49 protein-coding genes are annotated in these 56,730 nt (G+C 75.1%); 19 read left to right on the top strand and 30 right to left on the bottom strand.

What is annotated here, in order from left to right; translation table 11 throughout:
* Window positions 1–81: 81 nt before the first annotated feature.
* A complete protein-coding gene (locus tag HUT16_RS28420) occupies window positions 82–552 on the top strand; it encodes a hypothetical protein (RefSeq protein ID WP_176190895.1) in 471 nt (156 codons plus the stop codon).
* Between the two features lie 3 nt (window positions 553–555).
* On the opposite strand, the gene HUT16_RS28415 is transcribed toward HUT16_RS28420, so the two are convergent.
* From HUT16_RS28415 to HUT16_RS28385, 7 genes are all read right to left on the bottom strand, one after another.
* Window positions 556–1,641, bottom strand: coding sequence for an LLM class flavin-dependent oxidoreductase (locus HUT16_RS28415; protein WP_176190894.1), 1,086 nt, complete (start codon window positions 1,639–1,641; stop codon window positions 556–558).
* A gap of 97 nt (window positions 1,642–1,738) precedes the next feature.
* The gene (locus HUT16_RS28410) at window positions 1,739–2,749 is read right to left on the bottom strand and encodes an LLM class F420-dependent oxidoreductase (protein ID WP_176190893.1); all 1,011 of its coding nucleotides are present in this window, start codon (window positions 2,747–2,749) and stop codon (window positions 1,739–1,741) included.
* Window positions 2,750–2,783: 34 nt separating this feature from the next.
* Complete coding sequence (locus HUT16_RS28405; RefSeq protein WP_176190892.1) at window positions 2,784–4,406, bottom strand: ABC transporter substrate-binding protein; 1,623 nt, start codon at window positions 4,404–4,406, stop codon at window positions 2,784–2,786.
* On the bottom strand, window positions 4,403–5,311 hold the full coding sequence (locus tag HUT16_RS28400) for an ABC transporter ATP-binding protein (protein ID WP_176190891.1): 909 nt from the start codon (window positions 5,309–5,311) through the stop codon (window positions 4,403–4,405). The genes HUT16_RS28405 and HUT16_RS28400 overlap by 4 nt, the downstream gene beginning before the upstream one ends.
* On the bottom strand, window positions 5,308–6,216 hold the full coding sequence (locus HUT16_RS28395) for an ABC transporter ATP-binding protein (protein WP_176190890.1): 909 nt from the start codon (window positions 6,214–6,216) through the stop codon (window positions 5,308–5,310). Before HUT16_RS28395 ends, HUT16_RS28400 begins: the two co-directional genes overlap by 4 nt.
* On the bottom strand, window positions 6,213–7,055 hold the full coding sequence (locus HUT16_RS28390; RefSeq protein WP_176190889.1) for an ABC transporter permease: 843 nt from the start codon (window positions 7,053–7,055) through the stop codon (window positions 6,213–6,215). Before HUT16_RS28390 ends, HUT16_RS28395 begins: the two co-directional genes overlap by 4 nt.
* 3 nt (window positions 7,056–7,058) lie before the next feature.
* Complete coding sequence (locus HUT16_RS28385) at window positions 7,059–8,003, bottom strand: ABC transporter permease (protein WP_176190888.1); 945 nt, start codon at window positions 8,001–8,003, stop codon at window positions 7,059–7,061.
* 524 nt (window positions 8,004–8,527) lie between these two features.
* Between HUT16_RS28385 and HUT16_RS39385 the strand changes: the two genes are divergently transcribed.
* From HUT16_RS39385 to HUT16_RS28350, 7 genes are all read left to right on the top strand, one after another.
* Window positions 8,528–9,367, top strand: a complete 840-nt coding sequence (locus HUT16_RS39385) for a response regulator transcription factor (protein WP_176190887.1) — start codon at window positions 8,528–8,530, stop codon at window positions 9,365–9,367.
* A gap of 277 nt (window positions 9,368–9,644) precedes the next feature.
* Entirely contained in the window at window positions 9,645–10,385 is a 741-nt protein-coding gene (locus HUT16_RS28375) for a hypothetical protein (RefSeq protein WP_176190886.1), read from the top strand.
* Window positions 10,385–12,214 carry an asparagine synthase (glutamine-hydrolyzing) gene (gene asnB, locus HUT16_RS28370; RefSeq protein ID WP_176190885.1) on the top strand — a complete coding sequence of 610 codons (1,830 nt, stop codon included), beginning with the start codon at window positions 10,385–10,387 and terminating at the stop codon, window positions 12,212–12,214. Before HUT16_RS28375 ends, asnB begins: the two co-directional genes overlap by 1 nt.
* The gene (locus HUT16_RS28365) at window positions 12,211–12,786 is read left to right on the top strand and encodes a flavin reductase family protein (RefSeq protein WP_176190884.1); all 576 of its coding nucleotides are present in this window, start codon (window positions 12,211–12,213) and stop codon (window positions 12,784–12,786) included. The genes asnB and HUT16_RS28365 overlap by 4 nt, the downstream gene beginning before the upstream one ends.
* Complete coding sequence (locus HUT16_RS28360; protein ID WP_176190883.1) at window positions 12,783–14,363, top strand: 4-hydroxyphenylacetate 3-hydroxylase N-terminal domain-containing protein; 1,581 nt, start codon at window positions 12,783–12,785, stop codon at window positions 14,361–14,363. Before HUT16_RS28365 ends, HUT16_RS28360 begins: the two co-directional genes overlap by 4 nt.
* Entirely contained in the window at window positions 14,360–15,244 is an 885-nt protein-coding gene (locus HUT16_RS28355; RefSeq protein ID WP_176190882.1) for a trans-aconitate 2-methyltransferase, read from the top strand. The genes HUT16_RS28360 and HUT16_RS28355 overlap by 4 nt, the downstream gene beginning before the upstream one ends.
* Before the next feature lie 64 nt (window positions 15,245–15,308).
* The gene (locus HUT16_RS28350; RefSeq protein ID WP_254898027.1) at window positions 15,309–16,217 is read left to right on the top strand and encodes a helix-turn-helix domain-containing protein; all 909 of its coding nucleotides are present in this window, start codon (window positions 15,309–15,311) and stop codon (window positions 16,215–16,217) included.
* Window positions 16,218–16,274: 57 nt separating this feature from the next.
* Here the strand turns inward: HUT16_RS28350 and HUT16_RS28345 are convergent, their stop codons facing one another.
* From HUT16_RS28345 to HUT16_RS28335, 3 genes are all read right to left on the bottom strand, one after another.
* A complete protein-coding gene (locus HUT16_RS28345; protein ID WP_176190880.1) occupies window positions 16,275–19,340 on the bottom strand; it encodes a tetratricopeptide repeat protein in 3,066 nt (1,021 codons plus the stop codon).
* Window positions 19,341–19,387: 47 nt separating this feature from the next.
* Entirely contained in the window at window positions 19,388–19,819 is a 432-nt protein-coding gene (locus HUT16_RS28340; RefSeq protein WP_176190879.1) for a chromosome partitioning protein, read from the bottom strand.
* Window positions 19,820–20,047: 228 nt separating this feature from the next.
* Window positions 20,048–21,271 (bottom strand): MFS transporter, encoded by a 1,224-nt coding sequence (locus tag HUT16_RS28335; protein ID WP_176190878.1) that lies wholly within the window; start codon window positions 21,269–21,271, stop codon window positions 20,048–20,050.
* 222 nt (window positions 21,272–21,493) lie between these two features.
* Here HUT16_RS28335 and HUT16_RS28330 point away from each other — a divergent pair, with 222 nt between their 5' ends.
* Together HUT16_RS28330 and HUT16_RS28325 are read left to right on the top strand one after the other, a co-directional pair.
* Window positions 21,494–22,741 carry an aromatic acid exporter family protein gene (locus HUT16_RS28330; RefSeq protein WP_176190877.1) on the top strand — a complete coding sequence of 416 codons (1,248 nt, stop codon included), beginning with the start codon at window positions 21,494–21,496 and terminating at the stop codon, window positions 22,739–22,741.
* A gap of 504 nt (window positions 22,742–23,245) precedes the next feature.
* Entirely contained in the window at window positions 23,246–23,743 is a 498-nt protein-coding gene (locus HUT16_RS28325; RefSeq protein WP_176190876.1) for a hypothetical protein, read from the top strand.
* Between the two features lie 161 nt (window positions 23,744–23,904).
* Here the strand turns inward: HUT16_RS28325 and HUT16_RS28320 are convergent, their stop codons facing one another.
* Both HUT16_RS28320 and HUT16_RS28315 read right to left on the bottom strand, forming a co-directional pair.
* Entirely contained in the window at window positions 23,905–24,282 is a 378-nt protein-coding gene (locus tag HUT16_RS28320; protein WP_176190875.1) for a hypothetical protein, read from the bottom strand.
* 108 nt (window positions 24,283–24,390) lie between these two features.
* Window positions 24,391–25,269 carry an immunity 49 family protein gene (locus HUT16_RS28315; RefSeq protein ID WP_176190874.1) on the bottom strand — a complete coding sequence of 293 codons (879 nt, stop codon included), beginning with the start codon at window positions 25,267–25,269 and terminating at the stop codon, window positions 24,391–24,393.
* A 410-nt stretch (window positions 25,270–25,679) separates the two neighbouring features.
* On the opposite strand from HUT16_RS28315, the gene HUT16_RS28310 reads away from it, so the two are divergent.
* Entirely contained in the window at window positions 25,680–26,987 is a 1,308-nt protein-coding gene (locus HUT16_RS28310) for an SUKH-4 family immunity protein (protein WP_176190873.1), read from the top strand.
* Window positions 26,988–27,334: 347 nt separating this feature from the next.
* The gene (locus HUT16_RS28305; RefSeq protein ID WP_254898026.1) at window positions 27,335–28,549 is read left to right on the top strand and encodes a hypothetical protein; all 1,215 of its coding nucleotides are present in this window, start codon (window positions 27,335–27,337) and stop codon (window positions 28,547–28,549) included.
* 48 nt (window positions 28,550–28,597) lie between these two features.
* Here the strand turns inward: HUT16_RS28305 and HUT16_RS28300 are convergent, their stop codons facing one another.
* The 3 genes from HUT16_RS28300 to htpG all read right to left on the bottom strand — a co-directional run bounded on the left by HUT16_RS28300 (window position 28,598) and on the right by htpG (window position 33,282).
* On the bottom strand, window positions 28,598–30,553 hold the full coding sequence (locus HUT16_RS28300; protein ID WP_254898025.1) for a transglycosylase domain-containing protein: 1,956 nt from the start codon (window positions 30,551–30,553) through the stop codon (window positions 28,598–28,600).
* A gap of 262 nt (window positions 30,554–30,815) precedes the next feature.
* Window positions 30,816–31,301, bottom strand: a complete 486-nt coding sequence (locus HUT16_RS28295) for a hypothetical protein (RefSeq protein WP_176190870.1) — start codon at window positions 31,299–31,301, stop codon at window positions 30,816–30,818.
* 139 nt (window positions 31,302–31,440) lie between these two features.
* Window positions 31,441–33,282 carry a molecular chaperone HtpG gene (gene htpG, locus HUT16_RS28290; protein WP_176190869.1) on the bottom strand — a complete coding sequence of 614 codons (1,842 nt, stop codon included), beginning with the start codon at window positions 33,280–33,282 and terminating at the stop codon, window positions 31,441–31,443.
* A gap of 213 nt (window positions 33,283–33,495) precedes the next feature.
* Between htpG and HUT16_RS28285 the strand changes: the two genes are divergently transcribed.
* Window positions 33,496–33,978: a hypothetical protein gene (locus HUT16_RS28285; protein WP_254898024.1), complete on the top strand. Its 483-nt coding sequence runs from the start codon at window positions 33,496–33,498 to the stop codon at window positions 33,976–33,978.
* A 161-nt stretch (window positions 33,979–34,139) separates the two neighbouring features.
* Here the strand turns inward: HUT16_RS28285 and HUT16_RS28280 are convergent, their stop codons facing one another.
* Together HUT16_RS28280 and HUT16_RS28275 are read right to left on the bottom strand one after the other, a co-directional pair.
* On the bottom strand, window positions 34,140–34,868 hold the full coding sequence (locus HUT16_RS28280) for a ribonuclease H (protein WP_176190868.1): 729 nt from the start codon (window positions 34,866–34,868) through the stop codon (window positions 34,140–34,142).
* Window positions 34,869–35,075: 207 nt separating this feature from the next.
* A complete protein-coding gene (locus HUT16_RS28275; RefSeq protein ID WP_176190867.1) occupies window positions 35,076–36,500 on the bottom strand; it encodes an MFS transporter in 1,425 nt (474 codons plus the stop codon).
* A gap of 203 nt (window positions 36,501–36,703) precedes the next feature.
* On the opposite strand from HUT16_RS28275, the gene HUT16_RS28270 reads away from it, so the two are divergent.
* On the top strand, window positions 36,704–37,708 hold the full coding sequence (locus HUT16_RS28270) for a helix-turn-helix domain-containing protein (RefSeq protein WP_176190866.1): 1,005 nt from the start codon (window positions 36,704–36,706) through the stop codon (window positions 37,706–37,708).
* A gap of 19 nt (window positions 37,709–37,727) precedes the next feature.
* Here HUT16_RS28270 and HUT16_RS28265 read toward each other — a convergent pair whose 3' ends face one another.
* The 10 genes from HUT16_RS28265 to HUT16_RS28220 all read right to left on the bottom strand — a co-directional run bounded on the left by HUT16_RS28265 (window position 37,728) and on the right by HUT16_RS28220 (window position 47,793).
* Window positions 37,728–38,135, bottom strand: coding sequence for a cold-shock protein (locus HUT16_RS28265; RefSeq protein ID WP_176190865.1), 408 nt, complete (start codon window positions 38,133–38,135; stop codon window positions 37,728–37,730).
* Between the two features lie 346 nt (window positions 38,136–38,481).
* Complete coding sequence (locus HUT16_RS28260) at window positions 38,482–39,111, bottom strand: DUF4232 domain-containing protein (RefSeq protein WP_176190864.1); 630 nt, start codon at window positions 39,109–39,111, stop codon at window positions 38,482–38,484.
* 462 nt (window positions 39,112–39,573) lie between these two features.
* Complete coding sequence (locus HUT16_RS28255; protein WP_254898023.1) at window positions 39,574–40,458, bottom strand: ABC transporter permease subunit; 885 nt, start codon at window positions 40,456–40,458, stop codon at window positions 39,574–39,576.
* Window positions 40,455–42,131, bottom strand: a complete 1,677-nt coding sequence (locus tag HUT16_RS28250; RefSeq protein ID WP_176190863.1) for a hypothetical protein — start codon at window positions 42,129–42,131, stop codon at window positions 40,455–40,457. Before HUT16_RS28250 ends, HUT16_RS28255 begins: the two co-directional genes overlap by 4 nt.
* A complete protein-coding gene (locus HUT16_RS28245) occupies window positions 42,128–43,081 on the bottom strand; it encodes an ABC transporter ATP-binding protein (protein ID WP_176190862.1) in 954 nt (317 codons plus the stop codon). The genes HUT16_RS28250 and HUT16_RS28245 overlap by 4 nt, the downstream gene beginning before the upstream one ends.
* A gap of 226 nt (window positions 43,082–43,307) precedes the next feature.
* Entirely contained in the window at window positions 43,308–43,928 is a 621-nt protein-coding gene (locus HUT16_RS28240) for a dihydrofolate reductase family protein (protein WP_176190861.1), read from the bottom strand.
* A 195-nt stretch (window positions 43,929–44,123) separates the two neighbouring features.
* Window positions 44,124–44,855 (bottom strand): response regulator transcription factor, encoded by a 732-nt coding sequence (locus HUT16_RS28235; protein ID WP_176190860.1) that lies wholly within the window; start codon window positions 44,853–44,855, stop codon window positions 44,124–44,126.
* Window positions 44,852–46,072, bottom strand: coding sequence for a sensor histidine kinase (locus HUT16_RS28230; protein WP_254898022.1), 1,221 nt, complete (start codon window positions 46,070–46,072; stop codon window positions 44,852–44,854). The genes HUT16_RS28235 and HUT16_RS28230 overlap by 4 nt, the downstream gene beginning before the upstream one ends.
* A gap of 96 nt (window positions 46,073–46,168) precedes the next feature.
* Window positions 46,169–46,909, bottom strand: coding sequence for a hypothetical protein (locus HUT16_RS28225; RefSeq protein ID WP_254898021.1), 741 nt, complete (start codon window positions 46,907–46,909; stop codon window positions 46,169–46,171).
* Between the two features lie 80 nt (window positions 46,910–46,989).
* The gene (locus HUT16_RS28220) at window positions 46,990–47,793 is read right to left on the bottom strand and encodes a HEAT repeat domain-containing protein (protein ID WP_176190859.1); all 804 of its coding nucleotides are present in this window, start codon (window positions 47,791–47,793) and stop codon (window positions 46,990–46,992) included.
* A 107-nt stretch (window positions 47,794–47,900) separates the two neighbouring features.
* Here HUT16_RS28220 and HUT16_RS28215 point away from each other — a divergent pair, with 107 nt between their 5' ends.
* The gene (locus HUT16_RS28215; protein ID WP_176190858.1) at window positions 47,901–48,950 is read left to right on the top strand and encodes a S9 family peptidase; all 1,050 of its coding nucleotides are present in this window, start codon (window positions 47,901–47,903) and stop codon (window positions 48,948–48,950) included.
* Window positions 48,951–49,350: 400 nt separating this feature from the next.
* Here HUT16_RS28215 and HUT16_RS28210 read toward each other — a convergent pair whose 3' ends face one another.
* Both HUT16_RS28210 and HUT16_RS28205 read right to left on the bottom strand, forming a co-directional pair.
* Window positions 49,351–49,545 (bottom strand): hypothetical protein, encoded by a 195-nt coding sequence (locus HUT16_RS28210; protein WP_176190857.1) that lies wholly within the window; start codon window positions 49,543–49,545, stop codon window positions 49,351–49,353.
* Window positions 49,546–49,746: 201 nt separating this feature from the next.
* Window positions 49,747–51,282 (bottom strand): MFS transporter, encoded by a 1,536-nt coding sequence (locus tag HUT16_RS28205; RefSeq protein WP_176192907.1) that lies wholly within the window; start codon window positions 51,280–51,282, stop codon window positions 49,747–49,749.
* Window positions 51,283–51,581: 299 nt separating this feature from the next.
* Between HUT16_RS28205 and HUT16_RS28200 the strand changes: the two genes are divergently transcribed.
* From HUT16_RS28200 to HUT16_RS28185, 4 genes are all read left to right on the top strand, one after another.
* Complete coding sequence (locus tag HUT16_RS28200; RefSeq protein ID WP_176190856.1) at window positions 51,582–52,574, top strand: Lrp/AsnC family transcriptional regulator; 993 nt, start codon at window positions 51,582–51,584, stop codon at window positions 52,572–52,574.
* 179 nt (window positions 52,575–52,753) lie between these two features.
* On the top strand, window positions 52,754–54,307 hold the full coding sequence (locus tag HUT16_RS28195) for a Re/Si-specific NAD(P)(+) transhydrogenase subunit alpha (RefSeq protein WP_176190855.1): 1,554 nt from the start codon (window positions 52,754–52,756) through the stop codon (window positions 54,305–54,307).
* A 6-nt stretch (window positions 54,308–54,313) separates the two neighbouring features.
* Window positions 54,314–55,744, top strand: coding sequence for a Re/Si-specific NAD(P)(+) transhydrogenase subunit beta (pntB, locus tag HUT16_RS28190; protein ID WP_176190854.1), 1,431 nt, complete (start codon window positions 54,314–54,316; stop codon window positions 55,742–55,744).
* Window positions 55,745–55,909: 165 nt separating this feature from the next.
* Window positions 55,910–56,260 carry a hypothetical protein gene (locus tag HUT16_RS28185; RefSeq protein WP_176190853.1) on the top strand — a complete coding sequence of 117 codons (351 nt, stop codon included), beginning with the start codon at window positions 55,910–55,912 and terminating at the stop codon, window positions 56,258–56,260.
* A gap of 160 nt (window positions 56,261–56,420) precedes the next feature.
* Here HUT16_RS28185 and HUT16_RS28180 read toward each other — a convergent pair whose 3' ends face one another.
* Window positions 56,421–56,642: a DUF397 domain-containing protein gene (locus tag HUT16_RS28180; protein WP_176190852.1), complete on the bottom strand. Its 222-nt coding sequence runs from the start codon at window positions 56,640–56,642 to the stop codon at window positions 56,421–56,423.
* Between the last annotated feature and the right edge of the window lie 88 nt (window positions 56,643–56,730).

The raw sequence follows: 56,730 nt of genomic DNA, 5'->3' as shown, positions 1-56,730 counted from the left end.
GGAAGGCCGTTCCCGACTCCCGCCCGGGGCTCCGGTGTTCGGCGGGCGGGTCTGTCGGCGGGTGGGGCTAGCGTGCCCGGCATGGGTTACCAGACCGTCTTCACCGGCGAGATCGCCGTCGAACCGCCGCTCAACGCGCACGAGATCGCCTACCTGCGGAAGTTCGCGGGCACCCGGCGGATGGACCGCGACCGCGGCCCGTACTTCGTCGACGGCACCGGCTACGCGGGGCAGGGCGTCGACCCGGACGTCCGCCACCACAACAGGCCCCCGGCGGGTCAGCCCGGTCTGTGGTGCAAGTGGGAGCCGACCGGGGACGGGGCCGCGATCGGCTGGAACGGGGGCGAGAAGTTCTACGGCGCGGCCGAGTGGATGGCCTACCTGGTGGAGCACTTCCTGCGGCCCGGGGCCCGGGCCGCGGGCGAGCCGGGGTTCGGGGGGTTCACCTTCGACCACGTGCTGGACGGCGTGATCGACGCCCGGGGCGAGGAGGCGGACGACGTCTGGCGGCTGGTGGTGCGCGCCAACGAGGTGTCCGTGGCGCGGGGGTGAGCGTCACCAGGCGCGGCGCAGCGGGGCGGGGTCGCGCAGCTGGGTGACCAGGGCGCGGCGCAGGGCGCGGTCGTGGTCGGTCTCGACCGGGAGGTCGAGTTGGACGATGTCGACGCCGGCGGAGCGCAGCAGGTGGATGCGGGCGGCGACGGTGGCCGGGGAGCCGGTGTAGGCGCCGGCCAGCGAGCGGCGGACGTAGGCGGCGACCTGGGCGCCCGCGGCGTCGGGGTCGGCGGTGCCGCGTTCGCGGTCGCGGTCGAGGGCGACGGCGTCGTGGTAGCGGGCGGCGTCGGGTCCTGAGGTCAGGCGCAGGGCGTCGCGGCGCAGCCGGCGCAGGTGCTGCTGGGCGTCGCTGTCGGTGTCGGCGAGGACGACGGTGACGTGCCGCCAGATCCGCAGGGTGCGGCCGTGCCGGGCGGCGGCGGCGCGGGCCGCGGCGATCCGCAGCCGGGTGTCGGGCAGCGGGCGCGGCGGGACGGCGTAGACCTGGGCGTAGCGGGCGGCGAGGTCGACGCCGGCCGGGGAGGAGCCGCCGAAGGAGAGCAGTTCGCTGCCGGGGGCGGGGCGCAGGCCGCTGCGGGCGGCGCGGACGGTGTAGTACTCGCCGTGGTGGTCGAGGTCCTCCTCGGCGGCGAGGTAGCGGGTGAGCAGCGAGAGGTACTCGTCGGCGCGGCGGTAGCGCTCGGCCTTGGGGAGGGTGTCGCCGTCGCGGGCGACGTCGGCGTCGCTGGAGCCGATGATCAGGTGGGCGCTGATCCGTCCGCCGGAGAGCCGGTCGAGGGTGGCGAGGGTGCGGGCGGCGGCGGTGGGCGAGGTGGTGCCGATGCGGTGGGCGGCGGCGATCCGCAGCCGGGTGGTGGCGGCCAGCGCCCAGCCGGCGACGGCCCACGGGTCGGGCCAGGAGGAGGACTGGACGACGAGGGCGGAGTCGAGGCCGTCCTCTTCCAGCTCCCTGGCGGTGCGGGCGATGTGGGCGGGGTCGGCGGTGCGTTCGCGTGGGTCGGGGGCCCAGCGCAGGGCCTGGCGTTCGGCGGCGGTGCGGCCGGCCACGGGGGCGGCGCGGACGCCGCCGCGCAGTTCGAGTTCCATCGGGTCGACTCCGGTGCGGGCGTGGGGCGGTGGACGCGGGGCGGTGGGCGGGCCGCCGGGTGACGGCGGCCCGCCGGTGGACAGGGGGCCGGACAGCTCACCGGGCGACGGGCCCGAGCCGGGCGAGGGTGTCGAGCAGCCGGGTGCGGCTGGTGAACACCTCGGGCGGCAGCGAGACGTACAGCTGGATGGCGGTGACGCCGGGCTGCTGGTAGCGCAGGATCTGCTCGCGGCACTCCTCGGGCGAGCCGTGCAGGAACAGCGCGTCGACGACCTCGTCGGGCAGGGCGCGCTGGGCGCCCTCGTGGTCGCCGTCGGCCCAGCGCTTGTGGGTGTCGGCGAGCAGTTCGCCGTTGCCGAGCCACTGGTGGAACTTGCGGTAGGGCTCGCGGTTGAGGATCCAGGCCAGGAAGGGCCGGCTGGCGCGGTGCGCGTACGCGGTGTCCTCGGTGGGGCAGACGAACACCTTGACGACGAGTTCCTTGCCGGGCGGCTGCGGGCCGACCGCGTCCAGCACCTTGGGCAGGTCCTGGGCGCGCAGCAGGTTGGTGATGGCGCCGTCCCCCTCGGTGAAGCCGAGCCGGAGCATGCCGGGGCGCAGCGCGCCGAGGATGACCTTGACCGGGTCGGCGGGCGGGTGGGGCAGCCGGTAGCCGGTGATCGAGAAGGTGTCGAAGTCGCCGGCGACGTGTTCGCCGCGCAGCGCGGCGGTGAGGAAGCGCAGCACGTCCCGGGTGCGCTTGAAGGGCTCGTCGAACGGGATGCCGTTGATGTCGGTGACGTGCGCGGGCACGGACGCGCCGATGCCCAGCAGGACGCCGCCGGAGGAGAGTTGGGCGAGCGTGGCGGCGGTCTGGGCGAGCACGGCGGGCCCGCGGGTGTGCACGGGGACGATGCCGGTGGCGATCCGCAGGTGCGGGGCCCAGGCGGCGGTGGCGGCCAGCGGGGTGAAGGCGTCGGTGCCGCCGCCCTCGGCGCTCCACACGTCGCTGTAGCCGAGGTCGGGGAGCCGTTCGACCAGGAAGCGGTGCCGGTCGATGGTCAGGCCGGGCAGCGGCAGGGTGATGCCCCAGGCGGGCGGGGCGGCGGGCTGGTGGGCGGTGGTCATCGGGGGCCTTTCGGGTCGGCCTGCGGGTGGGGTGTCACTTGCCGACCCGCACCGTGGTGAGGTCGAGGAACCAGGACTGCGGCTGGACGAGTCCGTGCACGGTGGGGGCGAGGGCGCGCGGGTTGCGGTCGTTGACGACGAACAGCCAGGGCGCGTCCTCGGTGACCTGGCGCAGCGCGGTGCGGTAGGCGGCCTGCCGGGCGGTCCGGTCGGGGTTGGCGGCGGCGGTGGAGAGCAGCTCGTCGACCTTGGGGCTGGCGTAGTGGCCGGTCCAGAACGGGCTCTTGGAGCCGAGGAACAGCGGCAGCAGCGCCTCGGACTGGAACAGCGTGGTGGACTGGGCGATGGCGTCGGAGCCGAGCGCGACCTCGCCCTTGGCCTCGGCGCCGATCAGGGTGGTCCAGTCGGTGGTGCGGATCTCGACCTTGATGCCGACGGCGGCCAGGTCGCGCTGCAGGGCCTCGGTGATCGGCACCGGCAGCAGGTTGCCGGAGCCGCCGGTGGGCACGGTCACCGAGGTGGAGAACCCGTCGGGGTAGCCGGCCTCGGCGAGCAACTGCTTGGCCTTGGCCGGGTCGTGGCCGTAGCGGTCGTCGCTCGGGTCGTAGGCGGCGGTGGCGCGCGGCGCGGCCTGGAACGCCGGGTCGGCGGTGCCGTGCAGCAGGTTGGTGGCGATGGCCTGCCGGTCGATGGCGTAGTTGGCGGCCTGCCGGACGCGGACGTCCGCCCACGGGCCCTTGGTGGTGTCCAGGATCCAGTACCAGAGGTGGTCGTAGCTGTTGGAGAGGATCTGCGCGCCGGACGCCTTCAGGCTGTCCAGGTCGTCCGGGTTCGGGTACTCGATCCAGTTGACGCCGCCGGAGCGCAGCGCGGCGGTGCGGGCGGCCGGGTCGGGCAGCGCCTTGACGACGAGCCGCTCCAGCTTGGGGGCGCCGCGCCAGTAGTCCTTGTTGGCGACCAGGTCGACCTGCTGGCCCTCGGTCTGCGAGGAGAAGGCGAACGGGCCGGTGCCGACCGGGTGCTGGGAGAAGTTCGCGCTGCCGGTCTTGCGGACGGCGGTGGGGCTGGCGATCAGCACGTGCGCGAGGTCCTCCGGGAAGTGCCCGTTCGGGCCGGAGGTGACCAGTTCGACGTGGGTGTCGTCGGTCTTGCGGTAGGAGGCGATGTCGCCGGCGTACTCCTTGGCGGCGGCGCCGAGCGCGTCGGTGTACTCGGGGCTGGACTTGTCGAGGTACCGGTGCAGGTTGAACAGCACCGCGTCGGCGTCGAAGGCGGTGCCGTCCTGGAACTTGACGCCCTTGCGCAGGGTGAAGGTCCAGGTGACGTTGTCCGGGGCGACCTGCCAGGACTCGGCGAGCGCGCCGGTCACCTGCGGCGGCTTGTCGGTGTCCTTGAGCAGTTCGTAGCGGGTCAGGCCCTCGTAGATCTGGAAGCTCAGCAGGCGCTTGCCCTCGAAGCCGGCGCCGCCGATCACGGTGTCCAGGTTGGGCAGTTTGCCGGTCGCGCCGATCACCAGCGTCCCGCCCCCGCCGCCGCCCGCGGCGTCGCTGCCCGCGGAGGTGGAGGCGCAGCCGGTGGCCGCCAGCAGGACGGCGGCGGAGGCGAGAGCGGCGGCGGCTCTGGCGGTTCTGAAGCGGCGGGGGGCGTGCTCGGTCATGTCGGTTCCTCGTTCTTGTCGTTCTGGTCGTTCGGTTCGGCGCTGCGTGCGCCGGTGAGTGCGGCAGTGCGTTCGGCGGTGCGCTCGGCACTGCGTTCGGCAGCGCGTTCGGCGGTGCGTTCGGCGGTGCGGAGGGTCTTGGCGGCGCGGAGGGTGACGTGCGGACCGGACGCCTCCAACAGAGCGCGGGTGTAGGGGTGTTCGGGGTCGGTCCACAGCCGGTCGGTGCGGCCCTCCTCGACCACGCGGCCGGTGCGCAGCACCAGCGTGCGGTGGGCGAAGCGGGCCACCGCGGCGAGGTCGTGGGAGACGAACAGGTAGGCGGTGCCGGTGCGTTCGCGCAGTTCGACCAGCAGGTCGAGCAGGCGCTCCTGGGTGTCGCGGTCCAGCGCGGAGGTCGGCTCGTCGCACACCACCAGGGCCGGGCCGGTCGCCAACGCCCGCGCCACCGCGACGCGTTGCAGCTGTCCGCCGGAGAGCTCCCGGGGGAAGCGGCGGGCCAGCTCCGGCGCGAGGCCCACCTGGCGGAACAACTCGGCGGTGCGCTCGGCGCGTTCGCCGCGCGGGACGCGGTGGGCGCGCAGGGCGAAGCCGACCGCGTCGCCGGAGCGCAGCGCCGGGTTCAGCGAGCCCCGGGGGTGCTGCGGCACGAACTGGAGCCTGGCCCGGACGGCCCGGTCGGCGCGGGCCCGCAGGCGCGCGGGGTCGCGTCCCTCGAAGACGACCGTCCCGGTGTCGGGGCGCACCAGTCCGAGGGCGAGCCGGGCCAGCGTCGACTTCCCGGAGCCGGACTCCCCGACCAGGGCGACGCTCTCGCCCGCGCGCACCTCCAGGGTGACGTCGGTGACGGCGGGGCGGTGGGCGTAGCTCTTGGAGACGGCGTCGAGCCGCAACAGGACGCTCATCGGGCGGCCTTCCCCTCGGGTGACACCAGGGGCCCGGGGAACGGCGGGGCCGTGGCTGCGGGCGGTTCACTGCCGGTGCGTGCGGTGGCTCCGGGTTCTGTTCCCGGGCCCGGAGCAGCACGGCCTTTCCGGTGGGCGCCGGCCCCCAGCAACTCGGACTCGCCGTTCCCCGGCCCCCGGTCGGGAATCAGCAGTTCCTTCGCCAGGCCGACCGCCGTCAGGCGCCCCCCGTCGAGGACGGCGACGGTGTCGCCGATGCGGGCGGCGGCGGAGAGGTCGTGGGTGACGAGCAGCAGGGCGAGGCCGCGTTCGGTGCGCAGGGTGGTGAAGAGGTCGAGGATGCGGGCCCGGACGAGGGTGTCGAGGGCGGTGGTGGGTTCGTCGGCGATCAGGAGTTCGGGGCCGCAGGCGATGGCGAGGGCGATCGCGGCGCGTTGGCGCAGGCCGCCGGAGAGCTCGTGCGGGTAGGCGTGCGCGGCGCGTTCGGGTTCGGGCAGGCCGGCGGCGGCGAGCAGGGGCATGGCGGCGGTGCGGGCCGCGCGGCGGGTGGCGGCGAGGCCGTGGACGCGCAGGACCTCGGCGAGCTGGGCGCCGATGCGGCGCAGCGGGTCGAGGGTGGCGGAGGGGTCCTGGGGGACGTAGCCGATGCGGCGGCCGCGGATGCGGGTGAGGTCGCGTTCGGGCAGGCCGAGCAGTTCGGTGCCGCCGAGCCGGACGGAGCCGCGGACGGTGGTGCCGCGTCCGGGCAGGCCGAGGACGGCGCGGGCGAGGGTGGTCTTGCCGCTGCCGGACTCGCCGAGCAGGACGAGGGCCCGCCCGGCGTCGACCCGGAGCGTGACGTCGTCCACGGCCCGGGTGCCGCCGGGGTGTTCGACGGTGAGGCGGTCGATGGTGAGCAGGCTCATCGGGCGGCCTCCGGTCCTTCGGCGAGGCGTCCGCGCAGCGTCTCGCCGAGGGCGTTGAAGGCGACCGAGACGGCGAGGATGACGAGGGCGGGGAGGGCGGCGAGCCAGGGGTGGGTGAACAGGGCGGGGCGGAGTTCGTCGAGCATGGCGCCCCATTCGGGGGTGGGCGGCGGGACGCCGAGGCCGAGGAAGGAGAGGCCGGCGGCGTACACGATGGCGAGGCCGACCAGGGAGCTGGCGTAGACCAGGACGACGGGGGCGACCACCGGCAGCACCTGGCGCAGGATCAGCGCGGTGCGGGTGGCGCCGCTGACGGTGGCGGCCTCGAGGTACTCGGCGGTGCGGATGCGGCGGGTCTCGGTGAAGGCGACCCGGGCGACGGCGGGGGTGAGGACGACGGACAGGGCGAGGACGGTGGCGCCGAGGCCGGGGGTGAGCAGGGTGGCGACGGCGATGGCGAGCAGGACGCCGGGGAAGGCGTAGAGCACGTCGAGGGTGCGCAGCAGGGCCTGTTCGGTGGCGCGGCCGGCGAGGGCGGCGGTGATGCCGACGAGGGCGCCGGCCAGCGCGGCGAGGGCGACGGGCAGCAGGCCGGCGGTGAGCGAGGGGCGGGCGGCCCAGAGCAGGCGGCTGAGCAGGTCGCGGCCCTGGCCGTCGGTGCCGAGCGGGTGGCCGGGGGCGCCGGGGTCGAGCAGGCGGTCGGCGAGGTGTCCGGCGTCGGGGTCGGCGGGGGCGAGCAGGGGTGCGGCCAGGGCGAGCAGGACGGGCAGCAGGGCGACGGTGGCGGCGAGCGCGGTGGCGGGGACGCGGCGGGTGCGGAAGGTGCGGAAGGTGATCATGGTTCAGCTCCGCACCCTGGGGTCGATGGCGGCGTGGGCGGCGTCGACGAGCAGGTTGACGCCGACGAATGCGGTGGCGACGAGCAGCACGCCGCCCTGGACGAGCGGCAGGTCGCGGGCGGTGAGCGCGTCGTAGAGCAGGCGGCCGAGGCCGGGCCAGGCGAACAGGGTCTCCACGAAGACCACGCCCTCCAGCAGGTAGGCGAGTTGCAGGCCGCCGATGGTGAGCAGCGCGGGCGAGGCGTTGTGGGCGCAGTGCCGCAGGACGGTGGCGCGGCCGAGGCCGCGGGCGCGCAGGCCGTCGGCGAGGTCGGAGGAGAGGACGGTGGAGAGCGCGGCGCGGTGGACCTTGGCGGTGAGGCCGAGCGGGACGAGCGCGGCGGCGGTGGCGGGCAGCACGAGGTGGCGCAGCAGGTCGGTGCCGCCGCCGGCGCCGAAGGCGTCGTGGGTGCCGCTCGCGGGGAGCAGGCGCCAGTGGACGGCGAAGACGGCGGTGAGCAGCAGGGCGACCGAGTACTGGGGCGCGGAGACGGCGAGGGTGCTCGCGGCGCCGGTGAGGCGTCCGCTCCAGCCGCGCGGGCGCAGCGCGCCGAGGGTGCCGAGGGCGACGCCGCCGGCCAGGACGAGGGCGAAGGCGGCGCCGGTGAGGGTGAGGGTCTGGCCGAGGGCGGGCAGCAGCAGGTCGGCGACGGGGCGCTGGGTGGAGGTGGAGGTGCCGAGGTCGCCGGTGAGGGCGTGGCCGAGCCAGTCGAGGTAGCGCACGGGCAGCGGCCGGTCGAGGCCGATGCGTTCGGCGAGGGCCGCTCGGGCTTCGGCGGGTGCGCCGGGGCCGAGGAACGCGGTGACCGGGTCGCCGGGGACGAGTGCGACGGTGGCGAACACGACGGCGCTCACGCCCAGCAGGGTGGGCACGGCGAGCAGCAGTCGGCGCAGCAGGAAGCGGGTCACGGGGCGGCCGGGTCGGCGGTGGCGGCGGGCATGGCGCGGTGGTCCTCCGGTTCGGACGGCGGGCGTGGCCGGCGCCGTCGGGGTCGTTCGGACCGAGGCTCGCGGACGGAACGCGAGAACAGCCAGCCAGGCGTTGGTGCTATTACCCGTGGTCATAGGAGTGGGCGGGCCCGGTAGGGCGGTGGGGGCAACGGCCGGGCCGTGGACCGTCCTTGACCGGCACTAAGCGGCGGAAATACGATTTCCGCATGGCTTATCGGCGGACCGACTTCACCCTCTGGGGGATCGGCGGCTCGTGGCACCGCAGGTGCTTCGACGAGACCTGTCGTCCCTGCGCGGTGCTCCGCCCCCGGCCCTGACCCGGCCGGCCAGCGGCGCCCCGTCCGTCCTCCGAGGGGTCCGCGCCGCACCGGGCGCCGATCCCCCGTCCCGCGCCGGGCCCCCGGGCCCGGTCCGCCGCCTTCGAGGGGACCGAGATCCGCCATGCACCCGTACTCCGCCGAGCCCTCCCGCCGGGAGGTCCCGTGCCCGCGCTGACCAGCGGCTCCGCCCGGGTGCTGCGCCACCGCGCGCACCCGCAGGACGCCCTGCACACCGAGATCGACAACCCGCTGGACCTGCTGGCGGGCCACCAGCTGCTGCCCGACGCGGCCCGCAGCGTCCCCGAGCCGGCCTGCTCCTGCCACCACCCGCTGTGCCCGACCGGCGCCGCGCACCGGCCGGTCGCCACCCGGGTGTTCCTGGTCGAGCGGCACCCGGTGGTCAGCGCCGGGCTGCGCAGCGTGCTGGCCGGTGCCGCCGACCTGGCGGTGGTCGGCTCCTCGGCCGACCCGGCGCACGCCGTCCGCTCGGTGCACCGCAGCCGGCCGGACCTGGTGCTGCTGGGCCGGAGCGCGAGCCTGGACCGCGACCTGGCGGCGATCGCCGCGCTGCGCCGCCCGGACGGGGCGCCGGACGCCCGGGTGCTGCTGCTGCGCCGGGCCGAGACCACCACCGAGGCCAGCCGGGTCCTGATGGCGGGCGGCAGCGGGTGCTTCCCGCTCGACCTGCCGCCGGAGCGGATCGTGGACGCGGTGCGGCTGGTCGCGGCCGGCGGCACGCTGTTCCTGCCCGCCCCGGTGCCGGTCCGCCCGCAGGCCGTCGCCCCGGTCGAACTGCCGCTGGACCAGACCGGGTTGACCGACCGGGAGCGCGAGGTGCTGGCGCAGCTGGCGCTCGGCCTGAGCAACGCGGAGATCGGCCGGCGGCTGGCGCTGGCCGAGGCCACCGTCAAGAAGCACCTCACCCAGGCGATGCGCAAGACCGGCCAGTCCGACCGCCTGCGCGCCGCGCTGTACGCCGTCCGGCACGGCCTGGCCGGCTGAGGCCCCGCCCACCTCCCGCTACCTCGCCCACCGCCCGCTGTCCCGCCCACCGCCCACCGCCCGCTGTCCCGCCCCTCCCCCGACGAGCCCGTTCGCCCCCGCGGCGAGCGGGCTCCCGTCGTCTCCGGGCCGTCTCCGGGGCGTCTCCGGGTCGCCCCCGGGGGGCGACGAAGGTCGCCCCCCGGGTAGCCGTTCGGGGCTTCTGAGGGTGGTGGGGCGGTCCTTAGCGTGGCAACGACAAGGCACCTGCGGACCGTTGCGGAGGGAGAAGCACCTGATGGGCGTCGACGGAACGGGGCCGGGACGGCGGGTGGTGGTGCTGCCGGTGGAGGCGGCGGACGGGGGGACCGACTGGGGGCGTTCGCCGTACCGGTCGATGTCGGAGGCCGAGCGCTCCGCCCTGTGGCGCCAGCGCCTGCACGAGGCGGAGGCCGGGCTGACCCGGTACCTGGTGTCGCTGGACGACCAGCCGCAGCTGGCGGAGTGGTTCGCGTTGCAGGGCGAGATCTTCGCCGACCTGCCGGAGGAGTCCGCGCCGTCCGCGCAGTGGCAGCGGCTGTTCTTCCGCGGCCAGGCGCTGATGGAGCGCTTCCTGGTGCGCCGCTACGGCGAGGACGTGCTGGCGGCCTGGGCGGCGTCCAACGCCGAGGTGCACCGCACCGTCGAGCCGGACCACGGCCGGGGCGCGGCGGACCCGATCCACCGGATCGCCCGGCAGGCCGAACTGTACGGCTCCGAGTACGAGTTCGACGACGAGCGGCCGCCCGGCCCGGCCCGCGCCGAACTGACCATCACGCACTGCGCGATCTGGGACTACCGGGAGCAGGCGCGGCGCAGCGGCGTGACCATCACGCTGGCCTCGCCCTGCACGTACTGCACCCACGCGCTGTCGGCGAACATCCGCGCCAAGGGCTTCCGTCCGGCGTACCGGCTGCAGTCCGGTCCGACCGGCCACGGCTGCCACTGGGAGGCGAGCGCCGGCTCCGAAGGCACCGAGGAAGGGACGGGGACGCTCTGATGTGCGGAGTGACCGGATGGCTCGACTGGGCGGACGACCTGCGGCTGCGGGCCGGGATCGTCCGCCGGATGACCGGGACGCTCGCCTGCCGCGGCCCGGACGCCGACGGGGTGTGGCTGTCGCAGCACGCGGCGCTCGGCCACACCCGGCTGGCGGTGATCGACCTGGACGGCGGGCTCCAGCCGTTCGCCGACGCCGAGCCCGCCGGGGCGGTGCTGGCCTACAACGGCGAGCTGTACAACCACCGCGAGCTGCGGGCCGAACTGGAGTCGCACGGGCACGTGTTCCGGACCCGCTCGGACACCGAGGTGGTGCTCCGCGCCCACCTCCAGTGGGGGCACCGGGCGCCGGCCCGGTTCAACGGGATCTTCGCGTACGCGCTGTGGGACGCCCGGCGGGAGGAACTCCTGCTGGTGCGCGACCACTTGGGCATCAAGCCGCTGTACTGGCACCGGCACGCCAACGGGGTGCTGTTCGGCTCCGAGCCCAAGGCGGTGCTGGCGAACCCGCTGCTGGCACCCGAGTTGGACGCCGAGGGGATCGCCGAGCTGTTCGCGCTGCCCGCCGCGCCCACCGCCGGGCACGGCCTGTTCCGCGGCCTGCACGAGGTCCGCCCCGGCCACCTGGTGCTCGCCACCCGGCACGCGGTGCGCGAACTGCGGTACTGGCAGCTGGAGTCGGCCCCGCACACCGACGACGAGCCGACCACCCGGGCGCACGTGCGGGCGCTGCTCGCCGACGCGGTGGAGCGCCAGCTGCTCAGCGACGTGCCGCTGTGCACGCTGCTGTCCGGCGGCGTCGACTCCTCGGCGATCACCGCGCTGGCCGCGGCCGCCCGGGAGCGCCGCGGCCAGGGCAAGATCACCAGTTTCTCGGTGGACTTCCCCGGCAGCGCCGACCGCGCCCCCGACGCCTGGCGCACCAGCCAGGACGCCCCGTTCGTGCGGGCCGCCGCCGAGCACATCGGCACCGTCCACACCAGCGTGCTGATCCCCGACGACGACCTGCTGGACGCCCGCGACGCGGTGCTGCGGGCCCGCGACCGGCCCGGCTGGGGCGAGATGGACGCCTCGCTGCACCTGCTGTTCCGCGAGGTGCGCCGCCGCTCCACGGTCGCGCTGTCCGGCGAGGCGGCCGACGAGGTGTTCGGCGGCTACCCCTACTTCCACGACGCCCCGGCGCTGGCCTCCGGCACCTTCCCCTGGCTGCACGGCCGCACCACCCCGGCGGCGCTGCTGCGCCCGGAGGTGCGCGCCGAGGTCCGGCCCGCCGAGTACACCGAGGCCGCGTACCGCTCCAGCCTGGCCGCCGTGCCGCGGCTGGCGGGGGAGGACGCGGCGGACGCGAAGGTCCGGGAGACCTTCCACCTGGCGCTGACCCGCTGGCTGCCGCCGCTGCTGGACCGGGTCGACCGGGTGTCGATGTCGGTGGGCCTGGAGGTGCGGGTGCCGTTCTGCGACCACCGGCTGGTGGAGTACCTGTGGAACGTGCCCTGGGCCCTCAAGGCGCCCGGCGGCCGCGCCAAGGGCCTGCTGCGGGACGCGGTGCGCGACCTGCTGCCGCCGCAGGTCACCGACCGCCCCAAGTCGGGCTACCCGTCGACGCCCGCCGTCCGCTACACCGAGGTGCTGACCGCCCGGGCGCACGAGCTGCTGGCCGACCCGGCCGCCCCGGTCTTCGACCTGGTCGACCGGTCGCTGGTCCGCCGGCACCTCGCCGAGGGCACCCCGCTGCCCAGCCCGCGCACCGCGCCCAACCCGGTCGGCGGCCTCGACCACCTGGTCCAGGTCGACGAGTGGCTGCGCGCCTACCAGGTGGGTCTGCGGTGAGCGCGCCCGTACGGACCGCCGTGCACCCGGACGCGCTGCGGGCCGCCGCCCGGCACTGGCCCACCGGGGTCGCGGTGCTGACCGCGCGGTGGGGCGGGGAGGTGCACGCCAAGACGGTGTCGTCCTTCGCCACCCTCTCGCTCGACCCGCCGCTGATCGGCGTCGCGCTCTCCCCGCGCAGCCCGCTGGCGGCGGCGGCGCACGACTCCGGCCGGTTCGCCGTCACCGTCCTGACGGACCGCCAGGAGGCCCTGGCCCGGCGCTTCGCGACGCCGGGCGCGGGCCGGGCGGCCGGTGCGTTCGCCGACCTGGCGCTGCGCACCGGACCGGCCGGGCCGGCCGGGCCGCCCGTCCCGGCGGGGGCGGCGGCCTGGTTCGAGGCCGAGCTGCACGCCGAACTGCCGGTCGGCGACCACGTGCTGCTGGTCGGCCGGGTGACCGCGGTCGGCGAGGGCGGCGGCCGGCCGCTGCTGCACCACGCCGCCCGGTACCGGCTGCTCGGCCCGGAGACCCCGCCCGAGCCCCAGACGTCCGCCCCAACCCCCCTTCCCTTCCGAGGAGTCGGCGCATGACCCTGCTGTCCCCGGCCCCGCGCGGCCTGCTCACCGGCGACCGCTACCGGGCCGAACTCGACGACGGCCGCGAGCTGTACCTGGACGGGAAGCGCATCGCCGACCCGGCCTCGCACCCGGCCTTCCGGCCCGCCGCCGACGAGTTGGCCCGGCTGCTGGACCTCCAGCACGAGCCCGAGCACCGCGACCTGCTGACCTGGAAGGACCCGGAGACCGGCCTGCGGCTGGCCCGCGCCTACCAACCGCCCACCTCGCTGGAGGAGTTGCGCGTCCAGCGGCGCAGCGCCGAGTTCTGGCACGCCCAGGCGCTCGGCCAGCAGGGCCGCTCCCCCGCGTTCATGGCCTCGATCGCGGTGGGCGTGCACGACTTCCGGCACCGGCTGGCCACCGCCGACCCGCGCTTCGGCGCCAACGCCGAGGCCTGGTACCGGTACTGCGCGCAGAACGACCTGGTGCTGTCGCACGCGCTGGGCGACCCGCAGATCGACCGCTCGGCGAGCCCGCTGGACGACCCGGACCTGGCGCTGCGGGTGCTGGAGGAGAACGAGCGCGGCATCGTGGTGCGCGGCGCCAAGCAGCTGACCACGCTGGCGCCGCTGGCCCACGAGGTGCTGGTGTACCTGTCGGCGTCGTTCACCGACAACCGGGCCGAGAAGTTCGTGGTCTGGTTCGCGCTCCCGCTGAACGCCCCGGGCCTGGTCACGCTGGCCCGCGAACCGCTCGGCACCGCGCCCTGGGGCCACCGGCACCCGATCGGCGCCCGGTACGACGAGCAGGACGCGATGCTGTTCTTCGACGACGTGCTGGTGCCGTGGGACCGGGTGTTCCTGCTGCGCGACGCCGCCCTGGCCCGCGAGGGCCTGGGCCGGATCAACGCCTGGAGCGCGTACGTCGGCCACATCCGCTACCGGGAGCGGCTGCGCACCCTGCTGGCCACCGCCACCCTGCTGGCCGAGTCGATCGGCGTCGACGGCTTCCGCAACGTCCAGGAGGACCTGGGCCGGCTGGCCGGGTACGCCGAGCTCACCGGCTACTTCCTGGACGCGGCCGAGAACCGCGGCGCGCTCACCGACTCCGGCCTGTTCGCGCCCGGCGACACCTTCGCCTCCCGGGTGTGGTCGGCCGAGGTCGCGGGCGACGCGGTGGAGACCGTCCGCCGGATCGGCGCCTCCGGCCTGCTGATGCAGCCCTCCCCCGGCGACCTCGCCCACCCCAGGCTGCGCCCGCACCTGGAGCGCTACATGCGCGGCCGGGGCACCGACGTGGAGCGCAAGTCCCGGCTGTTCCGGCTGGCCTGGGAGCTCACCGGCGACGGCTTCGGCCAGCGCCAGGACCTGTACGAGTACGTCCACCGCGGCGACCTGGCCCGCAACCGGATCACCGTCTACCACCGCCACGACCAGTCCGAAGCCAGGGCCCGGCTGCTCGCCCTGCTCGACGCCGAACCGGCCACCGAGCCGGGCAGCGAGCCGGGCGCCGAAACCGCTGCCGTCGAGCCGGGCGCCGAACCCGCTGCTACCGAACCCGCTGCCGAATCCGCCACCGTCCCCGCTGCCGTTCAGGAGGCCCGCGCGTGAGCCCGTCCGCCGTCGAGATCCAGGCCCGTACCCTCGCCGGGTACGCCGACGCCAGCCGCCTGCGCCAGGTCCAGGACCGCGACTGGGTGCTGGACCGCGTCACCGGCGACCCCGGAACGCTGATCGACCTCGGCAGCGGCATCGGCCAGCTGCTGGAGAGCGCCCTCGAACGCTTCCCCTCGCTGCACCTGGCCGTCGGCCTGGAGCGCTCCGAGCACCGGATCGCCGAGGCCGCCCGCCGCCTCGCCCCGTACGGGGAGCGGGCCGAGCTGCACCAGGCCGACCTGACCGCGCCCGAACCGCTGCCGCACCGCGCCGAACTGATCACCCAGACCTCGGTGCTGCACTGGCTGTACCCCGACGAGGACCGGATCTTCGCCTGGGTCGCCGCCCACCTCGCCCCCGGCGGCCGCTTCCTGCTCACCACCTACCACCCCGCCCGCGACGCCCACGGCCTGGGCGGCGAGGACGAGTTGGTGCGCGAGGCGCTCGACGCGCTGGGCACCCCCGCCGCGCAGGTGCCGGAGCTGCTGGCCGCGCACGGCGTGCTGCCGATCGCCACCCGCACCCGCACCGTCGAGGAACTGCTCGACGTGCTCGGCCCGCACCTGGCCGTGGTCGGGCACGCCTCCCGGGACGCGGTGGTCACCGTCGACTCCGCCGAGCAGTACGAGCACTTCCACGCGGCGACCTTCGGCGACTACTACGCGCAGGTCCTGCCCGAGGAGCGCCGCGCCGACTTCTACCGGGCCGTCGGCGCGGCCGCCTGGCGCCGACAGCTCGAACGCGGGTACGTCAGCCACATGCCGGTTCGGCTCTGGGAGTTGACGGCACATGAGGAGTTCGTTACAGGATCCGGAACCGGCCCGCTCCCGGCCTAACCTGGAACCGTCCCACCCGACGGACCCCCCAGCCGAGCACCACCCGCGACGAGGAGCGAGCACCGTGTCCACCCCCGCCACCGGCCAGGAACTCGGCGCGTTCCTGCGCGCCCACCGCGAACTCCTCCAACCCGCCGACGTCGGACTGACCGCCACCGCCCGGCGGCGCACCCCCGGGCTGCGCCGCGAGGAGGTCGCCTCGCTGTCCGGCGTCGGCCTCGCCTGGTACACCTGGCTCGAACAGGGCCGCGTCACCGCCTCCCGGCAGGTCCTGGAGGCGGTGGCGCGCGCCCTGCGGCTGGACCAGGCCGGGCTGCGGCACGCGATGCGGCTGGCCGGCTACCACGAGCCGGTGCCCGCCGACGCCGACCGCGGCGCCGCCCAGAAGCTGGCCGCGGCCGTCCGCCCCGTCCTCGACTCCTGGACCGCCAGCCCCGCCGCCCTGCTCGACCGGCACTTCGACCTGCTGGCCTGGAACTCCGCCTGGACCTCGCTGTGGGGATCGCCCGAGCACGTCCCCGCCGACCGCCGCAACCTGATGTGGCTGCTGGCCGTCGACCACCGGCTGCGCCGGGTGCTGCCCGACTGGGAACCGCTGGCCATGAACGTCTTCCAGCACTTCCGCGCCCAGGCCGGCCCGGCCATCGCCGACCCGCGCACCGGCGAGCTCTACCGCCGGCTGGAGAGCGACGCCCCCGAGCTGAGCCACTGGTGGGGCTGCCACTCCGTCGCCGAACTCACCGCCCGCACCGTCCGGGCCACCCCGCCCGGCCTCGACCCCGTCCGGCTCACCCTCAGCTCCTTCCACCCCGTCGACGACCCCTCCGCCCTGGTCGTCCTGTTCACCCCCGCGACCCCCGCCGACGCGGCCCGGATGGCGGAACTGACCTCCGGCGGGGCCGCGGCGGACGGACCGGACGGCGACCGGGCCGGGGCGGAGACGGAACTGCTGGCGGCCGGGGCCCGGCACTGAGCCCGGGCCCGCCCGGCGCACGGTGGTGGTGACGACCGGGGCGTTCCAGGCCCGCGCCTAGAGCTCGGGGAATTTCATCCAGTCCGGCATCTCGAGGCCGGTGGTCTCCCGGAACTCGGCGGCGACCGCGCGCGGGGCCCCGGCGTACGCGAGGTGGAGGAAACCCGCGCTCGCGCCGACGGCCCACTGCTCCTCCTCCGGCAGCTGCCGGGCTCCCAGCATCGCTTCGACGAGCGGCCGTACGGCCTCGGTGAACTGCGAGTCGGCCACCAGCAACTGCCCGAGCTTGACGGCGCACCGCACGTAGGCCCCCAGATACCCGTCACGGTCCTGCTCCAGCAGTTCCCGGAACAGCACGAAGGCGTACTCCGAGCAGGCCAGGGCCTCTTCCGTCTCGTCCACGTCCGCCAGTTGCAGTGCGTAGTTGTGCAACGCCGCGGCGAAGTGCGGCAGATGGGTGTCCCTGTCCCGCTCGGCCAGGTCCTCGTACAGGGCGGCGGCCTCCTCGGAGCAGGCCAGTGCGGCCTCGGGCTGCGCGGCCTCCGCCAGCCATCCCCCGCACTTCGCCAGCAGATCGGCGAGGACCGGCAGGTGCGCGTCCTCGTTGCGCTCCGTCAGTTCCCGCAGGAGGCGCAGGGCTTCGTCGGAACGGACGAGCGCCTCCTCCGTCCGCCCGGCTTGGGCTAGCAGCGTGGCATGGCCGGCCGCGAAGACGGCGCAGCCGCGCAGGTGGGCCCTCCGGTCCGTCCCGACCAGCTCCCGGTACCGGGCCAGGGCCTCTTCGGAGAGGGACAGGGCCTCGGCCGACCTCCCCGCGCGGACCAGTTGCAGCGCGCGGCCGCCGGCCGCGAGGACGAGAGCGAACTCATGGGCACCCGGGTTCGCGTCCGCCAGCTCCCGGTACCGGGCCAGGGCCTCCTCCGAATGGTCGAGGGCCTCCAGCAGCCGTCCCAGATCGGCCAGTTGCCCCGAGTGACGGTTCAACGAGGCCGCGAGGAGCGGCAGATGGGCTGACCGGTCCTGGCGGGCCAGCTCCCGGCTCAGGGCGAGGGCCTCCCCGGAACAGGCCAGGGCCTCGGCCGGATTCCCCTCCTCCGCCAGCCGCAGTGCGTGGTCGCCCAGTACGGTGGCGAGGTCGGACATCCGGCGGTCCCCGTACCCGTCCCCGAGCCTGCGGTACAGGGCGACGGCCTCCTCGGAGTACTGCCGGGCCGCACCGTTGCCCTCCGCCGCCAGCAACCGCGCGTGGTTGGCGACCGCGCGGGCGAGACCGCCCGACGGGGTGTCCGGGTCGAGGGCCGCCAACTCCTGCTGCACGGCGAGGGCCTCGAACGAGTGGGGCAGGGCCTCCGCCCGCAGGCCCGCTTCCGCCAGCAGCGCCGTGTGGTTGGTGACCGCGCGCGCGTAGTTGCGCACGTGGGCGGCGCGGTCCGACAGGAAGAGTTCCCGGTACCCGGTGAGGGCGTTTTCGGAGTGGGCCAGGGCCCGGTCGTACTGGCCGACGCCGGAGAACCGGAGGGCCGTGTTCTCGTGGACCAGGGCGCGGCGGGCGTCGCTGGAAGCGGTGTCGAGACGGTACTGGCAGAGCCGGTCGGCGATGGCGGCCGCGGCGATGTCCAGGTCGACGTGCCCCCACGGCAGCAGCAGGTCGAGGGTCTCCAGGAGGTCGGGGTCGATGTCGGGATGGCGGGCGAGGACGGCGAGCGCCGGACCTCCGGCGCTCAGGGCCAGCTCGGGGTGCGCACGGAGCAGGGGGTGGAGCTGGGTGCGGGCGAGGTGGGGCCAGCGGGCGGCCGCCTCGATCAGCGTGGTGAGCGCGTGCCGGGTCCACGCCGTTCCGGTTTCCACCGTGCCTCCCGCCGGGTCCGGTCGCGGGGCGAGCAGCCGGGCGGGTGCCCCGTCGGCCCACAAGTCGGGCTGGCGGTCGTGGCCGTGCCCGTCGGTCGACAGAGCCAGGTAGTCCTCGCCCAACCGGTCCGGGTACAGCGGTTCGAGCACCGTCCCCGGTCCGCCGACCTCCGACGTCCCCCGGAAGGCGGGGTAGCAGCGCGCGTGGTCCTTGAGCAGTTGCCCCGGCACCTGCGCGCTCTCGATCCCCACCCGTCCGACGGCGGCCCTGCCGTCGTCGTAGCCGAGCGGACCGGTGAGGGTCGCGGTGTAGACGAGCTGGCCCATCGCGTCGGGCGTCGCGGTGACCGCGTCCTCGGCACGGTGGTGCAGGGCGATCCAGTGGTCGCGCTCCCGGTCCAGGAGGTACGCCGACACCTCGACCGGGTCCTCCGGGGGCTCGGTCGATCGGCGGACCGACAGGACGGCTGCCAGGGCGGCCATGTGCACGCTCAGGACGAGCCGGTAGTCGTCCTCGGCGGCCAGGGCGCTCGGGGGTTCCGCTGTCCTGGCCCCAGGCACGTCCAACAGTTCGGCGAAGCGGTCGCGGGCGGCGGCGAACAGCGCGGCCCGACTCACGCCGGGTTCGTCCTCCACCGGCGGGAGTTCGAACCGCTCGGCGGCCAGTCCGAGGTCGCGCCTGATCCGGAAGGCGAGGTTCTGCCACCACGGCCCGGTGGGTCTGGCCAGCAGCAGGACGCGTACCCGGACGCCTCGCCCGGCGCCGACGTGGGTGTCGTCCAGCAGCGTGAGCAGGTCCGAGGTGTCCCACCGCTCGGCGTAGTCCACCACCACCAGCACGCCCGCGGCGCTCTCCAGGCCGACCGGCACCGCGAACGCCGGCGCGGCCTGCCGGTCCCGCCGGTGAAAGGCGCCCAGGACGACCCAGCTCTGCGCCCGCCAGTCGGCCGCGGCCTGGAGGGCGAGCCGCGTCTTGCCCTGTCCGCCGGGGCCGTGCACCAGGCACACGCCCATCGCGTCCGCGCTGTCCCGCCACCGCCGCAGTCGGTCCAGTTCCGCGGTCCGGCCCGTGAAGTCCACCACCTCGCCGCCCGCCCGCAGCAGCTCGCTCGGCAGCACCGACCCGCCACCCACACCCGCCGGTGGCGCCGTCCCGGTCGACCCGGTGGGCGGCCACACCGAGAGGCGGTACGGCTCGCCCCCCTCGTAGACGACCATGTCGCCCGCGGCCTGGAACACCCTCGCGAAGCCGGAGGCCACCGCCTGCAGTTTCACCCCGGGCCCGGTCGCCCCCGCCACCGGCCCCGGGAGCTCCGAAGCACTCACCTGGAGCCGCGCTCGTGGACCGTCATGTCCCGGCCGGCCTGGTAGCTCCGTCCGCTCCCGGAGACGTCCGCATTCTGCTCGATCTTCGCGCTGTACTGCCCGGACTGCTGCTCCTCGGCCCGCAGGTCCTCCACGAGCTGCCGCAGCCGCTCCTCGAAGGCGGGATCGCCCTCGGCTTCCGCCGCCACCGCGTCACGGACCCGACGCAGCGTCCGCTTGCTCACCGTGCCGTCGCCGCTCCCGGCTTCCGCCACCAGGGTCTCCAGCGCCCGGTCGGCGCCGAGCCGCTCGACGACCAGCTCGTGAACGGCGTCCATTCCGGCTTCCAGCGCGAGGTCGACATCCGCGTCCGCCCGCTCACCCACCCGCCGGAGTTTGCGGATGAGGTAAGCCACCCCGGCCCCCGCCAGGAGTTCGATTCCTGTCATCATTGCCCTCCCCTGAGCGAATCCGACTCCGCCGGACAGGCTTCGACCGCTCCCCGTCCCGCCCCGGCCACGAGTATCGGGCTCTGCACGGGACCGCACAATCAGAATGCCGACACTGCTCCAGGCTCAACGGGATCGTGTCCGACCGACCCCGACCGACCCCGACCGACGGCGGAGATCCAGCGGGGGCCCCGTCCGCCGGGGCCCCTCGCGCGCACCTCCGCCGACCTAGGAGTCGTGCTGCCGCAGGCCCCGGGTCACCAGCCACGCCCCCGCCGCCGCGACCAGCGCCAGGCCGGTGCCGACCAGCAGCGCGCCGCGGGTGACGTCGGAGAACGCGCCGACCGCCCACGCGCCGAGGCCGGTGCCCGCGTACATGGTGGAGGTCAGCCAGGCGCTGGAGGTGGCCCGGTGGGCGGGGGCGACGGTGCCGGCCAGGGTCTGCTGGTCGGTGACGAAGGCGCCGCTGGCGGTGAACCAGATCAGCACGCCCAGCAGCGAGAGCGGCAGCCCGGGCCCGGCCGTGGCCAGCGCGATGCCGGTGGCCAGCAGCAGGCCCCAGAGCGCGAGCAGCGGCAGGTCGGTGCGGCCCGCCGTGCGGTAGCGGTCGCCGAGGCGCCCGCCGAGCAGCGAACCGGCCACGCTGCCCGCGCCGACCAGGACGCCGACCAGGCCGAGGGCCTGCACCGAGAGGTCGAAGCGGCGGTCGAGGACGGCGCCGAGGAAGGTGTACGCGCCGAGGTTGGCCGCGTTGAAGACGGTGTTGACCAGCAGGGCGCGCCGCAGCGCCGGATCGCGCCAGCCGCCCAGGATGGCCCGGACCGCCCCGCCGGACGCCGCGCTGCCGGGCGCGTGGGCGACCTGCCGGGCCAGCAGGGCGATCGCCGCGAGGGTGCCGATGGCCAGCGCCCAGAACGCGGCCCGCCAGCCCGCCGCACCGGCCAGCGCGGCGCCGAGCGGGACGCCGACCACCTGGCCGGTGGAGAACAGCGCCATGCCGAGTCCGAGGGCCCGGCCGCGCACCGCCTCGGGGGCGGTCTCGGCGATGTGCGCCCAGATCGCGGGCCCGGCGGCCGCGGCGGCGAGCCCGGCCAGCGCGCGGGAGAGGACCAGCAGGGTGAGCCCGGTGGAGAGCGCGGCGGCCGCGTTGGACAGCACGAACAGCAACCCGCCGGCGAGCAGGGTGCGGCGGCGGCCGAACCGGTCGCTGAGCAGGCCGAGGAACGGTGCGAAGACCGCGTACACCAGGACGTACGCGGTGACGGTGGAGGCCGCGGCGGCCTCGGTGGAGCCGATCGAGTCGGCGATGGTCGGCAGCAGCGGGGAGACCAGGAAGGTCTCGGTGCCGAACAGGAACAGCAGCGCGAACACCCCGGCGTACCGCAGTGGTCGCAGCACCTCGGGGGTCGGCACCGCCTCGGTGCGCTCGGTCAGGTCGGAGACGTCGCTCACGGCGACCACCACCTCGTCCGGTCTTCGGATCGCGCGGCGCGTCCTCGGACCGCGGACGCGTTCGGCCGCGCGGGAGGGCATGGGCGTCCGATGCCGCCATGGTGGGCGGGGGGCCGGGGACGCAGCCAGACAGGCGTTCATCCTGTGACCGGGGCTCACAGCCTGGCGCCCCGTCAGCGTGTGAACGGTGTGAACGGGAGCCGGCAAGGATAGAAGGGCTGCATGCGTTTCGTTCCGGAGCCGGTGGCGGCTGTGCTGCGCCGTGGGGCCAAGGACCCGTTCGTCGTGCAGACGGTGCGGGCCACGGTCGCCGCGACGCTGTCGTACGTGGTGGCGACCTGGCTGAGCAGGGAGCCGGTGCCGCTGACCGCGCCGCTGACCGCGCTGCTGGTGGTGCAGGTGACGGTGTACTCGACGCTGACCACCAGCATCCGGCGGGTCAACTCGGTGGTGGTCGGGGTGCTGATCGCGATCGGGTTCTCGGCGGTGGTGGGGCTGTCCTGGTGGAGCCTGGGCCTGATCATCCTCGCCTCGCTGGTGGTGGGCCGCTTCGTGCGGGTGGACGAGTTCGTCCAGGAGGTCGCGATCAGCGCGATGCTGATCCTGGGCGTCTCCCAGGTCACCACCCAGGCCTGGGACCGGGTGCTGGAGACGGTGATCGGCGCGAGCGTCGGCCTGGTGTTCAACCTGGTGATAGCGCCACCGGTGTGGGTGGACACGGCCGGCGAGTCGATCGAGGACCTGGCCCGCCGGGCCCGGCACCTGCTGCTCGGGCTGTCCGAACAGCTGGGGCGGCCCGTCCCGGTGGAGCGCGCCGCCGAACGACTGTACGAGGCCCGGCGGTTGGACCAGGCCATCGCCGAGGTGGACGGGGCGCTGCGGCAGGCCGAGGACAGCCTGCGGCTGAACCCGCGGATCAGCGAGGGCCTGCTCTCCCGGCTGGTGCTGCGCACCGGGCTGGACACCCTGGAGATCTGCGTGGTGGTGGTCCGGGTGATCGCCCGCTCGCTGACCGACCTGGCCAAGCGCCGCGACCCGGACGAGCGGCTGTTCCCGGCGGACGTGGCGGTGGCCCTGGAGGAGCTGTTCGAGCATGTCGGCGGCGCGCTGGTGAGCTTCGCGGTGCTGGTCACCACCCAGGTCAGCCGCAACGCCGAGGAGGCCGAACAGCGGCTGGCCTCCGAACTCGCCGCCGCCTGGGCCTGCCGGGAGAACGCCGCCCAGCTCCTGCTGCGCCGCGTCCAGGAGCACCCGGAGGCCTGGCAGCTGCACGGCTCGCTGCTCGCCGAGGTCGACCGCATCCTCGACGAGCTCGACCTCGAACACCGCGGCCGCCGCCTGATGGAGGAACTCGACCGGGCCGCCGTCGCCAACCGCGACCGCTTCTCCCGCTTCCCCCGCCTGCGCCGCTTCGCCCGCGGCGAGCGCCTGCGCCCGCGGCGGCGCCGGCGGCGCCAGACGGCGGCCTGAGCTACCTGCCTCCGGCTCCGCCCCTGTCCGTAGGGCACCGATGCTCCGGCATGCATGACCGCACATCGATGACGCACCATCCGTGCCCCGACATCGATGACGCGACATCGGTGACGCGTCATCCGTGTCTCGACACCGGTGACGCGGCATCAGTGACCCGTCACGCATGACCTGGCATTGATGCCACAACACCCGTGCTGCGTCATCGGTGCCGCAACACCTGTGCCCCGACACCGACCTGAGCCCGGCGCCCCGCCGGCAAAGCCGTCCTGAGCAGTTCGGCCGACACCGCGGACGCTGCGGATACGAACGGGTGATTTTCGCCGACCCGGTCCAGGTCGGGGGCCCGGAGGGCGGGGCCTTGTCCGGCAAGGGGTGTGACGGCGTGTCCGGCGGCGCGGGGCGGGCGACACGGGGAGTGATGCCTGGGCACTCTCCGTGTCCGATGTGTGGTGATGTGGGCCCGCCCCCGGGCACTCCCGCCCGGACCGAACTGGAGGAACCATGTCCCGAACTGCCAAGACCAAGGGGATCATCGCGCTCGCCGTCGGCACCGCCGCCGTCGTCGCCGGTGTCCCCGCGCTCGCCGGTGCGGCCACCACCGACGCGCACCGGGCCGCCCCGCCCGCCCTCACGATCGACTTCACCGGCACCAACTCGGCGGGCGGCGCGGCCAGCGCGGTCGGCGCGGGCTTCGGCGGCACCGCCACGGCCAAGGACGCCTCGGGCGCGACGGTCGCCACCGTGTACGACCAGTGCACCAAGGACGTGGTCACGGCGGACTCGGTCACCGCCTTCTGCACCGCCGACCTGGTCTTCACCGACGGCGACCAGGTGACCTTCACGGCGGTCGTCCCGATCGACAACCCGCTGACCGCCAAGTACCCGAAGAAGTTCGACGGCGTCATCACCGGCGGCACCGGCGCCTACCAGGGCCTCACCGGCGCGGTCCACATCACCAACACCGCCGCCGCGGTCTACGAACTCGGCTGGGACGCCTGACCGCACCCGCCCCACCCGGGGGAGCCGCCGAGCCCACCGGCGGCTCCCCCACCGTGACCGACCCGCTGTGACCGACCCGCTGTGACCGACCGGCCGTGACCGACCCACCGCGACCAACCGGCCGGGGCCGACCAGCCCGGGCCGACCGACGAGGGCGCGGGTCAGATCTGCGGGCGGCTCATCGTCTGGATCTCGCTGCCCGCGCTCTGCGTCCGGTCGCCGAGGGCGTTGATCCGGTCCACGGTGTCGGCCTCGTTGGCGGCGTGGTTGTCGGCCATCACCTGGAGCTTCTGCCCGACCTCGCCGAGCCGCTGGGCCAGGGAGTCCATCGACTCCTTCATGCCGTCGCGCAGGCCCTCGTAGACGATGCCGAACTTCTCGCCGAGGTCGTCGTCCCCCCACGGCGGGTCGCTGTCCTCCAGCGCCGACAGCCGCGACTTCATCTGGTCGACGGTCCGCTGGAACGACTCCCCGATCGACTCCAGGTTCTTGCCCTGCCCGCGCAGGTTCCCCTCATCGACGACGATCTGCTGCGACACCCGAACTCCCCTGCGTCCCTCGTCCGTTCCGACACCGGCCCCGCTCCGTCGCGGGGCCCGTCACCACTGTGCCCCACCGCCGCCGGTGGGGCCGCACCCGCCCGGCCGTCAGGTCGGGAACTCGCCCAGCCACTCGCGGTTGAGCAGGTACTTGGGAATGTACGGGGACTCCACCCCGATGGGGAAGTCGCCGTCGAAGGCGTGGCAGGCCATCGCGAGCGGGCCGAGCGGGAGGGCGCCGTTGGCGTCGGTCGCCCAGCTCTCGTCGGAGGTCCAGTACGTCCGGTGCGCCTCCAGGGCCGCCACCAGGGTCCGGCCGAACTCGGCCTGCTGCCGGGCGACGATCCGGCGGAGGAGGTCCAGCGGCGGGAACAGCACCTGGTCGACCAGTTCGAACGGGGCGATCCGGACGGCCTGCGGGTGCGAGGCCTCGAAGGCGAGGCCCAGCCGGTCGATCAGGTCCGGCCCGCGCAGCCAGTACGACCGGAGGGCGTCGGTCCAGCGGTGGACGAAGTCGTCGTACCCGGCCCCGCCCGCCCGCAGCCGCTCCGGCGGGACCTCGCACAGCTCCTCGATCCGCTTCCGGTCCCGGCAGATGACGGCCAGCCAGAGCGTGTCCAGCCAGTTGTCCGGGTTGGCGCACGGCTGCGGGCCGAGCGCCGGGATCGAGCGCGCCCGGTGGCCGATGAAGCAGTCGACCCGGCCCTCGTCCGCACCCGTCGCCGCGAACAGCGCCGAACCCACCTGCAGGGCGGTGGTGGTGGCGGTCCAGGTCTCCAGCCGGCCCGCGTCCGGGTCGGCCAGGCAGTGCAGCCGCATCGCCAGCAGCGCGCTCTTGAAGGTGTAGTCGATCAGCTCCGCGGACTCCTCCAGGCCGTCGACGAGCCGGGCCACCTGCCCGCTCAGCTCGTCGGCGAACTCCTGGGCGTCGGCGCGGGGCACGAGATGGCGCTCGACCGTCACGACCCCGGTCTCGGCAGCGGTCATGGGTGGTTCCCCCTGTACTCGGTGTCGGGACGCCGGTGCGGCGCGGCGACACGGTCTACGGTTGCCCTCCCCGTCCGCGCCGGGGAGGCGGTTCGTGGCCCTGCCCCGGCGGAGTCCCGCCCCGCCGGGTCGCGGCGCCGGAACACGCTGCACCATGTTCAACGCACAGTCAAATGATCGCATCGGATTGGTCAAGGAACCCTCGAACTCCGCTCCGGAACGGGGAATTCGACCGACCGACCAGCCGACCAGCGAACGATGCGGAGCACCGCACCACCGGACATTCCCAACGGCAAGGCCGCGAAGGGGAATTCGCCGGACGACACCGGACACCCGTTCGTGTTCCGGGGAAACCTCCCGCTAGTCTCGGCCGGAACCCCGGGCCCGGAGCCCCCGATGGAGGAGTCGTCGTGATCACCCAGGAGCAGGCCCTCGCCACGGCCGACCGCTGGCTGAACGGCGGTGCGCCGGCCGAGCAGCAACGCGAGGTGCGCCACCGGGAGTTCGCCCTGGGGTGGGTGGTGTGGGCGGCGCCCCCGCCGCCGGAGCGGGACCCGGTGACCGGGGAGCGGCGGCCGCCGGCCGAGATCGGGGCGGCGTGCGGGGTGGTGGACCGGGAGACCGGGGAGCTGAGCGTGTGGTCGTCGGTGCCGGTGGAGGAGGTGGCCCGGGCGTACGAGGCGCGGCACGCCGAGCGGGTGCGGCGGTCGGGGCCGCCCGCGACCGGGCCGGGGAACACCGCGGTGGCGACGTACGTGGACCCGGCGACCGGCGGGGAGGTGTCGCTGTTCCGCCTCTCGGCGCCGGGCCTGCCGCCGGCGGAGTACCAGGTGGCGGCCGAGCTGCGCCGGCTGGGCGTCCCGGCGGGCAACGTGGTGGCGGTGCACACGGACCTGCGCCCGGCGTCGCTGCCGGGCGGGTACCCGGCCGCGCTGCTGGAGCAGGCGTTCCCGAACGCCGAACTCTCCTGCGGGTTCCCGTACGGGATCTTCGCGGACGAGCGGGCCGAGGGCGTCGCGAAGCTCGCCGACCACGCGGAGCGGACGGCCGCGCTGGCCGGGCAGCAGCCGCCGCCGCGGCCGTGCCGGGTCCCGGCGCCGCGCCCGGGCGAGGTGGAGCCGGCTCCGGCGGTGCGGGACGTGGCGCTGGGGCGGCGGGTCGCCGAGGCGTTCGGCGCGGTGGTCAGGTACGACGCGGACGACGTGGCGGCCAGCGCGCTGCCGGAGGCGGCGCGTTCGACCCTGGTGTGGGCGGGGCTGCCCGCCGAGGTGCCGCTGTTCTTCGTCGCGGACCGTCCGAAGGCGCCGCCCGCGGGCGGCCTGTTCGCCGATCTGCGCACCCACCTGTCGTCCGGTGACGCCGAGTTGGACCCGCAGCTGCTGGACGTCCTGGCGGGCTGGAGCCGGATCGGCTCGGACGGGCTGTGCGTGGTGGCCGTGCAGTGCAACGACCACGACGGCCGGGCGGGTTCGGTGTGGGCGGTGCACCCGCGCACCGGCAGCGGGCGGTACGTCAACGCCTCGCCGTCGGCGTTCCTGCGCAGCCTGGAGGCGCTGGTGCGGGCCCGGACCGCGCTGCCCGGGCTGGACCCGTACGCGGCCGGGGCGGTGGTGGCGTCCCTGCAGGGCGAGTTGGCGGCGATCGACCCGGACGCGTTCCACAAGGAGTCGGCCTGGTGGAGCGTCGTCGTCGAGCAGATGTGGCACGGCCTGTTCTGATCCGAGCCGCGGCCCGCACCGACTCCGGCCCGGACTCCGACGCCCACCGACTCCGGCTCCGACGCCCACCGGCTCCGACTCCGGCTCCGGCCCGCACCGGCTCCGGCCCGCACCGGCTCCGGGCCCCCGCGGACTCCGGGATTCCGCAACCGGCCCGGGTGACCTGCGAATTCGGCCTCCGGCGACAACCGCCCCCCGCCCGCCGTCGTCCAATAAAAGGATGGTGCGATGTCCGGTCATGCCGCCGCAGAGGCGCGGCAGGACGGCGGAGCGGGACGGGAAGCAACGGGACAGTGAAGAACCACAGGCACGGAGAGAGGGCCGGTAGCCGGAGCCGGACGGTCAAGGTGTCGCTGGCGGTGCTCGCCGGCTGCGCGGTCACCGCGCTCGCCCTGACGCTGGTGCTGGACGACGGCGCGGACCGGACCGGGCCGGTCTCCTCCGAGGCCGCCCGGCCGGGCGCCGGGGCCTCCGCGTCCGCCTGGGACGGCAAGGTGAAGGTGCTGGGCGACGGCTCGATGTCGGACAGCGGGCCGCAGCCGCACCAGTTGAAGGTCGAGAAGCTGAAGCCGGGCGAGAAGCCGCCGCAGTTCGTGGTGTTCTCCTGGGACGGCGCGCTGGAGAACGACGACCACCTGTTCTCCCGCTTCCGGGAACTGGCCGAGGCGAACGACGCGACGATGACGTTCTTCCTGAGCGGCATCTACCTCGTCCCGGTCGAGAAGAAGAACCTCTACCAGGCGCCCCAGCACTCCCCCGGCAGCGCCGCGATCTCCTTCCCGACCGACGCGCACGTCAAGGAGACCCTGGAGCAGCTGCGGCTGGCCTGGCAGGACGGCGACGAGATCGGCACCCACTTCAACGGCCACTTCTGCACCGACGCGGGCGACGCCGGGGGCGGCTCGACCTGGAGCGTGGAGGACTGGAAGAAGGAGATCGACCAGGCGTACTCGTTCGTCGCCCACTGGAGGACCAACACCGGCTTCTCCACCGAGGCCCCGCTGCCGTTCGACTACGCCAAGGAGCTGGTGGGCGGCCGGGCCCCCTGCCTGGAGGGGCAGAAGAACCTGCTGCCGGCCGCGAAGACCTACGGGTGGCGCTACGACGCCAGCTCCCCGGGCGAGTTCCAGGTCTGGCCGTCGAAGGTGGACGGCATCTGGAACTTCCCGCTGCAACTGCTGCCGTTCGGCAGCACCCAGGTGCTGTCGATGGACTTCAACTTCCTGGCCAACCAGTCGGGCGCCAGCACCGAGGGCGACCCGAAGAAGTACGCGGCGTGGGAGAAGCAGACCCGCGAGGGGTACCTGGACGGCTTCGAACGGGTCTACAACGGCAGCCGGGCGCCGCTGTTCATCGGGAACCACTTCGAGACCTGGAACGGCGGCATCTACATGCAGGCCGTCCAGGACGTGATGGAGACCGTCTGCAAGAAGGACGGCGTGCGCTGCGTCTCGTTCAAGGAGCTGGCGGACTGGATGGACGCCCAGGACCCGAAGGTGCTGGACCAGTTGCGCCGACTGGACCCGGCCCAGTCGCCCGACTGGCCGAGCTACCTGAAGTGACCCGGGCGGGGCGGGCGCACCCTCCCCGCCCCGCCCCCTCCCCGCCCGTCAGTGCGCGGCGTCCTTCGCGTAGGCGGCCCAGATGCCGGCCGGGATCGCCGAGTCGGGGGCGTTCGGCGCGGCGCCGCCCACGCCGTCCAGCGGGAGCAGCTCCAGGGTCTTCAGGTCGAGCCGGAACAGGGTGACCGCGGTGGTGACGCTGCCCCGGTAGCCCACGTACCAGCCCGCGTCGCGCTCCTGGGTGGTGCCGGTCTTCCCGGCGCCGTCCGGGGCGGCCTGGCGGACCTCCTTGGACGCGCCGTCCTTGACCGCGCCGTGCAGCGCGGTGTCGACCTCGGCGGCCACCGCGGGGGTGACGGCCTGGACGGCCTTCGGCTTCTCCACCGGCACGTCGCTGCCGTTCTGGCTGACGCTGCTGACCGAGTAGGGGTCGGTGCGCCGGCCCGCGGCGTCGAAGGCGGTGTACGCGTCGGCGAGCCGGATCGCGCTGGGGGTGGAGTTGCCCAGCGTGTAGGCGGGCGTCAGGTCGCCCATGCTCTCCGGCAGCAGTCCGAGGTCGAGGGCGGTCCGGCGGACGTTGCCCAGGCCGACGTCCATGCCCAGTTGCTGCACCGGCCCGTTGACGGACTGCTCGACGGCGGTCCGCAGCGAGACGCTGCCCCAGTTCCGGCCGCCGTCGTTGGCGGTCTTGGCCTTCTTCCCGTCCCGCCCCCAGTAAGGGCCCTCCGGGGTCTGCAGCTCGACGCCGTTGTCCCCGTTGTACTTGGTGGTGGGCCCGACGGACGTCCGGCCGCCGTCGCGTTCGCGCTGGACGCCCTGGCCCAGGCCGGCCGCGTACACCAGCGGGGCGAAGGCCGAACCGACCGGCACGTTCACCGTGTTGGCGTTGTCGAAGCCCTGTTTCAGGTAGTCGGGGCCGCCGTAGACCGCGAGGATGCGGCCGTCGGTGGCCACCGAGGCGGCGCCCAGGTGGACGTTCCGGTCGGCGGGGCGGCCTTCGGGGTCGAGCCCCTTCTCGGCGGTCTCGACGGCCTCGGTGAGCGCGGTCTCCCGGGGCTTCTCGAAGGTGGTGTAGATCTGGTAGCCGCCCAGGTCGAACCGGGCCGGTGAGATGTCGGCGTGGCTCTGCACGTAGCTCTTGGCCAGGTCGACCAGGTAGCCGGTCTGGCCGTTCAGCCCGACCAGCGGAGGCACCGGCCGGGGCTCCGGGAACCGGGTGTACTTGGCCCGGTCGGCCGCCGACAGCTTCCCGATCTTCACCATCCGGTCCAGGATCCACGACCAGCGCTCGACCGCCCGGGCGTGGTTGTCCGCGCTCGTCGCCGGGTCGTACAGCGAGGCGCCCTTGAGCAGCGAGGCCAGGAACGCGCCCTCGCTGACGTCGAGTTCGGAGACGTCCTTGCCGTAGTACGCCTGCGCGGCGCGCTCGATGCCGTAGCTGCCGCGGCCGAACCAGCTGATGTTCAGGTAGCCGCCGAGGATCTCCTCCTTGCTGACCTGCTGGTCCAGCTTCAGCGCGATGAACATCTCGTCGAGCTTGCGGGAGAAGTCCTGACGCTGGTTCAGGTAGGCGTTCTTCACGTACTGCTGGGTGATGGTCGAGCCGCCCTGGGTGTCGCCGCCCGAGCCCATCCGGTAGACCGCGCGGGCGATGCCCTGGAAGGAGATGCCCGGGTCCGAGTAGAAGGTCTCGTTCTCGGCGGCCAGCACCGCCCACTGCACCTGGTCCGGCACCTGGTCCAGCGGCACGTCCTGCCGGTTGACCAGCCCGGTGCGGGCCATCTCGGTGCCGTCGGCCCAGTAGAAGACGTTGTTCTGCTGGGTGGCGAAGGAGTTGAGGTCGGTGGGGATGTCCGTGGTCGCGTACATCACCCCGGCCGTGGCCACCAGCAGCCCGAACGCCCCGCCCGCCAGCAGCAGCAGTTGCCGCCAGGACGGCAGCCAGCGCCGCACGCCCCGGCGGCCGTCGCGCGGGTAGTCGATCCGGTGCCGCCAGTCCGGCACCCAGCGGCGCCGACCCTCCCGATCGGCCCGGGGGCAGTTCGACCGCACCCGCAACCCCCGCCACCGACCAGCCACCATCAACACTCCGATTCCCTTGCGGGGGCGTCCCCTGCCCACAGCTCAGACGTCCCCCACCCCACCACACGTTTCACCCGCACCCCTGTGACGGCCGTCACGAGGAGCCGGATCGTGACGGCGGCGGGCGGAATTCTCATGAACGGGAAGGACGGCGGGAGTTCCGCCGGGGCCCGCCCGCACCCGGTCAGTGCGCTGCGGTCATCGCCTTCGCGTGGGCGGCGAACAGCTGCGCGGTGGTGCGGGTGGGGTTGGCCGGGTCGTTGTTCCACATCACGCGGTGGCCGTCGTAGTCGGGGTAGAACGAGCCGTCGTCGACCCGGCGGCCGAACTCCTCGACGACGACGGGCTTTCCGAGCCTGCGGCCGACGGCGAGCAGCCGGCGCGGGGCCGGCGACTTCACGTAGGCGCTCACCTCGCGGGCCCAACCGAGCAGCGTGGCACCGGACTTGTCGCTGCGGCAGCGCGGCTCGTCGGTGAGCTCCCAGGCCATCACGGCGGGGTCGTCGGCGTAGCGCAGGCCGGTGTGCCGGTCGCGGCGCCGGATCACGTGCTTGGCCCAGGCCCGGTACGCCTTGCGGCAGTTGGCGTCGGTGTAGAACCTGTCGCGGTTGGTGCCGTGGCCATAGGAGTCGTCGGCGAGGCCGAGGAACCAGCAGACGTACTGCTGCATGCCGCCGTAGTCGGGCCAGTTGTTGACCAGCGAGCGGAACTTCCGCCCGTCCAGGCGCAGTTCACCAGCGCGCGCGGTGACGAAGGAGCCACGGCCCCGCCCCCGGGAGTGGACGGGGGCGGGGTCGCGGCCGGGGGTGTCAGACCGTGCGGGCCAGCCGGTCGGCGAGCAGCTTGGCGAAGCGGGCCGGGTCGGCGAGGTCGCCGCCCTCGGCCAGCAGGGCGGTGCCGTAGAGGAGTTCGGCGGTCTCGGTCAGAGCCGGATCGTCGGCGCGCTCCTCGTGCGCGGTGCGCAGGGCGGCGACCAGGGGGTGGTCGGGGTTGAGTTCGAGGATCCGCCGGGCGGCCGGGACGTCCTGGCCCATCGCCCGGTACATCTTCTCCAGGGTGGGGGTGAGCCCGTCGGCGTCGCTGACCAGGCAGGCCGGCGAGTTGGTGAGGCGGCTGGTCAGCCGGACGTCCTTGACCTCGGCGAGCGTCTCGCCCAGCCAGCCGAGCAGCGGCGCGTAGGCACCGGCGCGCTCCTCGGAGACCTCCTCGGCGGGCAGGTCGACGGCGCCGCGGGCGACCGAGCTGAACTCCCGGCCCTCGTACTCGGGGACGCCCTCGACCCAGATCTCGTCCACCGGGTCGGTGAGCAGCAGGACCTCGTACCCCTTGGCCCGGAACGCCTCCAGGTGCGGGGAGTTCTCGACCTGGGCGCGGCTCTCGCCGGTCATGTAGTAGATCTTGTCCTGGCCGTCCTTCATCCGGGCGACGTAGTCGGCCAGGCCGACCGGCTCCTCGCCGGCGGTGCTGGCGAAGGAGGCGACGTCGAGGATGGCCTTGCGGTCCTCGGCCGGGTCGAGCAGGCCCTCCTTGACGGCGGGGCCGAACTCGCGCCAGAAGGTGCGGTACTTGTCGGCGTCGCCGGTCATCATCTCCTTGATGGTGGCCATCACCTTCTTGGCGAGGCGGCGGCGGATCAGCTGGATGTGCCGGTCCTGCTGGAGGATCTCGCGGGAGATGTTCAGCGACAGGTCCGCGGCGTCCACCACGCCCTTGACGAAGCGCAGGTGGTCGGGGAGCAGTTCGCGGCTGTCCTCCATGATGAACACCCGCTTGACGTACAGCTGGACGCCGTGGCGGCCGTCGCGCTGGAACAGGTCGTGCGGGCGGCGGGCCGGGACGAACAGCAGCGCCTCGTACTCGAAGGTGCCCTCGGCCCGCATCCGGATGGTCTCCAGCGGGTCGGTCCAGTCGTGCGCGATGTGCCGGTAGAACTCGCGGTACTCCTCGTCGGCGACCTCGGAGCGCGGGCGGGCCCAGAGCGCCTTCATCGAGTTGAGGGTCTGCTCGCCGCCGTCGGGGGCGGCGGCCCGGATCGGGAAGGCGATGAAGTCCGAGTAGCGCTTGACGATCCGCCGGACGGTGGCCAGGTCGGTGTAGTCGTGCAGCCCGTCCTCGTCGTCCTCGGGGCGCAGGTGGACGGTGACCGAGGTGCCCTCGGGCGCGTCCTCGACCGTCTCGACCGTGTAGGTGCCCTCGCCGGCCGACTCCCAGCGGATGCCGGTGGGCTCGCCCGCCTTGCGGGTGACCAGGGTGACCCGGTCGGCGACCATGAAGGTCGAGTAGAAGCCGACGCCGAACTGGCCGATCAGCTCGGCGGGTTCCTTGCTCTCGCGCAGGCGGCGCAGCGTCTCGGCGGTGCCGGAGCGGGCGATGGTGCCGATCAGGCCGACGACCTCGTCACGGGTCATGCCGATGCCGTTGTCGCGGACGGTCAGCGTGCGGGCGTCCGGGTCGAGGGCGAGGGCGATGTGCAGGTCGTCGGCGCGCAGCCGCTCCTCGGTGAGTCCGGCCAGGCGCCGCTTGTCCAGGGCGTCCGAGGCGTTGGAGATCAGCTCGCGCAGGAAGACGTCCTTGTTCGAGTAGATCGAGTGGACCATCAACTGCAGCAGCTGCCGTGCCTCGGCCTGGAACTCCAGCGTCTCGGTGGTCATGGGGTCCTTTTCGTCGGATTCGCTAGGGTGACGGTGCGGATGCGGGAGCACGCGCTCCGTGGCAATCTGGCACACCGGCGGCGGCCCGGACAAACCCCGTGGAAGGTGGGTCCAGACCCACCCGGTCGTACGGGCAGGCCCATGTCGGGGCGGCCGCGCGCTCCGTAGCGTCGATGGCACACCGACACCACGAGACGCGGGGAGCCCGGCACCATGGACACCACCACCGAAACCGCCGCTGCGCACGGCACCACCGGCACCATCGACGCCACCGGCACCGGCACCGCCGCCGGACCGGCTGACGCGCGGACCGGGGAAGTGCTCGACACCGTCCGGACCTGCCTCACCCTGTTCGGGGCGGTCGGTGCGATCGTCCTCGCCACCGTCGCCGTGATGGCCGCCACCGGGCACCAGACCAGCGCCTTCATGTGGGTGCGCGGCGCGATCCTGTTCCTGGCGACCTTCCTGCTCCACCGCTACCTCGGGCGGGCCCGCGCGGGCGACGCCAAGGCGTTCGACCGGCTGCGCACCCTCTCGGTGGTCTCCCCGATCGCCGTCATCGGCGTCGACCTGGTCCCCGGGCTGTGCCCGGCCTGGTACGCCGTGCTGCAGGGGCTGTCCGCGCTCGCGCTGGTCGGCGTCGCCTTCCTGACCCGGGGCGCCGTGCTCCGGGCGGCGTTCCCCGCCACGAAGTGACGGCGGGGGCGGGGCGGGTCTGCGGCCGGGGCCGGTCTACGGCCAGGACGGGTCTACGGCCGGGGCCGGGCCGGAGCGGGGGGTGACCTCGGCTCCGGCCCGGCCCCGGCCGCTGCGGCCGCTCGGGCTGTACGGGCTGCTCCGGCCGCTCGGGCTCGGCGTCAGGCGTGGGCGGCGGCGCAGTCCGGGTGACCCCAGCTGCCGCCCACCTTGGTGATCGTCTCGCCCTTGCCGTAGGAGCGCCCGCACGGGCACCGGCCGGGGAACTTCGCGGCCAGCGTCCGGCCGCCACCGCCCGTCGAACTCCGCTTCACCGCAGCGCCGTTGGCGCCGGAGGACGAAGCGGACGCGGCGGACGCGGAACCGGCGGCCCGGCGGGCGCGCGGGGCGGGGGCGGCCGCCGGGTCGGGCACCGGCAGGTCGGCGGCGGTACCGGCGGCGGACTGCTGGGTGCGGGCCGCGTCGCTGGCGGCCTTGTCGGCGATGGCGTTCAGCGGGTCGCCGTCCACCTGGTGGGCGGGCACGTAGACGAACTCGACGTCCCGGCCGGACAGCAGCGCGTCGATCCGCTGGATCAGCTCCTGGTTCGCGACCGGCTTGCCGGCCGCGGTCTTCCAGCCGTTGCGCTTCCAGCCGTGCAGCCACTTGGTGACCGCGTCCCGGGTGTAGGTGCTGTCGAGGCGCACCTCCAGCGGGGCCCCCGGGTCGGTGGCCTCCAGCAGGCGTTGCAGCGCCGTCAACTCCCCGACGTTGTTGGTGTTGCGCCCCAGCGCGCCGGACTCCCAGCGCTGCGGCACGCCGTTCCCGTCCGCGACCACGAACGCCCACCCGGCGGGTCCCGGGTTGCCCTTGGCCGCTCCGTCGCAGGCGGCGATGACTCGTTCAACCATCCCTCGATCATGCCAGCCCCCACCCACGACCCGTGCCACACCACCGACCGGTTCCCCGTGGTCGGCGCGCACCGCCCCGGGAGTGCGCCTGCCGCCGCGCCTCCCGATCCGCTGCTCCCGGCGGGACGCGGCGCCCGGCCCGCGGTGCTGCCTGCGGGCCGGGCGGGAGCGGGTGAGGGGACGGACGGGTGAGGGGACGGGCGGGGCTCAGGAGGCGCGGCGGCGGAGGAAGCCGGTGGTCAGGACGCCCACCAGGACCAGGGCCGCGTTGACCAGGACGGCGAGCGTGATGCCGTCCAGGACCGCCGGGACGGACGGGTGGGCGCCGGCCCGGGCCGCGACCACCGCGCTCATCACCGGGGTGCCCACGGTGATGCCGATCTGCTGGGTCATCGTGGCCAGGCCGGTGGCCAGGCCCTGTTCGCGGTCCGGCAGGCCGGAGGTCGCGGTGACCATGAACCCGACGATGACGTACATGTTGCCGACGCCGCCGACGAAGGTCGCCGCGAGCAGCAGCCACAGCGAGGAGTGGCTCTGCCCGAGCAGCAGCAGGGCCGCGGTCGCGACGGCCTGCACCAGCCCGCCGGTCACCAGGGCGGCCCGGGTGCCGACCGCGGCGATCAGCCGGGCGGCGGTGGCGCCGCCCAGCACGGTGCCCAAGCCCAGCACGCCGAAGGACAGGCCGGCCGCGAGGGCGGAGAAGCCGAGCACCTCCTGCAGGTAGAGGGTCAGCAGGAAGACCAGCGAGGTCTCGGTCAGGAAGGCGATCAGCCCCGCCGCGTTGCCCCACACCACGCTGCGCCGCCGCAGGATCGACACCGGCACCAGCGGCGCCGCGGCCCGGCGCTCGACGGCCAGGAACACCAGCAGCAGCGCGGCGCCCAGGCCGAGCCCGCCCAGCGCGAGCGCGTCGCCCCAGCCGGCCGCACCGGCCCTGGTCAGGCCGAACACCAGGGACAGCAGGCCGAGCGTGACGGAGAGCGCGCCGGGCACGTCCAGCCTGGGCCGGACGTCCGGGCGGCTCTCCCGGATCACCCCGGGGGCCGCCAGCAGCACCGCGAACGCCACCGGCACGTTGACGAAGAACGCCCACCGCCAGGACAGCAGGTCGGTCAGCACCCCGCCGAGCACCGCGCCGGTGGTGAACCCCGCCGACATCAGCGCCCCGTTGAGGCCCAGCGCCCGGTCGCGCAGCGGCCCCTCCGGGAAGGACGTGGTCAGCAGCGACAGGCCCGCCGGGGTGACCATCGCGGTGGCCAGCCCCTGGGCGACCCGGGCCGCGATCAGCACCGCCGGACCGGTGGCCAGCCCGCCCACCAGCGAGGACGCCCCCAGCAGGGCCAGCCCGAGCAGGAACAGCCGCCGCCGTCCGAACAGGTCGGCGACCCGCCCGAACAGCAGGGTGAAGCCGGCGGCGGACAGCGCGAACGCCGTCCCGATCCACTGCAGCCCGCCCAGCGGGAGCCCGAGGCCCTCGCCGATCGCCGGCAGCGCCACGTTCAGGATCGAGAAGTCCACCGCCAGCATGAACTGGGCCACCAGCAGGACCAGCAGGACGATTCGCTGACGCTTCGTCAACTTGCTTTCGGGGGTTGTGGTTCGGGTCGCTTCGGATGCGGTGGCCGTCGCCATGGCGGGCCTTCCTCTCGTCGGGTGGCGCGTTCGGACGTTCGGCGCGATCGTCGGCGAGCTCTCGCGTGATCGCCGCGTTCGTCCGGTGACGAGAGGAGCCTCCATCGAACCGGCCGGGCCACCCAGACCCCTGCGGAAGGTAGCACCGGCAGGGATACCCTGCCCCGGCCCCGGAACCGCCCCGCGCGGGCAGACTGGACGCCATGGAGACATCGACCGCGCTCGGCGAGTACCTGCGCAACCGGCGTGCACAACTGAGCCCCGAGGAAGCCGGGTTGACCCCGTACCCGGGCCGACGGCGGGTGCCCGGGCTGCGCCGCGAGGAACTCGCCCTGCTCGCCGGGGTCAGCGTCACCTACTACACCCGGCTCGAACAGGGCCACAGCGCCAACGCGTCCGACGGCGTCCTGGACGCGCTCGCCCGCGCCCTGCGGCTGACCGGCGACGAACGCGCCCACCTCTACGACCTGGCCCGCCCCGCCCGGGTCCGGCGCGCGCCGCAGCACCGGCCCGCCAAGGTCCGGCCCGCGACCAAGCACCTGATCGACGCGATGCCGCAGGTCCCCGCCGTCGTCCTCGACCGGGGCAACGACGTCCTGGCCTGGAACGCCCTCGGCCACGCCCTGCTGGCCGGCCACCTCGACCCGGACGCCCCCGACCGGCCCGCCGACCGCCCCAACCTGACCCGGCTGCTCTTCCTCGACCCGCACACCCGCGAGCTGCACACCCGCTGGGAGGAGGACGCCAGGACCGCCGTCGCCGCGCTCCGGCTCGCCGTCGGCCGCCACCCCGAGGACCGGAGACTGGCCCAGCTGGTCGGCGAACTCGCCATTCAGAGCCCGGAGTTCGCCGCGCTCTGGGCCCGCCACCCGGTCCGCGACTGCGCCGTCGGCAGCAAGTCCCTGCACCACCCGCTGGTCGGCCCGATCGAGCTCGACTTCGAGAGCCTCCCGCTCTCCGACGGCACCACCCACCGCCTCCTGCTCTACAGCACCGCCCCCACCACCCCGTCCGCCGCCGCCCTGGCCCTCCTCGCCGGAACCCTCAGCGCGGGAACTCCGAACGCGGTCGCCCCGGGCATGGCGGCCCCGCACGCGACGGACCGGGACACGGGGGCCCCGGACACGGGGACCTCAGGCACGGGGACCTCAGGCACCGGCCCGAAGGGAGCCTTCCGGCAGCCCGGAACGGGGAGCAGCGGCAGGTAGGGGCCGCCCGGGCCGCGTCTCAGCCGATCCAGCCGTGGCTCTTGGCCAGGTGGAGCATCGCGGTGCGGACCTGGAGGATCTGGGTGCCCGTCAGGGAGGGGGCGGACTCCAGGAGCGCCTCGGTGACGTCGTCGAGGTAGTCGTCGGAGGCGAGCTGGTCGTCGTCGTCCACGCTACGGGGCACCCGGTCGGCGAGGGGGGCCACCGGGGCCTTCGGGTCGACGCCGGGGGCGAGCTGGACGGAGGAGGCCTTCGGGCCGCGGTCGCCGTCCTCGATCTCGAAGACCACGGCCAGGCCCGTACGGATGTAGGACTCGGGGATCAGCAGGTCGTTGACGTGCAGGAAGACGTCCTCCCCGCCCTTGTCGGGAGCGATGAACCCGTAACCCCGCGAACCGTCGAACCGCACCACGCGACCGGCAACCATGCCAACCCCCAGACACCTTCCGGGCCCCATGCCCGCAACCTGGGCCAGAGGATAGCCCTGTCGCGGCGGGCAAGGCGAACCAGACGTTCGGAAACCGGCAAGCACCCCGTGCGCACACCGTCACCGACCGGCCGCCCGCCGGACGAGGGGCGGTGCCGGGGTGGTGCCGGGGTGGTGCAGGGGCGCCGACGGGGCAGGGACGCAATCCTCGCGCGTTCGGGGGCGGTTCCGGATCGTGGAGAACACGCGTACCGGCCCGGAAGGACATCGCCCGGCGCGTTCGGACGGCCTGCCGCGCACGCCGACCTCGACCGGACCGCATCGACCGGCCGTCACGCCCTGGCCGTCACTCGCCCTGGCCGGCGCTCCCCATCGGGCCGATCTTGACCGGGGAGCCGCTGCCGTCCGTGACGGGCAGCGAACCGGCGCCCGGCCAGGCCAGGGTGACCGACCGGGTCTCGTCCGGCGGGGTGATCACCAGGCCGGTGATCCGGATGCCGGAGCCGCCCGAGGTGTTGGCGGGGTAGCTGATGCCGAAGTACGTCGACTTGCCGGCCTTCAGAACGCTCGCGACGACCGGCTCGCCGGAGCGCTGCGCGGACAGCGGGCCCGCCGAGGTCTGCAGGTCGACGCCCGCGTACCCGGAGATGGCGCAGTCCTTGCCGCTGTGGTTCTTCAGCTCGACCGCCACGGTGTTCTCGGCGTCGCCGCCGATGGTGCGGTCCGCGGCCGTGATGGTCAGGTCCTCGGTCCGGCACTTGGCGGTCTTCGCGGCCCCGCCGGTACCGGTCGGCGCGGGGGTGGACGCCGCACCGCCCTTCGCCGGACTGCCGCTCGGAGCGGTGGACGCGGTGGACGCGGCGGAGCCCGTGGGAGCGGTGGCAGTCGGGGCGCCCGTCTCGTCGTCCTGGCAGGCCGTGAGCGAGAGGGCGGCCGCGACGGTCAGGGTGACGAAGGCGAGCTTGCGGACGCGCATGGTGTTCTCCTCGGGGTGGGTCGGCAGTGCCGGCTGCTCGGCGCGAGCGGGTCTACGAAGGCCAGGACAGCCCCACCCGGACGAACCGTTCCGCCCGTACCGCGCCGAGGACAGTGCTGTGACACGCACGTCCGCACCCCGCCGGACCCCCTGACCGCACCCCGTCGCCGACCTGCAACGACGCTGCTCCGCGTGCCCGACCCGCCCCGCACGCCCGACGGATGCCGCACCCGCCCGCCGGAACGAATCCGTGACGCGGCAGCACTTGACCCGGCATCATGTGATTCGACATCGATGACGCGCCATTGGTGACGCGACGCCGGTGTCGCGACATTGGTGTCGCGACATCGATGACGCGCCGTTGGTGACGCGACATCCGTGACGCGCCATCACATGACACGACACGGAGGTCTGGCCGACAGCGGCCTCCATGCTGGTGTTCAGCCCTGGATTGACCGCGGATCAGGCGTCCCGGGTGCGCAGCACCACCCAGCCGAGGGCGAGCGCGGCGGCGGCCCACAGGGCCAGGACGCCCAGGCCCGGCCAGGGCCCGATCGGGAGGCGGTCGACACCCAGGGTGGCCTGGACGTTCAACCCGGCCGGCATCGGGGCGAGTTGGCGCAGGTGGCGCTGCCAGTCCGGGTCGGCGACCACCTTGATCAGGACGGGGAAGGCGAACAGCAGGCCGAGGACGGCGCCGATCGCGGTCGCGGAGTCGCGGGCGGCCGTGACCGCGCCGAGGCCGAGCAGGGCGACCAGCGCCAGGTAGAGCACCGATCCGGTGGCGGCCCGCAGGGTGGGGCCGTCGGCGAGGGTCAGGGCGGGGTAGCCGTGGGCGGCGGTGAAGCCGTTGCCGGGCAGCAGCAGCCGCGCGGCGAGCAGCGAGCCGGCCACCGCCAGCGCCCCGGCGGCGAGCACGGCCGCGGACAGCACCAGCGCCTTGGCGGCCAGGACGGCGGAGCGGCGCGGGACGGCCGCCAGGGTGGTCCGGATCATGCCGGTGTGGTACTCGTTCCCGGCGGCCAGCACGCCCAGCACGGCCGCCGCCACCTGCCCGGCCAGGACGCCGGTGAGCGCGGTGCGGGGGGCGTCGACGCCGCAGCCGGGGTCGGGACAGGTGGTGGTGGCGACGGTGCCCGCACCGACCCCGACGGTCAGCAGGACCAGGACGAGCAGCAGCCAGGCGTGGGCAGCGTCGGTGCGGAACTTGGTCCACTCCGCACGCAGGACGCGGCCGGGCGCGCGGCCGGAGGCGGAGTCGGGGGTGAGGCCGGGAGCCGGGGCGGGCGCGCGGCCGGGAGCCGGGGCGGGCGCGCGGCCGGGAACCGGGGCGGGGTGCTGCGTCATGCGTCCCTCCGGCGGACCACGAGGACGGCGGCGACCAGGGCGGCGGCGGCCCAGGCGGTCAGGACGGCGAGTCCGGCCCACGGGGAGAGCGGGTAGTAGCCGGAGTCGGGGGTGTACAGGGTGGCCACCTGCGGGAGGCGGGGCAGGCTCTGCTGGATCGCGAACCCGGCGGCGGGGGTGATCCGCAGCAGCCACTCGGACGCCCCGGTGGGCAGCGCACCGGAGGTGGCCAGTACGTACGGCAGCACCAGCGCGGCGACGACGGCGGTGATCGCCACCGCGGCGCGGCGCAGCAGGAAGCCGAGGGCGAGGGCGAGCACGGCCGCCGCCGCGAGCACCAGGCCGGTGCCGAGCACCACCCGCAGCCGGACCGCGTCCGGGACGGTGGCCACCGGGAAGCCGTGGGACGTCGACCAGGCGGTGCCGAGCGGGACGGCGAGCGCGGCGGCGGCGGTGCCGGTGAGCAGCGAGACCGCCGCGAGCAGCAGGGACTTGGCGAACAGCACCCGGCCGCGGCGGGGGGCGGCGATGAAGGTCAGGGCGATCAGGCCGCGCCGGTACTCGGCGGTGGCGGAGCCGGTGGCGACCACGGCCAGGGCGATCAGGCCGACGAAGGTGCCGACCAGGAAGTTCTCGATCACCCGGCCGCCGGCCAGGGCGGGGCCGCCGACCACCGGAGCGATGTCGCCCGCGCCGGTGACGGTGAACCCGGTGGCGTCGCTGGTGTGCCCGGCCTCGACGCCCGCCAGGTAACTGCCGGAGGTGCCCGCGTCGGTGCCGACCCGACCGCCGGTCCACCCGGCGCCCGGATCCCCGGCCCCCGTCCCCGCTCCGCCCGTCCCGTTGACGCCCGTCCCGTTGACGCCCGTCCCGTCGGCGCCCGTCCCGTCGGCGCCCGTCCCGTCGGCGCCCGTCCCGTCGACGCCCGTCCCGTCGACGCCCGAATCGCCGGCCCCCGTCCAGCCGTCGGAGAGGACGGGCGGCCCGAAGCGGCCGGTGGCGACGGCGGGGGTGAGGCCGGGGCCGGTGCCGGTGTCCTCGGCGAGTTCGGGGGAGGTGGCGAACAGGCCGACCCGGACGGTGCGGGGCAGGCCGGGGAGGCGGGCGGTGCCGATCGGCGTCCAGGTGCGGCCGTCGGCGGAGTCGTAGCCGGTGACGGTGTCGCCGGCGCGGGTCAGCCGCAGCCAGTGCGGGGCGTCGGCGGTGGGGAGGCCGGGGCGTCCGGCCGTGTCGTGGGTGTAGTCGTACTGCATCCGGACGCCGTGCCCGCCGGTGGCGGCCACCGCCGCGTACGCGGAGCCCTGGTCGAGGCCGGCCTTGACGATGATCCCGGCCTTCGCCCACTCGGCCACCGGTCCGGGTGAACTCCCTTGTTTCCCTTCGGCTTTGATGCCGGTGAGGCCGAGCACGGGGACGGTCAGGGTGCCGTCGCCGGACAGTTCGCGGTGGACGAAGGAGAAGCTGTCGTTGACGGCCTCCCCGTCGGGGCCGACCGGGAGTTCGGTGCGGCCCGGGTACGGGTTGCTCGCGGCGGTGCCGAGCAGGCCGACCGCGACGATCGCCAGCAGCGCGCCGGCCACGGTGGCGACCCAGCCGGGCACGGTGCGCAGCTTGGTCCACTCGGCGCGCAGCAGCCGCCCGAAGTCGACGGCCGGATCCAGGAGTCGTCTCATCGCCCGGCCTCCCCCGCGCTGCCGCTGCGGTACTGGACGGCGTCCCGGGTGAGTTCGAGGTACGCCTCCTCCAACGAGGCGCGGTGCGCGGCGACTTCGGTGAACGGGACGCCCTCGGTGCCGAGCAGCGCGACGATCCGTTCGGAGGGCAGGCCGAGGACGGTGACGGTGTCGGGGCCGGTGGAGCTGACGGTGGCGCCGCCGCCGGCCAGGGCCCGCACCGCGCCGTCCAGGTCCGGGGTGCGCAGGGTGACCCGGCCCCGGGAGGCGCCGGCCAGCAGGTCGGCGACGGTGGTGTCGGCGAGCACCCGGCCGCGGCCGACCACGATCACATGGTGCGCGGTGTCCTGGAGTTCGCCCATCAGGTGGCTGGAGACCAGGACCGCCCGGCCGCGTTCGGCCTGTTCGGCGAGCAGGGCGCGGATCCACTGGAAGCCTTCGGGGTCGAGCCCGTTGAAGGGTTCGTCGAGCATCAGCACCGGCGGGTCGCCGAGCAGGGCGGCGGCGATGCCCAGGCGCTGGCGCATGCCGAGCGAGAACTGTCCGGCCTTGCGTCCGGCGGCCTCGCGCAGTCCGGCGGCGGCCAGCACCTGGTCGACCCGGGCGGGGCCGATGCCCTGCGAACGGGCCAGCCACAGCAGGTGGTTGCGTGCGGTGCGGCCCGGTTGCAGGGCGCCCGCGTCGAGTAGCGCGCCGAGGTGCGCGAAGGGGCGGCGCAGGGTGCGGTAGGGGCGGCCGCCGACCAGGGCGGTCCCCTCGTCGGGGGCGTCCAGACCGAGGATCACCCGCATGGTGGTGGACTTCCCGGCACCGTTGGGGCCGACGAAGCCGGTGATCCGGCCGGGGCCGACGGTGAAGGTCATGCCGTCCAGTGCCTGGTTCGCCCCGAACCGCTTGCGCAGGCCCGCGACATGGATCGTCGCGGCCCGGTCGGTGGTGTTCTGCTCCATGGTGACCGAGCGTAGGAACCCGGGCCCGGCCGGGTCGTCACGGCCGGGAGCGGTCTTCCGGGCCCGGCGGGACGGGCACCGTCCCCCGCCGGAGCTACGGCGCCTCCCCCGCAGGAGGCGCACGGGCCTGCCACCGGGGGTCTGACGCACGGGCCCGCCACCGGAGGTCTGACGCGCGGGCCTGCCGCCGGAGGTCTGACGCGCGGGCCTCCGGCGGGGAGGCGGCTCAGCCCTCGTTCGGCTTGCTCATGTCGCCGGTGGCGGGGACGCCCTCGGCCAGGCCGTAGCGCAGCAGGACGGTGCCGCGCGGGCCGGCGGCGGGCGGTTCGAGCAGGGTGAGGTTGCTGGGGACGGCGCCGCTGCCGAACACCCGCTTGCCGCTGCCCAGCACGATCGGGTGCACCCACAGGTCGAGCCGGTCGAACAGCTTCTCCCGCAGCAGGGTCTGCACCAGGTCGAGGCTGCCCACCACCTTCACCCGCTGGTGCCGCTCGCGGACCTCCCGCACGGCGGCCGGCAGGTCGGGCCCGAGCAGCTCGGACCCGGCCCAGCTCAGCTCGGGCTTGCCGCGCGAGGCGACGTACTTCGGGACGCGGTTGAACAGCTCGGCGAACGGGTTGTCCCCGGCCTGCGGCCAGTACGCGGCGAAGATGTCGTACGTCCGGCGCCCGAGCAGCAGCGCGTCGGTGCCCCGGTAGGCGGCGTCGACCTGCGCGCCGGAGACCTCGTCGATCAGCGGGGCCTGCCAGCCGCCGAAGGTGAAGCCGTCCGGGTCCTCCTCGGGGCCGCCGGGGGCCTGGCCGACCAGGTCGAGGGTGGCGAACAGCTCGATGTCGATGCTTCCCATGGTGTGCTCCCGGGGAGTGGGTGGTCCGGTCAGGAGTGCGGACGGACCGGGACGGGCGAACTCATCGGTGCCGCCCCGTCCAGTCTCCCCCCGGTCCCCCGGCCGGTCCTGCCGCGGGCGCCCGACCGCCCGCGCTCGGCTGCCCGCACCCGACCGCCCGCACCCGACCGCCCGCACCCGACCGCCCGCGCCCGGCTAGCGGCCGCGGCCGGGCACCACCAGTCCGGTCTCGTACGCGGTCACCACGGCCTGGGTGCGGTCGCGCAGGCCGAGTTTGGCCAGGATGCGGCTGACGTGGGTCTTCACGGTCTCCTCGGTGACGGTGAGGCGGGCGGCCAGCTCCGGGTTGGACAGGCCCTCGGCGACCAGCCGCAGCACCTCGGTCTCGCGCGGGGTGAGCGTGCGCAGCCGCTCGGCGGCGGGGTGCGGCTCGGGCTCCGGAGCGGGGGCGGCCGCGGACCCGGCGCCGGGGGCCGGGGCGTCGCGGGGCGGCATGGCGGCGAACTCGGCGATCAGCCGACGGGTCACGCCGGGGGCGAGCAGTGCGTCCCCGGCGGCCACCACCCGCACCGCCTCGAACAGGCGCTCGGCGGTGACCTCCTTGAGCAGGAAGCCGCTGGCGCCGGCCCGCAGCGCCTCGTAGACGTACTCGTCCAGGTCGAAGGTGGTGAGGATGAGCACCCGGGGCGGGTTCGGGCCGTCGGCGGTGAGCTGCCGGGTCGCCTCGATGCCGTCGGTGCCGGGCATCCGGATGTCCATCAGGACGAGGTCGGGGCGCTCCTCCCGACAGGCCCGGACGGCTTCGGTGCCGTCGGCGGCGGTGCGCACGACGGTGAAGTCCGGCTGGCTGTCCAGCAGGGCGGCGAACGCGGAGCGGATCACCGGGTGGTCGTCGGCGACCACGATCCGCAGCGGCCCGGCGCTCACCGCGGCCTCCGGGGGAGGACCGCCTCGACGGCGAAGCCGCCGCCGGGGCCGGGGCCGGTGCGCAGCGTGCCGCCGACCGCGGCGGCGCGCTCGCGCATGCCGAGCAGGCCGTGCCCGCCGTACCCGCCGTGCCCGCCGTGCCCGCCGTGCCCGTCGTCGGCCGGGTCCGGGTCCGGGCCGGGGCCGTTGTCGCGCACCCGCAGTTCCAGGGCGGCGGCGGTGTAGGCCAGCTCGACGTCGACGGCGGCGCCGGGGGCGTGCCGGCGGGCGTTGGTCAGCGCCTCCCGGACGATCCGGTAGGCGGCGAGTTCCACCCCGGGGTCGAGCGGGGCGGGCGCGCCGCGCACCACCAGGCGCACCACTCCCCCGCCGGCCCGGCGGGCCTCCTCCAGCAGTTCGCCCAGCCGGGCCAGACCCGGCTGCGGGGCGCGGTCGGCGGCCTCGCCGTCCTCGCGCAGCACGCCGAGCAGGCAGCGCATCTCGGCGAGCGCGTCGCGGGCCGCGTCACCGATCTCCAGCAGCCGTTCGGCGCCCTGCGCGGGCAGGCCGGGGGTGGCCAGCCGGGCGGTCTCGGCCCGGACCGCGATCATCGACACGTGGTGGGCCACCACGTCGTGCAACTCCCGGGCGATCCTGGCCCGTTCGGCCCGCACGGCGTTCTCCGCGACGGCGCCGAGCGCCAGCCGCCGGGTCTCCTCGTGCACCGCGCGCTGCCCGCGCGCACGCCGCTGCAGACCGGCCGCGGCAACCGCCGGGGCGAGCACCGCGAGCAGCCCGAGCCGGACCCGCAGGTCGGGGTCGGAACCGGCGGCCAGCGCGAGGACCGGGAACGGCAGCGCGAGCGCGAGCGCGACCGGGAGCCGACCGGCCCGCCCCAGCCGGTACTGGGCGACCAGGACGGCGACGATCCCGACGGCGGTGACGGCGTGGAAGGCCCCGAGCGCGCCGAGCACGGCGGCGGTGACCGCCGGACCGGCCGCGGCGGGCCGTAGGAACACCAGCGGCAGCGCGGTCGCCGCGCAGAACAGGCCCACCACGAACAGCAGTTTGACGCCCAGCGCACCGCCTCCGGCCTGCTGGATCCGCTCAGCGGCGAGCCGGGGCAACGGCCCCCGCACCGCCGTCAGCTCGACGAAGGCCGCCACCATCGCCACCAGGCAGAGCAGCCCCGCCCCGTTCCGGCCCGCCACCACCCGCCGCACCGCCACCCGTCCCATGCCCGCCATTATGCCCACCGGCCCGCCCGCCCCCGGCGGATCGAGCGGGCAGCGGCACCCCCGGCGAACGCCCCACCCGGCCCGGCGGGGCGGGAGTCAAGAGCGGGCGAACGTCCGGCGCAGGTCGGCGAGGTGCGGGGTCCCGGCGGGGAGGTCGAGCCGGTCGAGCAGGGCCAGTGCGGGGGCCGGGGCCACGTCGCCGTGGACGTCGCGGTGGCTCGCCAGCAGCGCGCGGAACAGAGCCGGGTGCAGGGCGGGCAGGCGGGCGGCGGTGCGGTAGGCGGGTTCCTTCACCGTCCAGGGCACCGGGCCCGAGTGCTCCAGGACCCGGCGGGCCCGGCGCAGCCGTGGTGCGGTCGGCTCGCTCACCACGCGTTCGACGTCGTCGCCGAGGACTTCGGCGAAGGCGGTGGCGGCGGTGGCGCGGTCCTCGAACCAGTCGACCCACAGCGAGTGGGTGACCGCCTCGGCGTCCCGTTCCGCCTCCAGGCGCTGCCGGTAGCCGTCCCACAGCACGTCGGCGGGCAGCGGGCCGTCCTCGCCCCGGTGCGCGGAACCGATCTCGCAGGTCACCCAGTAGTCGTCGAGCAGGTCCAACAAGCCGAAGGCCAGGGTGAGTTGACCGGCCCGGTCGAGATCCTCGGCGAACACCCCGGCGGCCCAGGAGTGCGCCACCTGGTTGGCGGTGAGCGGCACCCCGGGCTGTCCGTCGCTCACCCACCCGTCGCCCGCCGACCGGACACCCCGCCCGGCCAGCCAGCTCCGGGCCGCCACCGCGGCCCGCCCCTCCGCCAGGTCCGCCCGGCCCGCCGAATCCACCCGGTCCACCTCGTCCATCCGGGAAGTATGGCAAGCCGCACGGAACCGGGCCGGGAAATAATTCGGGAGCGGGGCCGGGGCGGGGTCCGGCGACGGGGTCAGAGCGGTTCGCGGACGGCCTCGACCGCCTCGCGCACCTCCGGGTCGGGGTCGTCGGCGAGGCCGTCCAGCAGGGCGGCGACGCCGGGGGTGGACCAGCGGCCGATCGCCCACACCAGTTCGGCGCGGACCCGGGCGTCGGGGTGGGCGGCGAGCGGGGCCAGCTCGGGGACCGGGCCGCGGCGGCGCATGCCCAGCCAGTGCAGCGCGTCGGAGAGCGCCGCCGGGTCGCCGGGGTCGCCCGCCGCGGCGATCCGGTCGAGCAGCACGGGGACGGGCGGCGGCGGGCCGTCCAGCGGGTGCGGCAGCCGGGCGCGCAGGCGGCTGCCGCCGTACTCGCCGCGCACCCGGCAGCCGAAGCAGGTGCAGGGGCGGACGCCGTTCGAGCCGGGCCAGTAGCGCCAGCCGACCACCTGCGGGGCGGTGCGGATCCGGTGCACCTCGGCGGGCCGCACCGCCCGGGGCAGGAACACCTCCCAGCCGCGCGGGTCGTCCCGGGCCGCGATCAGCCGCACCGCCTCGGCGGCCGTCACCGGCCGGTGCTCGTCCCGCGTGCGCCCGGCGTAGTGCCCGGCCAGCACCTGCTGCCCGTCGTCCAGCCGCACGTGCACGGCCACCATCCCGCCCCTGGTCCCGCGCCGGGCCAGTTCGCGCAGCCACTGGTGGGTGAGCGTGTACGAGGGCAGCACCGGGAAGCAGTACACCCCGCGCGCCCCGCCCGGCCCCCGGCTGTCCGCCCTGATCCCGGAACGCCGCACGCGCGGCGCGTCGGCCGCCGAAGTCAGGTGCACGAACATCGCCATGCGCGGGATGCTACGGGCCCCGGGCGTTCGGCCCCGGGGAGGGGTTTTCGGACGCAAGGCTTTTCGGACGCGGGCTCTGCGGACCCGCAGACGGGCGGGGAGCAGGGATGAACGGGGACGGGCTGTCGCTGGACGACGGGCGCGCGGTGCGGCTGCGCGTGCCGGACGGGGCCGCGCGGGCGCCGGTGGCGCTGCTGCTGCAGCCGTTCGGGGCGTGGGACGCGGACGCCGCGCTGCCCGCCGAGGTGTCGGGGAACGGGCCGGTGCGGCTGTTCGCCGACCTGGGGGCGGCGCTGGCCGGGGCGGGGTGCGCGGCGGCCTCGTTCGACACCAGGTTCGTCACCGAGGACCGCCGCGGCGGGGCGGGCTCGCCCCGGTTCACCTTCACCGGCCTGGTGGACGACGCCGTCCGGGCGGTGGAACTGCTGCGGGCGCACCCCGGGGTGGACGGCCGGCGGGTGGCGCTGCTGGGCGTGTCGATGGGCGCGGAGGTGGCGTTGGCGGCGGCGCAACGGCTGGGCGGCGAGGCGGTGTTGGTGCTGGTCGCGCCCAAGGTCGAGGCCGGCCCGGTGTTCCAGCGCTGGCTGGGCCTGGACCGGCGGCTGGAGTGGCTGCTGTCCGGCGCCTTCACCGGCCCGGACGGCAGCGTCGACCTGGCCGCGGCCCGGGCCGACCTGTCCGGGCGCAGCGGCTGGTGGGAGGAGTTCGACCTGCCGGAGCGGTTCGGCCCGCGCGCCGAGCCGGAGGTGCTGCGCGCGGAACTGGCCTGGGAGTACGACGCCTGGGAGCGCGGCGCGCTGGACGGCTCGGACGGCACGGCCCCCGCCTCGTTCTGGCGGGACTGGTACGCCCAGCCCGCCCCGTACCGACGCCTGTCCGGCCTGCGCGGCCGGGTCGCGGTGCACGTCGGCACCGAGGACTGGACGACCCCGCCGCGCCACGCCCACCTGCTGCACCGGGCGGCGACGGCGGGCGGCCTGGAGTCGCGGCTGACCGTGCACCCGGGGCTCGGCCACCTGCTGTCGCCCCGCACGGCGGCCGGGCTGCGCACGTACGGGCCGTTCGACCCGGGCTTCCTGCGCTCCGTGACCGCCTCGGTGGGCGACCTGCTGGGCACGCCGCCCGCCCCGGCCGCACCCGCGGCGGCGACCGGCTGATCCCCCGGCCCCGGGCCCGGCGTCCAGGCCGGGCCCGCTCACGGACGGCGGTCGGGCGGAGGGGTTCCGGTGGGGGCGGCGCGCCGGGTGGTTCAACTCGCCTTGCGTTCCTGGGATCGTCCCGGCGGCGGGGTCCACCCGCTGTACTGCACCGGACGGCACGAGCTTCCTCGCCCGCCCGCACGATCCCGCTCTACGGCAGCGTGGCCGGACACCGCCGACCGCGTCTCCCGGAGGACCGCCGGGAGGAGCCGGCCGAGGAGGTCCGGCGGCACTTCCCGACCCTCCGGGCGCCCTCCGGCACAGACCCGTCCGTCCCGGCACCGTGACGGGGGCCGGGACGAGCACCGGGGGCCGGGACGAGCACCGGGGCCGTCGCGAGCACCCGGGGGCCGCCCGGCTACCGCGCGTTCCGCGCGGGGTGCGGCCAGTCCGGGACGTCGCGGACGTGGATGCGGTCGTCGCACCAGGCGCACTCCCACTCGCCGAGGTCGATGTCGTAGGCGAGGCGGCCGCAGTGGACGGGGATGGGCTGGCTGCCGAGGTGGGTGGTGTGCCAGTCGGTGCGCTGCAGGGTGGGGTTGCTGTTGGTCATGGGAGGCAGCGTGGCAGGGGGGACTGACGGTCAGTCAGTGTCGGGGCGCGGCCGGGAGCCCGCCCGGCCGAGGAGGAAGCCGAGCGGGACGGTGGCCGGGCCGAGATCCTGGCCCTGGAGGAGCGCCGCTGCACCGGCCTGACCCCACGGACGGCCGCGCCCCCGGCCCGCATCCCGGCCCGCGCACCCCGGCGGGCCGGTTCAGCTCTGCGGGGTGGCCGCCGACTCGGGCGTCCGGTCTCCGGGGCGGCCGGCCGGGGTCGGGCGGGCCGTCGGGCGCAGCAGCAGGGCGCAGGCCAGCGCGGCGAGCAGGGCGAGGGCGGCGGAGACCAGCAGGCACAGCCGCATGCCGTCCAGGAACGATCCGCCCAGTGCGGCCAGCGCCCGGCCGGTGGCGGGGCCGAGGTCGAGCCCGGCGACGGCGCCGAGGCCCTGTTCGCGGGTGGCGTCCAGGACGCGCGCGGCGCTCTCGGCGGGGACGCCCGCGTCCGCGAGCCGTCCGGGCAGGGCGTCCAGGGCGCGGGTGGTGAGCAGCGTGCCGAGGACGGCCGGGCCGAGCGCGCCGCCGACCTGGCGGATCGCGTTGTTGCCCGCGGCCGCCATCCCGGCCAGGTGGAAGGGGACGGCGGAGACCGCGGTGGCCGTCATCGGGGTGAGCACCAGGCCCATGCCGAGGCCGAGCAGCACCAACCGCCAGGCCAGCGCCGGGTAGGAGGTGTCGGCGTCGACGCCGGTCATGGCGAGCAGCGCGGCGGCGGTCAGCACCAGCCCCGAGGTGATCAGCACCCGGGAGGGGACGCGGTGCATCAGCCGTCCGACCGGCAGTCCGGCCAGCAGCGAGGTGCCGGAGACCAGCACCAGTCGCAGGGCGCCCTGCATGGTGCTCAGGTGCTGCACCATGCCGAAGTACAGGCTGAGCACGAAGAAGAAGCCGATCAGGCCGAGGAAGCTGACCATGGCGACCAGCGCGGTGGCGGTGAACGCGGGGCTGCGGAACAGCGCCGGGTCCAGCATCGGGCTCGCGCTGCGCCGTTCGACCAGGACGAAGGCGGTGCCGGAGAGCGCGCCGAGCGCCAGCGCGGCCAGCACGGCGGGTTCGCCGAAGCCGTCCGCGCCGCCCTCGATGACGCCGTAGACCAGCGCGGTGACGGCGACCGCGGCGGTGACCTGGCCGGGCCAGTCGAGCCGGCGGCCGTGCGGGGCGCGCGAGTCGGGCAGCCGGAGCGCCGCGACCACCAGCACCAGCAGCGACACCGGGACGGGCAGCAGGAAGATCCAGCGCCAGCCGGTGTGCGCCAGCAGCGCGCCGGCGATCAGCGGGCCGACGGCGAGCGAGGCCAGCATGCTCATCGCCCAGAAGCCGATGTACTTGCCGCGTTCGCGGTGGTCGGGCACGGCGTGGCTGATCAGCGCGAGCGTGGTGGGCAGCAGGGCGGCGGCGCCGAGGCCGGAGGCGGCCTGGCCGATCCACAGCACCTGCACCGACCCGGCCGAGAGCGCGACCGCGGCGCCCGATGCGCAGAACGCCAGCCCGGCCTGGAAGACCTTCTTGCGGCCGTGGACGTCGCCCAGGACGCCGGTGGTGAGGATCAGCGCGGCCATCGGCAGCACGAACGCGTCCGACACCCAGGAGAGTTGGGAGGTGGAGGCGCCCAGCGCGCGCTGGATCGCGGGCAGGCTCACCGACACGGTGGTGACGGGCAGGTAGGCGACGAAGACGCCCAGACAGGCCAGCACGAGCGTGGCGGCCCGACCGCCCTCGACGGCCTGACCGGCCTGACCGGCCGCGCCGGGGCCCGGGGTCGTTGCGGAGTTCACGCGGTGGTTCCTTCGGCTGCTGCGGGGCGCGGGCCCCGCGTCCTCGGCGCACCGCCGTCCGGCGGGCCCGGGCCCGGGGCGGCGGCCGGCGGTGGTCGGCGGCGGCCGCCCGCGGAGCCGCCGACCAGCTTCGCCGGTCCGCGGTCGAAACCGGCAGCCGATCCCGCCACGCGTGCACGAACCTCCATCCATGGCCGATGAAGTGGCATAGTTCCGCCATGCCAGACGATCTGGACCGAAAAATCCTCCACGGCCTGCAGTGCGCGCCCCGGGTCCCGTTCCGGCGGCTCGGCGAGGTGCTGGGCGTGTCCGAACAGACCGTGGCGCGCCGCTACGCCGCCCTGCGCCGGGACGGCGTGCTGCGCGTCGTCGCCCTCGGCAACCCGAGCGCGCCCGGGCAGGCGGAGTGGATCGCCCGGCTGCGCTGCCGTCCGGACGCGGTCGGCCCGCTGGCGGCGTCCCTGGCCCGCCGCTCCGAGGTGGCGTACGTCGGGATCGCCTCCGGCGGCTCGGAGATCATCTGCATCATCCGCTCCCCCGCCGGCACCGCGGGCGACGACCTGCTGCTGCGCCAACTGCCCCGGGCGAGCGCCGTCCTGGACGTGAACGTCGACCTGGTGGTGCGCACCTACGGCGGCCCGGGCACCGCGTCCTGGGCCGGTTCCGGCGCCTCGCTCACCCCCGGGCAGGTGCGCCGGCTGATCGCCGACCGGCCCGTCCCGGCCGATCCCCCGCTGCCGCTGCCCGAGGAGGACCTGCCGCTGCTGGACGCGCTGGCGGAGGACGGCCGGGCCACCCACACCCGCCTCGCCGAGCTGACCGGCTGGTCCAAGCCGCGGGTCGCCCGCCGCCTGGAGGCCCTGGAGGCGGCCGGATCGCTCACCTACGACGTCGACTCCCTGCCCGAACGCCTGGGCTACGAGCTGAACGCCACCCTGTGGCTGCGGGTCGACCTGGCCCGGCTGCACCGCGTCGGCGAGGAGGTCGGCGGCCACGGCGAGTGCGCCTTCGCCGCCGCGATCAGCGGCCGGCACAACCTGATGGCGGTGGTCATCTGCCGGGACACCCCCGACTTCTACCGCTACCTCACCACCCGGCTGGCCCCGGTCGAGGGCATCGGCGACTACGAGATCAGCGTCCGGGCGCGCCGCCTGAAGCAGTCCGCCTCCCTCATCCGGCACGGCCGGCTGATCCACCCCGGCCTGGCCTGACCCCGCCGCCCCCCGCCGGGTGTAGTCCGGTCGGTGGGAGTTGTGGTGACACATTTCACCGTTCGCCCCGTTCTGCCGGAGGGGGTCGGGAGTCTAGGTTCCTGCGACCAGGGGGAGTAGTTCCCCTCCGGTCACGGAACACGTCCGGCACCACCTCCTCCGACGAGAGAGAACGAGCGATGTCTGGATACGACTCCTCGCCCCGCCCGCCCCAACGGGTCGGCGTGGTGGCCGAGTCCGCCCCCGGGGAGACCCGGGTGGCGGCGACTCCGGCCACCGTGCGCGGCCTGCTGGCCCTCGGCTACGACGTGGTCGTCGAGCCGGGGGCCGGTGCGGCGTCCGGTTTCGACGACGCGGCGTACGCGGCGGCGGGCGCCGCCACCGGGGACGCCTGGGCGGCCGACGTGGTGCTGAAGGTGAACGCGCCCTCGGACGCCGAGGTGGCCCGGCTGCGCGAAGGCGCTGCCCTGGTCGGGCTGTTGGCGCCCGCGCAGCACCCGGAGCTGCTGGCCGCGCTGGCGGCCCGCGGGGTGACGGCGCTGTCGCTGGACGCGGTGCCGCGGATCTCCCGGGCGCAGTCGATGGACGTGCTCAGCTCGATGGCGAACATCGCCGGGTACCGGGCCGTGATCGAGGCCGCGCACGCCTTCGGCCGGTTCTTCACCGGGCAGGTCACCGCGGCCGGCAAGGTGCCGCCGGCGAAGGTGCTGGTGGCGGGCGCGGGCGTGGCCGGGCTGGCCGCGATCGGCGCCGCCTCCAGCCTGGGCGCGATCGTCCGGGCCACCGACCCGCGCCCCGAGGTCGCCGACCAGGTGAAGTCGTTGGGCGGCGAGTACCTGGCGGTGCAGGCCGTCCAGGAGGCGAGCACCGACGGGTACGCGAAGGCCACTTCGGCGGACTACGACCGGGCCGCCGCCGCGCTGTACCGGGCCCAGGCCGCGGACGTGGACATCGTGATCACCACCGCGCTGATCCCCGGCCGGCCCGCGCCGAAGCTGCTCACCGCCGAGGACGTGGCGGCGATGAAGCCGGGCAGCGTGGTCGTCGACATGGCGGCCGCGCAGGGCGGCAACGTGGCCGGCACGGTGGCCGGGCGGACGGTGGTCACCGACAACGGGGTGACCCTGATCGGCTACACCGACCTGGCGTCCCGGCTGCCCGCGCAGGCCTCGCAGCTGTTCGGCACCAACCTGGTGAACCTGCTGAAGCTGCTCACGCCGGGCAAGGACGGGCAGTTGGCGATCGACTTCGAGGACGTGGTGCAGCGCGCGGTGACGGTCGTCCGCGACGGCGCGACCACCTGGCCGCCCCCGCCGGTCGCCGTCTCGGCGGCGCCCGCCGCGCCCCCGGCCCCGGCCGCCCCGCCCGCCGCCGAGCCCGCCCGGGCCACCCCGGCCGTCCGGTTCGGGCTGATCGGCGCCGGGATGCTCGCGCTGTTCCTGCTGGTCGCCTTCGCGCCGCCCCAACTGGCGGAGAACTTCACGGTGTTCGCGCTCGCCGTGGTGATCGGCTACTACGTGATCGGCAAGGTCCACCACGCCCTGCACACCCCGCTGATGTCGGTCACCAACGCGATCTCCGGGATCGTGGTGATCGGCGCGCTGCTGCAGATCGGGCACGAGAGCACCCTGGTCACCGTGCTGTCCTTCGTGGCGATCCTGCTGACCAGCGTGAACGTCTTCGGCGGTTTCGCCGTCACCCGCCGCATGCTGAGCATGTTCTCGAAAGGCTGAGCCGAGATGACGTCCCTCACCGCCGCGCACGCCGCGGACCTGGTCGCCGCCCTGCTGTTCATCCTCAGCCTGGCCGGGCTCTCCCAGCACCGCACCTCCCGGGCCGGTGTCGTCTACGGCATCGCCGGGATGGCCCTCGCCCTGACCGCCACGATCGTGGTCGCCTCCCGCTCGATCAGCGCGGGCGCCGTCGCGCTGATCCTGCTCGCGATGGTGCTCGGCGCCGCGATCGGCCTGTGGCGGGCCCGCCGGGTCGAGATGACCCAGATGCCGGAGCTGATCGCCGTCCTGCACAGCTTCGTCGGCCTGGCCGCCGTCCTGGTCGGCTGGAACAGCTACCTGGAGGTGGAGCGGCACGGCGACGCCCAGACCGCCGTCACCGCCGACCTGCTGACCATCCACCACGCCGAGGTGTTCATCGGCATCTTCATCGGCGCGGTCACCTTCACCGGCTCGATCGTCGCCTACCTGAAGCTCTCCGCCAAGATCGCCTCCCGGCCGCTCGTGCTGCCCGGCAAGAACGCGCTCAACCTGGGCGCGCTCGGCGCCTTCGTCGCGCTCACCGCCTGGTTCACCGTCGCGCCCTCGCTGGGCCTGGTGGTCGCCGTCACGGTGCTGGCCCTGCTGCTCGGCTGGCACCTGGTCGCCTCGATCGGCGGCGGCGACATGCCGGTGGTGGTCTCCATGCTCAACAGCTACTCCGGCTGGGCGGCGGCCGCCGCGGGCTTCCTGCTCGACAACAACCTGCTGATCGTCACCGGCGCGCTGGTCGGCTCCTCCGGCGCCTACCTCTCGTACATCATGTGCAAGGCGATGAACCGCTCCTTCCTGTCCGTCATCGCGGGCGGCTTCGGCATCGAGGCCCCGGCGAGCGGCGACGCCGAACAGGGCGAGCACCACGAGGTCAGCGCCCGGGAGACCGCCGAACTGCTGGCCGCCGCCAAGTCCGTCATCATCACCCCCGGCTACGGCATGGCCGTCGCCCAGGCCCAGCACCCCGTCGCCGACCTGACCCGCCGGCTGCGCGAACGCGGCGTCGAGGTCCGCTTCGGCGTGCACCCGGTGGCCGGGCGCCTCCCCGGGCACATGAACGTCCTGCTCGCCGAGGCCAAGGTCCCCTACGACATCGTGCTCGAAATGGACGAGATCAACGACGACTTCGCCGAGACCTCCGTCGTCCTGGTCATCGGCGCCAACGACACCGTCAACCCCGCCGCCCTCGACGACCCCGCCAGCCCCATCGCCGGCATGCCCGTCCTCAAGGTCTGGGAGGCCGAACGCGTCGTCGTCTTCAAGCGCTCCATGGCCTCCGGCTACGCGGGCGTCCAGAACCCGCTGTTCTTCCGCGACAACACCAGCATGCTCTTCGGCGACGCCAAGCAGAGCGTCGACCAGATCCTCCAGTCCCTCGCCACCCTCGACCCGGCCCTGACCTGACGCCCCGCCTCCGCCAACGGCCCGGGCCCGGGAACGCGCAGGTGCGTTCCCGGGCCCGGGCCGTTGGTGTGCCGCCTCCCGGTCTTGTGCCGCCTCCCGGAGCGGAGGAACATCGGAGCAGCGCGGCCCGCCCCGGGCCGTGCCAGCCCCGGGGGGAGCCGCACGGTGGACGCAGTGGAGTCCGGACACACCGAGGCCGTCCAGCGGTACCGGTTGGGCCGGGTGACGGCGGAGGTGCGGGAGGTCGACGGTCGGCGGGTGCTGCGGATCGGCGACTGGTCGACCGTCGTCGACGACCGGACGGAGATCCGCCACGAGAACGGCCGGTTCCTGCTGAGCCAGCGCATCGTGGTCGTCCAGCCCGGCCGACCCGCGTTCGTGCACCGCTACCGGCTGCCGTGGGGCAAGCAGCTCGGCCCGTTCTGGCAGGTCACCTACGACTACTGGGACGCCGAGGCCGACGACGAGGGCCTGCCGCTGGTGGAGTTCCTGGGCGGAACCAGCAACTGGCGGTGAGCCCGCCCCTCCGCCGAACGGCCCGGCTGCGCGCCCTACCCGGCTGCGCGCCCTGCTCGGCCGGGCCCGCCACGACCTCGAACTCGCGGGGCGCCGCGTCGGCGCCGGGCAGGCGGTCGTCCTGGTGCGCCGCGCAGCGGTCGGCCCGGGCGGGCGCGGGTCAGATCTCGCCGAACTCACCGGCGGCGGTGGCGGCGCAGAAGGCGGCCCAGGCTGCCGCCGGGAAGACCAGCACCGGCCCGCCCTGGTCCTTCGAGTCGCGCACCGGCACGATGCCGTGGGCCGCGTGCAGGTTCGTCGCCGGCTGGATGCACTGACCGCCGTTGTTGCTGTAGCTGGAGCTGCGGAACTCCGCGCCGCTCAGGTCGTGGTCACGATCCATGGTGTCCCTCCCGAAGGCCGTCGGCTGTCGCCGCGGAAGCCGACATGCCGTCGGCTTCCACCTGACGCCGATGCTAGTTCCTCCGTCG

Source organism: Kitasatospora sp. NA04385 (genome assembly GCF_013364235.1).
Taxonomy (GTDB): Bacteria; Actinomycetota; Actinomycetes; order Streptomycetales; family Streptomycetaceae; genus Kitasatospora.
This window is presented reverse-complemented; position numbering and strand designations above follow the sequence as displayed.

Coding starts and splice junctions, on each gene's coding strand:
- HUT16_RS28315 (WP_176190874.1), bottom strand. CDS start 25,269: ATGACCGCTGCCGAGACCGGGGTCGTGACGGTCGAGCGCCATCTCGTG.
- HUT16_RS28280 (WP_176190868.1), bottom strand. CDS start 34,868: ATGGTTGAACGAGTCATCGCCGCCTGCGACGGAGCGGCCAAGGGCAAC.
- HUT16_RS28285 (WP_254898024.1), top strand. CDS start 33,496: ATGGACACCACCACCGAAACCGCCGCTGCGCACGGCACCACCGGCACC.
- HUT16_RS28240 (WP_176190861.1), bottom strand. CDS start 43,928: ATGGGAAGCATCGACATCGAGCTGTTCGCCACCCTCGACCTGGTCGGC.
- HUT16_RS28360 (WP_176190883.1), top strand. CDS start 12,783: ATGACCCTGCTGTCCCCGGCCCCGCGCGGCCTGCTCACCGGCGACCGC.
- HUT16_RS28395 (WP_176190890.1), bottom strand. CDS start 6,216: ATGAGCCTGCTCACCATCGACCGCCTCACCGTCGAACACCCCGGCGGC.
- HUT16_RS28220 (WP_176190859.1), bottom strand. CDS start 47,793: ATGGCGATGTTCGTGCACCTGACTTCGGCGGCCGACGCGCCGCGCGTG.
- asnB (WP_176190885.1), top strand. CDS start 10,385: ATGTGCGGAGTGACCGGATGGCTCGACTGGGCGGACGACCTGCGGCTG.
- HUT16_RS28195 (WP_176190855.1), top strand. CDS start 52,754: ATGTCTGGATACGACTCCTCGCCCCGCCCGCCCCAACGGGTCGGCGTG.
- htpG (WP_176190869.1), bottom strand. CDS start 33,282: ATGACCACCGAGACGCTGGAGTTCCAGGCCGAGGCACGGCAGCTGCTG.
- HUT16_RS28420 (WP_176190895.1), top strand. CDS start 82: ATGGGTTACCAGACCGTCTTCACCGGCGAGATCGCCGTCGAACCGCCG.
- HUT16_RS28330 (WP_176190877.1), top strand. CDS start 21,494: ATGCGTTTCGTTCCGGAGCCGGTGGCGGCTGTGCTGCGCCGTGGGGCC.
- HUT16_RS28275 (WP_176190867.1), bottom strand. CDS start 36,500: ATGGCGACGGCCACCGCATCCGAAGCGACCCGAACCACAACCCCCGAA.
- HUT16_RS28405 (WP_176190892.1), bottom strand. CDS start 4,406: ATGACCGAGCACGCCCCCCGCCGCTTCAGAACCGCCAGAGCCGCCGCC.
- HUT16_RS28200 (WP_176190856.1), top strand. CDS start 51,582: ATGCCAGACGATCTGGACCGAAAAATCCTCCACGGCCTGCAGTGCGCG.
- HUT16_RS28210 (WP_176190857.1), bottom strand. CDS start 49,545: ATGACCAACAGCAACCCCACCCTGCAGCGCACCGACTGGCACACCACC.
- HUT16_RS28260 (WP_176190864.1), bottom strand. CDS start 39,111: ATGCGCGTCCGCAAGCTCGCCTTCGTCACCCTGACCGTCGCGGCCGCC.
- HUT16_RS28410 (WP_176190893.1), bottom strand. CDS start 2,749: ATGACCACCGCCCACCAGCCCGCCGCCCCGCCCGCCTGGGGCATCACC.
- HUT16_RS28270 (WP_176190866.1), top strand. CDS start 36,704: ATGGAGACATCGACCGCGCTCGGCGAGTACCTGCGCAACCGGCGTGCA.
- HUT16_RS28250 (WP_176190863.1), bottom strand. CDS start 42,131: ATGAGACGACTCCTGGATCCGGCCGTCGACTTCGGGCGGCTGCTGCGC.
- HUT16_RS28230 (WP_254898022.1), bottom strand. CDS start 46,072: ATGGGACGGGTGGCGGTGCGGCGGGTGGTGGCGGGCCGGAACGGGGCG.
- HUT16_RS28390 (WP_176190889.1), bottom strand. CDS start 7,055: ATGATCACCTTCCGCACCTTCCGCACCCGCCGCGTCCCCGCCACCGCG.
- HUT16_RS28255 (WP_254898023.1), bottom strand. CDS start 40,458: ATGACGCAGCACCCCGCCCCGGTTCCCGGCCGCGCGCCCGCCCCGGCT.
- pntB (WP_176190854.1), top strand. CDS start 54,314: ATGACGTCCCTCACCGCCGCGCACGCCGCGGACCTGGTCGCCGCCCTG.
- HUT16_RS28400 (WP_176190891.1), bottom strand. CDS start 5,311: ATGAGCGTCCTGTTGCGGCTCGACGCCGTCTCCAAGAGCTACGCCCAC.
- HUT16_RS28340 (WP_176190879.1), bottom strand. CDS start 19,819: ATGACAGGAATCGAACTCCTGGCGGGGGCCGGGGTGGCTTACCTCATC.
- HUT16_RS28325 (WP_176190876.1), top strand. CDS start 23,246: ATGTCCCGAACTGCCAAGACCAAGGGGATCATCGCGCTCGCCGTCGGC.
- HUT16_RS28245 (WP_176190862.1), bottom strand. CDS start 43,081: ATGGAGCAGAACACCACCGACCGGGCCGCGACGATCCATGTCGCGGGC.
- HUT16_RS28180 (WP_176190852.1), bottom strand. CDS start 56,642: ATGGATCGTGACCACGACCTGAGCGGCGCGGAGTTCCGCAGCTCCAGC.
- HUT16_RS28375 (WP_176190886.1), top strand. CDS start 9,645: ATGGGCGTCGACGGAACGGGGCCGGGACGGCGGGTGGTGGTGCTGCCG.
- HUT16_RS28295 (WP_176190870.1), bottom strand. CDS start 31,301: ATGCAGCAGTACGTCTGCTGGTTCCTCGGCCTCGCCGACGACTCCTAT.
- HUT16_RS28415 (WP_176190894.1), bottom strand. CDS start 1,641: ATGGAACTCGAACTGCGCGGCGGCGTCCGCGCCGCCCCCGTGGCCGGC.
- HUT16_RS28265 (WP_176190865.1), bottom strand. CDS start 38,135: ATGGTTGCCGGTCGCGTGGTGCGGTTCGACGGTTCGCGGGGTTACGGG.
- HUT16_RS28215 (WP_176190858.1), top strand. CDS start 47,901: ATGAACGGGGACGGGCTGTCGCTGGACGACGGGCGCGCGGTGCGGCTG.
- HUT16_RS28225 (WP_254898021.1), bottom strand. CDS start 46,909: ATGGACGAGGTGGACCGGGTGGATTCGGCGGGCCGGGCGGACCTGGCG.